Here is a 56415-nt window from a genome sequence, read left to right on the forward strand (position 1 = left end):
GCAAGGTCGCGGCCAGCTACCGCGCCAAGGGGCTGTAGGGCATCCTCGAAACGCTCCGGGGTTTCGCCATCAATGCGGGCGGAACCCCGGACGCCGATCTACGCCGACGATCCCGGCGTCGGGTGAACTGATTTATGTCTGAACACATGCGGACCGGACTTGCATGACCCGGCCCAAAGGTCAGGTCCAGTCTGAACGACCTGTGCCCACGGCCTGCGCCACGCTGTCGAAACCGTCCCGCGCCAGCAGATCGTCTAGCCCGCGCACAATTTCACCCACCAGCGATAGCCCGCCATAAACCAGCGCGGTGTACAGCTGCACTGCGGATGCCCCGGCGCGGATTTTCTGATACGCCTGTTGCGCCGATCCCACGCCACCGACACCGATGATCGGCAGAGGCGTCAGGCCTGACAATTGCGCCAGCACGCGGGTCGATTTTTCGAACAAGGGTTGGCCGGACAGCCCGCCTTTTTCCTGTGCATGCGGACCGTGTAGCCCGTCACGGTCCAAGGTCGTGTTGGTCGCAATCAGCCCTGCGATGCCCGATGCATTCGCGACCTCTGCCACATCTGCAATCTCGGCGGGGGTCAGGTCCGGCGCGATTTTCAGGAACACGGGAATGGGCCGGGGCAGGGCGGCATTGGCCGTCATCACGCCGTCCAGCAGTGCGCCAAGCGCCGCCTTGCCCTGCAAATCGCGCAGTTTTTCGGTGTTGGGGGACGATACGTTGACCGTTGCGAATGCGACATGCGCGGCACAGCGGGTCAGCACGCGCGCGAAATCGCCCGCACGGTCGTCCGAATCCTTGTTCGCGCCCAAATTCAGCCCAACGATGCCCGCATGACCGGCCAGCCGTTCGGCGATGGCATCCATGCCGTCGTTGTTGAAACCGAACCGGTTGATTGCGGCACCGTCCTGCGTCAGCCGGAACAGGCGCGGCCGGGGGTTGCCCGGCTGGGGGCGCGGCGTGGCGGCGCCGACCTCGAGGAAACCGAAACCGCTGCGTGACAGCGGCGTTATCGCGGTTGCGTTCTTGTCAAATCCCGCAGCGAGGCCCACCGGGTTCGGCAGGTCAAGCCCGGCCAGATTGACCCGCAGCCTGTCGGACGTGACCGGTCCGCCGCGCGGACCCAGGCCCAGTTGCAGCGCGTTCAACGCCAGACCGTGGGCGCGTTCGGGATCAATCGACCGCAGCATCCGCAGTCCGGCCTGTTCCAAAACGTTCATAGATCGTCGGGAAACTGATGCAAACCGTCCACCAGCGGCAGCGGTTTGTGCCAGGCAACGTCGCTCAGCAGCAGTGGACGGTAGAGATGCGGGAAATCGTCGCCACCGCGCGATGGTTCCCACCGCAGGTGTTCGCCCAGCGGTTCCGCGTCGACCGCGACCAGCACCAGATCGGTTGCATCGGCAAAGTGTTTCAGCGCGGTTTCGCGCGCCTGTTTGCCTGTAGAAAAATGGATGTAGCCGTCGGCCAGATCGACCGGTGCGCCTGCCGTGGACCCGTCTGCCTGAAGTGCGGCCCATTCAGGCGCATGGAATATCTTGTATATCAACATGGGCGTTCTTTGCCGTTTGCCTGCGGAATAATCAAGCGCGCCTGTCATCAAACTGACGTAGGGGCCGGTTAGCACGGGTGCTGCGCAATCGTTTGACTCCGCGAATTTCGGGGGTCAGACTTTTCTCAGACACATCCAAATTGGGGAACCCGATGATCTCTCGTATCCTAGGCACCACCTGCGCTGTTGCGCTCGTCGCTGGCGCGGCACAGGCCGAAACCAGCCTGACGATCCTGCACACCAACGATTTTCATGACCGGTTTGAGCCGATCAGCGCGTTCGACAGCACCTGTTCGGCCGAGGACAACGCGGCGGGCGAATGCTTTGGCGGTATCGCGCGGATGGTGACTGCGATCAACGAAGCACGCGCGGCAGCGGCGGGCGACGTGCTGCTGCTGGATGCCGGCGACCAGTTTCAGGGATCGCTGTTTTTCACCCGCTACGGCGGAGAGCTTGCCGCTGAATTCATGACGCAGCTTGGCTATGACGCCATGGCCGTGGGCAACCACGAGTTCGACAATGGCCCCGAGGGGCTGGCATCGTTCCTCGACATGGTCGATTTTCCTGTTCTGTCCGCCAACATCGACGTCAGCCAAAGCAATCTGCTGGCCGGCAAGGTCGCGAAAAGCGTGACGATCGACACGGCCAGCGGCGCGCAGGTCGGTGTTGTATCGGTGCTGGCCGAAGATACGCCGGAAACCTCGTCGCCCGGCGATCAGGTCATCTTTTCATCCATCGTGGACGGTGCGCAGTCTGAAATCGACGCGCTCACGGACGCCGGCGTGAACAAGATCATCCTGCTGACGCATGTGGGCCTGAACGCGGACATGCGTCTGGCCGAGGAACTGACCGGCGTGGACATGATCATCGGCGGCCATTCGCACACGCTGCTGGGTGACATGGAAGGCGCCGAAGGCAGTTATCCGACGATGGCCAATGATGTGCCGATCTTTCAGGCCTATGCCTATGGCAAATACCTGGGCGAAATCGACGTGACGTTTGACGATGCGGGCGAAATCACCGCAATGTCGGGCGCGCCGAAACTGCTGGACGCCTCTGTTGCCGAGGACGAGGCCACGGTGGCGCGTGTTACGGAACTGGCCGGCCCGCTGGAGGAAATCCGCCAGAAGGTGATCGGCGAGACGACCGACGTGGTCGAGGGCAACCGCGACGTCTGCCGTGCGATGGAATGTTCGGGCGGCAACCTGGTGGCGGATGCGATGCTGGACCGGGTCGCTGACCAGGGCATCCAGATCGCGATTGCCAATGCAGGCGGCATCCGTGCCAGCATCGACGCGGGTGAAGTGACGCAAGGCGAGGTTCTGACGGTGCTGCCGTTCCAGAACACCCTGTCCACCTTCGAGGTGACCGGTCAGACGATGCTGGACGCCCTTGAAAATGGTGTCAGCGCAATCGCGGACGGTGCGGGTCGTTTCCCGCAGGTCGCCGGCATGACCTTTACCGTGACCGCATCGGCAGAGCCGGGCAGCCGGATTTCCGACGTGATGGTCGGCGGAGAACCGATTGATCCTGCCGCCACCTACGGCGTGGTCAGCAACAACTACGTGCGCAACGGCGGTGACGGTTATGCGATGTTCGAGGACGCGCAGAACGCCTATGACTTTGGCCCGGATCTGGCCGATGTCGTTGCCGAATACATCGCCGCGAACGGGCCTTACACGCCCTACACGGACGGTCGCATCACGATGAACTGATCCTGTCGGACTGCTGTTCAAGCTTGGGGGCGCTGCGGGAAACCGCTGCGCCCTTTCTGTTTCGAGTGGGGATGATTAGGTTCGGATCATGTGCGGACGTATGGCGATCACACTGCCCCAAGAGGCAATGGTTCAGGTGTTTGACGCCGTGGCATCGAACGACCTGCCCCCTGTGCCCAACTACAACGTTTGCCCGACAGTCGATGTGTATACTGTGACCAGTGACGCGGACACGCGGCGGCTGCGCCCGATGCGCTGGGGGTTCATTCCGCATTGGTACGACAAACCTGGCAGCGGACCTCTCTTGATCAATGCAAGATCCGAAACGATCGCGGAAAAACCAGCGTTTCGTCAGGCCGCGCGGACCCGGCGCTGTCTGATCGTGGCCTCTGGTTTTTACGAGTGGAAACGTGAGGAGGGGGCCAAGCCGCTACCTTGGTATATTACCCGCTCGGACGGCGGGCCGATGGTTTTCGCCGGGGTCTGGCAGGACTGGGACGGAGGTGATGCGCCGCTGACCACTTGCGCTGTCGTGACCTGCGCGGCAAATGACGCAATGGCCCCCATACATCACCGATTGCCCGTCATACTCGCGCCGCAGGATTGGCCGTTGTGGCTGGGCGAGGCCGGGCACGGTGCCGCGACACTGATGAAACCCTGCGCCGATGATGCACTGCGGTTCACGCGGGTGGGGGTGGCGGTCAACAGCAACCGGGCCACTGGCCCGGACCTGATCCTGCCCGTCGATCAATAGGTCAGGGTCGGACGCCCTTCGATCAGCGTTCCGGGATCGATCTGCGTGACGATCTGTTCTTCGATCTCTGTCCGTTGCTCTTCGCAATAGACAGTGCGGGTTTCCCAGCGGCAAAAGAAATTCAGGAAAAGACAGACCCTGACCTGTTCGGTCCCGCAGGCATAGCGGTCGATATAGGTCCGGGTGATCAAATTCACGGCGCGAATTTCCGACGGTCCCTTGTCCAGCAGGATCGGTGATTGCGTCCCGTCGTTGATGAGCGGGGTATACACCTTTTCGCCGGAATCGTTTTGATAGCGCAGATGCACATTCCTGTCGGAATGATTGAAAAAGCAGATATCGACCTGGGTCGAATCCCACGCGGTCGTCAGTTCCTCGTAATAGATTTCCGGCGGGAAAATCCCGTCAGGTTCGATTCGGAACACTTCGTCATTGATGTCGCAGGCCTGATTTGCCGCCTGCGCATGCGCCATGCCAGAGCCGAAACCCAGAACACAGATCATCAAGAGAAAAGCCTGCCGCATTTTATTCCTACTTCGCTTTGTTCCGGTCGAGGTCCGGGCGTTTGTGTTCCGCTATCGGGCCAATCGGGCGATTTTAAGGCGTCTGTCGGGCTTGCACTGACCCGAAATCGCGCGATATAGAAGCGACAAGGACACAGCGCGGGCGTTGTGTAATGGTAAGACCTCAGCCTTCCAAGCTGATGACACGGGTTCGATTCCCGTCGCCCGCTCCACTCCTTTGCTTCAGGGAAATGCACCTTAGGTCGCGGCCTCGCGTGCTTGTGTCCGGCGGTCCCGCCTTTTATGTCCGCACGGACAAAAGGACGAACATCATGGCCGATCATCCCAAATCCAGCGACACCGAGCGCGAAAAGTCCAAGAACATGGGCGCGCTGCGGCAGTTGTTGCCGTTCTTGTGGCCTTACCGGTTGATGATGGCGCTGGCGGGGGCGGCGCTGGTGCTGACGGCCATCGTGTCGCTGATCCTGCCTTTGGCCGTGCGCCGCGTGGTCGACAATTTCGACGTGTCGTCCGCCGTTCTGCTGGATGGGTACTTTGCGGCGGCGCTGGGCATCGCGCTGTTGCTCGCGGTGGGGACCGCGCTGCGCTATTATCTGGTGACGCGGCTGGGTGAACGGGTCGTGGCCGATATCCGTGTTGCCGTGTTCGACCGCATGATCGGCATGTCGCCCGCGTTTTTCGAGAAAATCATGACCGGCGAGGTCCTGAGCCGGATCACGACCGATACCACCCTGATCCTGTCGGTCATCGGGTCATCCGTTTCTGTCGCCTTGCGCAATGTGCTGATCTTCTTTGGTGGTCTGATCCTGATGATGTTCACCTCGGCCAAGCTGACGGGCATGGTCCTGTTGCTGGTGCCGGCCGTGATCGTGCCGATCGTTCTGCTGGGCCGGCGTTTGCGCGCGCTCAGCCGCGAAAACCAGGACTGGATCGCGCAAAGCTCTGGGTCCGCATCAGAGGCGTTGTTGTCCGTCCAGACCGTGCAGGCCTTCACGCACGAGAAACGCAGCCGTCAGGCGTTCTGGGATGTGACGGAAAAATCATTCATCGCCGCGCGCCGCCGCATCGGTGTGCGGGCCTGGATGACAGCCATCGTGATTTTTCTGATCTTTGCCGGGATCGTGGGCGTGTTGTGGATGGGCGCGCGCGATGTGCGCACCGAGGTGATGACCGTGGGCGAGCTGGTCCAGTTCGTGATCTATTCCGTCATGGTGGCTGGGGCCGTGGGCGCATTGACGGAAATCTGGGGCGAATTGCAGCGCGCGGCGGGGGCTACGGAACGGCTGGTCGAGCTGCTGGAATCGCGCGACGCGGTGCAGGATCCGGTCGATCCCGAACCCGTGGGCAACCTGCGCACGGGGCATATCGTGTTTGACAATGTCACGTTCCGCTATCCGGGCAGGCCCAGCGTGGCCGCGCTGGACGGGGTGTCGCTGGACGTGGCACCGGGCGAAACCGTGGCACTGGTCGGCCCGTCGGGTGCGGGCAAGACGACGATCATCCAGCTGATCCAACGATTCTATGATCCCAGCACAGGCCGTATCACGCTGGATGGTGTCGATCTGCGCGACATGGACCGCGCTGATTTCCGGGCGCAAGTGGCGCTGGTGCCGCAGGATCCCGTGATCTTTGCCGATACGGCGCGTGAAAACATCCGCTTTGGCAGACCGAATGCGACCGACGCCGAGGTCGAAGAGGCCGCACGTGCCGCGGCGGCGCATGATTTCCTGACGGCTCTGCCAGAGGGCTACGATTCTTATGTGGGTGAACGCGGCGTCATGCTGTCGGGCGGCCAGAAACAACGCATCGCCATTGCCCGCGCAATCCTGCGCGACGCACCGATCCTGCTGCTGGACGAGGCAACCAGCGCGCTGGACGCACAAAGCGAGCGTCTGGTGCAACAGGCCGTCGATGATCTGGCCCGCAGTCGCACCACGCTGATCGTCGCCCATCGCCTGGCGACCGTGAAAAAGGCGGATCGCATCGTGGTGTTTGACGGCGGACGAATCGTGGCCACGGGCACCCACGACAGCCTTGTGGCTGAAAACGGGCTCTATGCGCGACTTGCGCGACTGCAATTCACCGAAGGTTTGGCTGCGGAATAGCGAAATTGCGTTGCGTCAGTCTTGCGTTACCCCCCCAATCGCGTCCATCGTCCCGACCAGCCAAATGACGATCCACCTAAGGATCGCACACGTCTTGGGAGGGACATCATGGGATACGCCGGCTTCGCCGACCGCAATGCGATTGAACAGGAATCCGCTTGGGCCGATCGGGACATGCCGGTCACAACCTATGCGCAGCTATCTGCCACGGCGGCAAAATTTCCTGACCGTCCGGCGGTCACGTTTCAGCTGTTTTCGGGCCCCAAGGATCCGGCAGAGACCTTTACCTGGTCGCAGCTCAAGGATCGCACGACACAGACGGCCAACCTCTTCCGCAGCCTGGGCATCAAGGAAGGCGACGTGGTCGCCTATATGCTGCCCAATTGTTCAGAGGCGGTGCTGACCTATCTGGGCGGTCAGGTCGCGGGCATCGTGAACCCGCTGAACCCGCTGCTGGAGGCCGAACAGATCGCGGCGATCCTGCGCGAGACGAACGCAAAGGTGCTGGTGACGCTGCGCAGTTTCCCCAAGACCGATGTCGCCCAAAAGGCGGCCGCCGCCGTGGCGCTGGCACCCAACGTCAAGCACGTGGTCGAGGTCGACCTGCACCGCTATCTGACCGGTGCAAAGAAACTGATCGTGCCGCTGATCCGTCCCAAGAACCCCGTCGAACACAAGGCCAAGGTGATCCCGTTCGACAAGTCGGTGTCGCAGCAGTCGACCGAATTGCAGTTCATGGACAGCCCAACGGACCGGGTGGCGGCCTATTTCCACACGGGTGGCACGACCGGCATGCCAAAGGTCGCGCAGCACCGCTATTCCGGCATCATCTATAACGCCTGGTTGGGTGCGCGCCTGCTGTTCACGGAAAAGGACGTGCAGATTTGTCCGCTGCCGATGTTCCACGTCTTTGCGGCCATCGTGTCACTGGGGGCATCACTGGGGTCGGGCGCGCATGTCGTGTTCCCGACGCCGCAGGGCTACCGGGGGGACGGCGTATTCGACAACTTCTGGAAGCTGGTCGAACGTTACAAGGTGACGTTCATGATCACCGTGCCCACTGCGATGTCGGCGCTGATGCAGCGCAAGGTGGACGCCGATATTTCCAGCCTGAAACTGGCGTTCTGCGGGTCGGCACCACTGCCACTGGAACTGTATCGCCGCTTTGAAGAGGCCGCGGGCATCACCATCTGCGAGGGCTACGGCCTGACAGAGGCCACTTGCCTTGTGTCGATCAACCCGCCTGCCGGCGAGAAAAAGGTCGGGTCCATCGGGATTCCCTTCCCGCATACCAAGATCAAGATCATGTCCGTCGAAACCCACGAGGAATGCGCCACCGACGAGATCGGCGAAATCTGCGTGTCCAACCCGGGCGTGTTCAGCGGCCACACCTACACCGAGGCGGACAAGAACAAGAACCTGTTCTACGCCGGTGAGACCGATCAGAACGAATACCTGCGGACGGGCGATCTGGGCCGCGTCGATGCCGATGGCTATGTCTGGATCACGGGCCGGGCCAAGGATTTGATTATCCGTGGTGGCCACAACATCGATCCGGCCGAAATCGAAGAGGCGCTTGCCGGTCATGACGCCGTGGCATTTTGCGGGGCCATCGGCCAGCCTGACAGCCACGCAGGCGAAATTCCCTGTGCCTACGTCGAACTGGTCGCGGGCGCATCGGTCACCGAGTCCGAATTGCTGGACTATGCCAAATCAAAAATCCACGAACGTGCGGCCTATCCCAAGCACCTCGAGATTCTGGATGAACTGCCCAAGACCGCAGTCGGCAAGATCTTCAAGCCGGACCTGCGCAAGCGGGCGATCACACGCGTGTTCGACGCAGCCCTGACCGACAAGGGCATCGCCGCACATGTGGAATCGGTGACCGAGGACAAGAAGCTGGGACTGGTCGCGCATATCGCGACGAAATCCGCGTCCAAAGACGATATCGCGAAGGTGCTATCGGAATACACGGTCGCTTGGGATATGGCAGAGTAATGTCAGGGGGCGGCGCCCAGCCGCCCCGATTCCCAACCGCAGGTCAGGCCCATGTCCCGTTCTCGTTCCATCACCAGGTATTTTCGTCGCGCGCTGTTGGGCGCCGGCATTGCCGTTGCCGGTCTGGCCTTAGCTGCCTGTAGCCCCGAGGATGTGGCCGCGCTGAACGCGCAGGTCGCCACCACCCCAGAGGTCGCCCCTACGCCGCGCACGGGTGGCACACGTCAGGCGCAGTCATCCGGCGGGCTGACATCGCTGCTGTGCGGGGCCGGGTTGTGTACCGATCGCAGACCGAAACCGCAGGGCAACCGCACCTATGTGATCGAAGGCGACGGCGGCGGGCAAATCATCAGCGCCGAGGCTGACCGCGAGATGCTGCGCCAATGGGGTGGCCCGGTCGAAATCCGTTGGTACTGCAATTCGTCCTGCGTGATCTTTACCACGCTGCCCAATGCCTGCCTGGGACCGCATCTGAAAATCGGGTTTCACAGTGCCGATGTGAACCGCGGGTTTGTCGGCAACGAACAGATCGCCAAATATCTGCGCGGCGGGATCAAGGAACGTTTCCTGCGCGAATGGCAATATGTGCCCAATGACGATCTTTATACGATCCGGGCGCGGGACTATGCCCGGCTGGATCCGCAGGTGCGCATCTGCGACTAGAACGTCGGCGGTGTGCAGGCGCTGATCACGACGCAATCCGCGTCTGACAGGTTGCGGAACCGGTGGGGCAGGCGGCTGTCGAACAGATAACCATCGCCTGTGCGCAGGATTTGCGTCTCGCCGTCGACCGTCACCTCGATTTCGCCACGCACGACGATGCCTGCTTCTTCTCCGGTATGTTGCAGGGCCTCGGGCCCGGTATCGGCACCGGGGGGATAGGTTTCGTGCAGGATTTGCAGGGCATGTTCCGCGGCCCGACCCAACTGGCGCAGGGACACATGGGGGCCGGGGGTGTCGTCCTGCGGCGCGATTTCGGTGAACTGGTCGGCGGTATAGAAATGACGCGGCGGGCTGTCGTCCTCGAGCGGGGCGAAAAAGTCGCCCATCGACACCGGAAAGGCATCAAGAAGCGATTTCAGCGATGCCACCGACGGGGAGGTGCGATTCTTTTCGATCAACGAAATCGTCCCGTTCGTCAGCCCGGCCCGTGCGGCAAGTTCGCGTTGCGACAGGCCGTGTTTCTCGCGCAACTGGCGCAGCCTCTCACCGATGTCCATTGATGCGAAATCCTTCTGTTTCCGACATCTCAATGCCTGCAAACGACCCCTGAAAACAAGGGTGTTCGTGCGCGGGGAATATCCGTTGACAAGTATATTAAACGGGTGTCAGTCATATTCAACACAGCCTCCTCCAGCCCGCGAAAGGACCGTCGCATGGCACAGAAAAAGACGACGACGAAAGCACCCAAGAAGTCCGCCGTGAAACAGACGGAACCCCGCACCGATCTGAAGGTCGTGCGTGACATGCCGTTCGAGGCGCATTCCAACGCCGAGCTGCTGAAACGGCGCGAGGCAGCGGTGCCGCGCGGTGTCGCCTCTGCTGCACCAGTCTTTGCCAGCTACGCCGAAAACGCCGAAGTCTGGGACGTCGAGGGCAACCGTTATATCGATTTCGTCGGCGGCATTGCCGTGCTGAACACGGGCCACCGCCACCCGCGCGTGGTTGCAGCCGCCAAGGCCCAAGAGGATCTGTACACCCACACCTCGTTCCAGGTGATGCCCTATGCGCCCTATGTGGAACTGGCCGAGCGTCTGAACGCTCTGGCCCCGGGTGATCACGCGAAAAAGACGCTGTTGGTCACCACGGGTGCCGAGGCCGTCGAGAACGCGGTGAAAATCGCGCGTGCGGCCACAGGGCGTCCGGGTGTCATCGCATTCACCGGTGGCTATCATGGACGCACGTTGCTGACGCTGGGCATGACCGGCAAGATCAGCCCCTACAAAAAGGACGTGGGTCCATTCCCGTCCGATATTTACCGCGCGCCGTTCCCCAGCGCACGTGACGGGATCACCGTGCAGGACGCGCTGACCGGCCTGCGCAACCTGATGCTGACCGATGCGCAGCCGGAACGGATTGCCTGTATCATCATCGAACCCGTGCTGGGCGAAGGTGGCTACGTGCCGGTGCCGTCCGACATGATGCAGGCGCTGCGGGCCCTGTGCGACCAGCATGGCATCATGCTGATTGCGGATGAAATTCAGGCAGGCTTTGGCCGTACCGGCAAATGGTTCGCCATCGAACATTCCGGTGTCGTGCCCGATCTGATCACAGTGGCGAAATCGCTGGCCGGTGGCTATCCGATTTCAGGCGTCATCGGCCGGGCCGAGGTGATGGATGCGATGATCCCCGGCGGTCTGGGGGGCACCTATGGCGGCAACCCGGTCGCATGTGCGGCGGCGCTGGCCGCCATCGACGTGATCGAAGAAGAAGGCCTGCTGGATCGTTCCACCGTGATGGGCGAACATTTCAAAACCCGTTTCGCCGAAATCGGCGCACGGTCTGCTCCCTACCGGATGTGGGACATCCGTGGGCTGGGCGGGATGGTCGCCGTTGAATTCGTCACCGATTTCGCCACGGCAACCCCAGATGCGGACTTGACGAAACGCGTTGTCGCCCATGCGCTGAAACGTGGTCTGGTGCTGCTGTCCTGCGGTCTGCATGGCAACGCGCTGCGCATCATGACCCCGCTGACGGCATCCGATGCGATCATCGAAGAGGGTCTGGCGATCTTTGAAGAGGCGCTTCAGGCGGCGGTTGCCGAACAGCACGCCTGACCAAAGGCGCCATTTGACACGACGGACAGGGGCGGATCGGCGTGATCCGCCCCCTTGTGATTGGCTATCCGGTTTAAGTTTCCGCGTTGTCCCTGTATGGCGGGGGATGAACGCATTCCGCGTCTCCAAAGAGAATAGACATGACACCTTTCGCAATCGCGGGCGTGCAAATGTACGTCCAAGCCCTGCAACCGAACGTCGAAGGCATGATCCAGCGCCTCGATGTGCTGATGGCGCGCTTTCCCTGGACCCAGATGGTCCTGTTTTCCGAACTCTCGCCTTTTGGTCCGTTGGACAAATTCGCCCAGCCGCTGGAAAACGACACGATCAAACGGTTCTGCGAGGCCGCGCGCAAGCATCGGGTCTGGCTGATCCCAGGTTCGATGTTCATCCGTCACGAGGACGGCCGTATCCTGAACACGTCATTCGTCATCGACCCCGATGGCAATGTGATCCGCCAATACGCCAAGATGTTTCCGTTCCGCCCCTACGAGGCGGGCATTTCGGCAGGCACCGAATTCTGCGTGTTCGACGTACCAGAAGTGGGCCGTTTCGGCCTGTCGATCTGCTATGACATGTGGTTTCCGGAAACCACGCGCCAGCTGACATCTCAGGGCGTCGAGGTGCTGTTGCACCCTGTGCTGACGGGCACCACCGACCGTGACGCCGAGCTGGCCATCGCCCGTGCGACGGCGGCGCAATTCCAGTGCTACGTTGTCGACGTGAACGGTCTGGGATCCGGCGGGATCGGCAAATCCTGCTTTGTCGATCCGACGTCGATGGTCCTGCACCAGTCTGGCGGCCAAGAGGACATGTTCCCCATCGAGGTCGATTTCGACATGGTGCGGCGCCAGCGTGAAACCGGGATGAAGGGTCTTGGTCAGGTTCTCAAATCCTTCCGGGATCGGGACGTTGATTTTGACGTTTATGACCGTGCATCGGGTCGGGACGAGTTCCTCAAGACCTTGGGACCGCTGGAGATTCCGCATCAAGGTACACGTGCGGGTCTGCACGTCGATCCGGTCAGCGAGGCCGATGTGCCCCTTGAACTTGATGGTCCGGCGCTAGGTGTTGCAGGCGGGCCGTTGCTGCACCATGGTGTAAAGGGCCAGTAGCGCCTTATGCGCTGCCGGTGCGCCGGCAGCGCCATTTCCGGCGTCCCGCCACAAAGAGATGAGGACAGACCGATGAATTCTGTGACAGAGTATTATTCCGCCACCCAGCTGCGGTCAGACCGCTGGAGTGCGCTACGGGATGTCACAGCCCAGCTGGCCCGCGAAGCACCGGCCAAGATTTCCCCGACACTGCGCAGCCGCGCTGACGAATTGTTCGAACAGCTTGCCGAGATCGAGGCCTACTGGGCCTTTCCGGGCATGCAGGATTTCGATCACATGCGCCGCCAGTTCAGTCACAACAGCTTTGCCGAACTGGCATTCGCGGTGCACCGGGTGGCGCGCGCGCTGACCACCGGTGCCTATCGTCGCCGCCATATTCCACTCGATCAGGCCGAGGCGGACGACCGCGAGGAACACGACGACGAGGCGCTGCTCAGCCCCGAGATGCGCGCAATGACCAAGCCCTATTTCGAGGTGCTGATCGTCGACGAGGTGAACGATCAGCAGGAACGCTGGCTGAAATCGAACGTCCATTCGATGCGCCGTCATGAGGATTCGTTCATCTACGAGGCCGTTGTCGTCCCCTCGGTCGAGGACGCGCTGATTGCCGCGCTGTTTAACCACAATATCCAAGCCGTGGTCGTGCGGCCCGGCGTCACGCTGCGGTCGCGTCAGGATCATCCGATCCTTGGCCGGTTTCTACAGGGTATTGCCAATATCGACCATCTGGACGGTCTGGAACCCGTGGATTTCGGTCCTGCACTTTGCCGCCTGCTGGACGACATCCGCCCGGAACTGGACGCCTATCTGGTCACCGAACGGTCGGTCGAGGCCGTGGCAGGCACCGATCTGGGCAATTGTCGCCGGGTTTTCTATAACCAAGAGGACTTTGTCGAACTGCACCTGAACATTCTGCGCGGTGTGCAGGCACGTTATCGGACGCCCTTTTTCACGGCGTTGACCGAATATTCCAAACAGCCGACAGGCGTGTTTCACGCCATGCCGATCAGCCGGGGCAAATCGATCACCCGGTCGCATTGGATTCAGGACATGGGTGCTTTTTACGGGCCCAACATCTTTCTGGCCGAAACCTCTGCCACGTCGGGCGGGCTGGACAGCCTGCTGGAACCCAACGGCACGATCAAGGAGGCGCAGGAACTGGCCGCGCGTGCCTTTGGATCGAAACAGACGTTTTTTGCCACCAACGGCACCTCGACCTGCAACAAGATCGTCGTTCAGGCGCTGATCAAGCCCGACGATATCGTGCTGGTGGACCGCGATTGCCACAAATCGCACCACTACGGTCTGGTGCTGGCGGGGGCGCAGGTCTGCTACCTGGATAGCTATCCGCTGAATGAATATTCGATGTACGGTGCCGTGCCGCTGCGCGAGATCAAGAAACAGCTGCTGGAACTCAAGGCTGCGGGCAAGCTGGACCGCGTGCGGATGCTCTTGCTGACCAACTGCACCTTCGACGGCATCGTCTACAACGTCGAACGCGTGATGGAAGAATGTCTGGCGATCAAGCCGGACCTGATTTTCCTGTGGGACGAGGCGTGGTTTGCCTTTGCCCGGTTCAATCCGACCTACCGCAAACGGACGGGCATGCGCGCCGCGAACAAGATGCGCGCAAGGTTCAAGACCGACGCTCACGCGCAGGCCTATGCGGCACAGCAGGAACTGCTGGTGGATGCCACCGACGAGGATCTGCTGAACACGCGGCTGGTCGCGTCTCCGCAGGCCCGCGTGCGGGTCTATACGACGCAATCGACGCACAAGACGCTGACATCCCTGCGGCAGGGGTCGATGATCCACGTCAATGACAGCGATTTCAAAGGCGAAGTCGAGCAGGCCTTTCATGAGGCCTACATGACCCATACCTCGACCTCGCCCAACTACCAGATCATCGCGTCCCTTGATGTGGGCCGACGTCAGGTCGAACTGGAAGGTTTCGAATTCGTCCAGCGTCAGCTGGAGGCCGCGATGGCGATGCGCCGCGCGATTTCCACGCATCCGCTGTTGATGAAATACTTCAAGGTGCTGACCGTCGCGGACATGATCCCCGAGGATTACCGCGAAAGCGGGACAGAGATGTATTATGACCCCGACCGGGGGTGGGTCGATATTCTGGATGCCTGGCAGAACGATGAATTCGTGCTGGATGCCACCCGCGTGACGCTGGCCGTCGGCGGCACCGGCTGGGACGGGGACACGTTCAAGACCAAGATCCTGATGGACAAATACGGCATCCAGATCAACAAGACGTCGCGCAATTCCGTGCTGTTCATGACGAATATCGGCACGACCCGCAGTTCGGTCGCTTATCTGATCGAAGTGCTGGTCGAGATCGCCAAATCACTGGACGATCTGCTGGACGATGCATCCAAGATGGAAAAACTGGGGTTCGAGCGCCGTGTCGCCAATCTGACGCTGAACTATCCGCCGCTGCCTGATTTCAGCCGGTTCCACGATGCCTTCCGGGACGATCTGGACTCGCCCGAAGGTGACATTCGTTCGGCCTATTATCTGGCCTATGACGAACAGTCCTGTGATTACATGGACCTGGATGGCACGCTGTATAACGCGCTGGAGGACGGACAAGAGGTCGTATCCGCCAGTTTCATCATTCCCTATCCACCCGGTTTCCCGATCCTGGTGCCCGGGCAGGTCATCAGCCGCGAAATTCTGGCGTTCATGCGGGCGCTGGATGTGAACGAAATTCATGGCTACCGCGCTGATCTGGGACTACGGGTTTTCACCCCCGAGGCGCTGGCCGAGGTTGCAGGCAAACGCAACCGACCCCTGCGCAAAGCCGTGGCCAAGCCAAAAACCAAGCCGAAATCCGACACGAAAACCGCTGCCGAATAAGCAAAGGAAGACCAGATGCCCAAAGCCGTACTTCAGAATATCTCGGATATCCGGCGGTTCTTTCACCGAAACGAAGAACCTGTCTACTTTGTCTCGGCGACCAACTTCAATCTGTTGGGCCTGGACGAATGGGTCAAGAATTTCAAATATATCACCTATATCGACTGCTACGAGGGCAAGCATCCCAACGTGTTCTGCCCGTCCGAGCAGCCGCACGCCGAATTCCAGTCCATCGAGGACATCAACAACTACCTGCTGCAACACAAGGAAGTCATTGATTTCGTCAAACGGCGCGGCGGCAAACCCAAGTTCGTGTTCCTGATGTTCGACGCGGAAACCGAACGTCTGGTTAAGGAACTGGGCGGCGAGGTCTGGTTCCCCAAGGCCAAGCTGCGTCAGTCGATGGACAACAAGATCGAAACCGTCCGCATCGGCAACAAGGCCGGTGTTCCGTCGGTGCCGAACACGCTGGCCGAGGTGAAATCCTACGAGGACCTGCGCGCGACATGCGAAAAGGCGGGGCTGGGCCATGATCTGGTGCTGCAATCCGCCTTTGGCGACAGTGGGCACACGACGTTTTTCATCAAGACCGAAGAAGATTTCCGGCGCCACGAGCACGAGATCGTGGGCGAGGGCGAAATCAAGATCATGAAACGGATCGACTGCCGGGGGTCCGCGATCGAGGCCTGTGCCACGTCGCAAGGGACGATCGTCGGCCCCTTGATGACCGAACTGGTGGGTTTCAAGGATCTGACACCCTATCGCGGTGGCTGGTGCGGCAATGAAATTCTGGCCACGGCCTTCCCGCCCAAGGTCCGTGCCAAGGCGCGTGATCTGACGTTCAAATTCGGTGAGCAGCTCCGCAAGGAGGGCTATCGCGGTTATTTCGAGCTGGATTTCCTGATCGACAAGAAAACCGGCGATCTGTGGTTGGGCGAGTTGAACCCGCGTATCACTGGCGCGTCGTCGATGACCAATCACGCGGCCTTCGCCCATGCGGATGCGCCGCTGTTCCTGTTTCACTTGCTGGAATTCAGCCGCAAGAAATTCAATCTGGACGTGGATGAATTGAACGCGCGCTGGTCGGACCCCGACATGATCGACGGCTGGAGCCAGATGGTCATCAAGCACACCGAGGACAGTGTCGATATCTGCGAAACCGTGCCGGAAACCGGGATCTACAAGATGACCGAGGACGGGCGCGTGATCTTTGACCGGTTTGACTATCACCGTCGCGCGGTTGAATCGGAAAACGAATGCTTCTTTTTGCGCATTCTTCAGCCCGGTGATTACCGCTACGAGGGTGTCGATATCGGTATTCTGGTGACGCGCGGCCGGTCGATGACGAAAAACTTCATGCTGAACGAACGCGCGAAAAAGTGGATTCACGGCATCAAGAAAGAGGTGACTGGCAAGCCATTGCCTGTCGCAGCAGCCGGACCTGCGATGGCCGATCCCGTGTTCAAGATCATGTAATCATGCTGTGGCGCGCACTTTCAGAGGAACAGCCCGGTCCGAAATGGGCCGGGCTGTTCGCCGAATACTGGCCAGCCTATCGCGATTGGTGGATGCGCGAGGGTGAACACGCGCGTGCCACCTATGCCGAATGCCGCAGGGCCTTGGTCAAACATATGCCCGAACTGGTCGATCTGTACGATCACTTGTGCGAACTGGCGGGCGGCGGTGACAAAGCGGCGCGGTTTTTGTCGTTCTGGAATCCGCCTGCCTATCTGTCGGGATGCAGTCAGGCGATCTGGCAGGGACCGGAACCCGTCATGGTGCGCAACTATGATTATGACAGCCGGTCGTTCGACAGCCTGATCCTGCGCACCAACTGGGGCGGTCGCACCGTGATGGGGGTCTCTGACGGGTTGTGGGGGCTGGTGGACGGCGTGAATGACGCAGGTCTTGCGATCTCATTGACCTTTGGCGGACGCAACGTGGTGGGCAAGGGGTTCGGCGTTCCGCTGATCCTGCGCTATGTCCTGCAAACCTGCACCACGACCGAGCAGGCCGGCGCGGTGCTGGTGCGTATCCCCACGCACATGAGCTATAACGTCACCGTGCTGGACGAAAACCGTCAGTTCCTGACCGCGATGATGGGGCCAGGCCGCAAGACGCTGATCACGCATAACGCCGTTGCGACCAACCATCAGGAAAGCGTGGAATGGGCCAGCCACGCGCGTTTCACAGCGACGGTCGAACGCGAAAGGTTCCTGCTGCAACGCCTGACCCTGCACCGCGAACCGCAGGAGACGTTCATCGACGCCTTTTTGAAACCACCGCTGTACTCAACCGCCTTTTCCAAAGGGTTCGGCACGCTTTATACAGCCGTCTATCGGCCCCGGTTGCGCCAGATGGAAGTCCGCTGGCCCGGCACGGTCTGGCCGATGTCGATGCATGATTTTGTCGAGGGCGGCCGCCGCGTGGCGATCCCCGGCGCTGCCTGAGGGGCGATAGGATGGACGCTTTCGATCACGGTTTTCTGTCCGGCCTGTTCGGTGACATGGAAATTGCCGGCCATTGGGGCGCTGATGCGCAGCTTGCGCATATGCTGGCCTTCGAGGCGGCGTTCAGTCGTGCAATGGGGGCCGCAGGTCGGTTCGATCCCGCCTTGGCAGAATCCGCGGCGGCCCATATCGCAGGCGTCCGCATTGATCCGTCCCAGTTGCGTGACGGCATGGCCAGCGACGGTGTGCCGGTGCCTGCGCTGGTGCGCTTGCTCAAATCCGGGGCAGGGGATGCTGCATCCGCGATACATGCGGGCGCGACATCGCAGGACGTGATGGATACGGCCCTTGCGCTGACATTGCAGGTCACCACCGATGCGCTGGACGGACGGCTGGCGCAGCTGATCGACGCGCTGGCGCAATTGTCGGACGCGCAGGGTCAGGCGGCCCTGATGGGGCGGACACGGATGCAGGCCGCACTGCCTGTGACGGTCGCTGACCGGATCCGGTCGTGGCGGTTGCCATTGATCGACCATCGTGCACGGCTGGACCTGGCCCGCGCGCAGACCGAGGTGCTGTCGTTGGCGGGACCGGTCGGGGTCACGGATTTCAACGATGTCGCTGCCGCACTGGCGCAGGCATTGGGTTTGACGGCGCAGCAGACGATCCACAGCGACCGCAGCGGCGTGGTCAGCTACGCGGGTACGCTGGCGCTGATCTCCGGCACATTGGGCAAGCTGGGACAGGATGCGGCACTGATGGCCCAGCAGGGGCTGGGCGAATTGACGCTGCGCGGTGGTGGTGCGTCATCCGCGATGCCGCACAAGCAGAATCCCGTGCTGGCCGAGCTGTTGGTGACACTTGCGCGGTTCAACGCGGGGCAGGCCGGGCTGATGCAACAGGCCATGATGCATGAACAGGAACGGTCCGGGGCGGCCTGGGCGCTGGAATGGATGGTATTGCCGCAGATGGCGCAGGCCACGGGCCGGGCGCTGACCGCAGCACAAGAGCTTGTGTCGATGATCGACAGGATCGGCGCACCGCAAACCTGACAAATTTGTATAGAGGATGACAGGCGCCTGACACCCTGCGGTGGCATCTCCAGTCTCAGCAACCAACTGAGGATGGAGCACCATGAAAACCCTGATGTCACGCACAGTCACCGCAACGCTGGCCGGGACCACGGCCCTTGCCCTGATGCCGGCGACCGCCTTTGCCGTGCCCGCCGGCGGCTATGGCGATCTGGTCGAACGCCTGAACCCCGCCGTCGTCTTTATCGAGGTGTCGGGCAGTGCCCGTGGCCCGTCGATCGAGGACAGCCTGCCGCCCGGTTTCCCGCGCGAGGAACTGGAACGCCGTTTCGGCCCCATGTTCCCGGATCAGGGACGTCCCGTTCAGGGTCTGGGGTCCGGCTTCATCCTGTCCGAGGACGGGATGATCGTGACCAACAATCACGTCGTCGAAGATGCCGATACCGTGACGGTGAAACTGGCCGATGGCACGGAATACGAAGCGACGGTGCTGGGCACCGACCCGCTGACGGACCTTGCCGTGCTGGATATCGAGGCAGAGAATCTGGCGACCGTTTCCTGGGGCGTCAGCGCTGAGGTGCGCCCCGGTGACGAGGCGCTGGCCATCGGCAACCCCTTTGGACTGGGTGGCACCGTCACATCAGGTATCGTGTCGGCTGTGTCGCGCGATATCCGGTCCGGCCCCTACGATGATTTCATCCAGACCGACGCGGCGATCAACCGTGGCAATTCCGGCGGGCCCTTGTTCAACGCAGACGGCGAGGTGATCGGCGTCAACACGATGATCTTCAGCCCCGGTGGCGGCAGTGTCGGAATCGGCTTTGCGGTGCCGTCGGATCTGGCACAGCGTGTCGTGGCCGATCTGGCCGATGACGGCACCATCGCACGCGGCTGGCTGGGGGTGCAGATCAGCCCGATGAGCGACGAGATCGCCAATGTGCTGGGCTATGACGACCCGATCGGCGCAGTGGTCGAGGTCGTCTCTGACGACAGTCCCGCCGCCTCGGCCGGTCTGCTGGAAGGCGACATCATCATCCGGTTTGCCGACAGCGAAATTGGCGACGTCGGTGATCTGACCCGCGCGGTGGCGGATATTGCACCCGACACGCAGGTGCAGGCCGTCGTATTGCGGCGCGGCAGCGAACAGACGATCGATGTGACCGTCGGCAACCTGGCCGACCGGAACATCTGATCGCAGCCACGGCGCGGCCTGCTGCCCCAGGTCGCGCCTCGGACCCCCGGCCGGATGCACTGTGTGCGGGGGTGAAAAGGGTCCCGGTATCGCGCCCTTGCTGGCATGACCGGGGCCCTTTTGCTTGGAATTCGTGTCAGGACACCCATGTTGCGAGGTGAATGCATGCAGACAGGGTCCGCCATGAAAATCCTGGTCGTCGAGGACGACCCGACCACGGGTCAATATATCGCGCGCGGTCTGCGTGAAGAGGGCCACACCGTGGACCATGTGGCCGACGGGCGGGCCGGGCTGGTGCAGGCCACGGGTGCCGATCATGACGTGTTGATCGTGGACTGGATGCTGCCCGAAATCGACGGGCTGACGCTGGTGCAAACCCTGCGCGGCGCAGGCAACCGCACGCCGGTTCTGTTTCTGACCGCGATGGGTAGTGTCGATGACCGTATCGCGGGCCTGAACGCCGGAGCTGACGATTATCTGGTCAAACCCTTTGCCTTTGGCGAATTGTCAGCGCGCATCAACGCGCTGGCCCGCAGGCCACGCACGCTGGCACAAGAGACCGTGCTGATGGCCGGTGACCTGACGATGGACCTGGTGTCGCGCGAGGTCAGGCGGGCAGGTCAGAAAATCGAATTGCTGCCGCGCGAGTTTGCCATTCTGGAACATCTGCTGCGGCGCAAGGGGCGGGTCCAGACCCGGACCATGCTGCTGGAATCCGTCTGGGGGATCAGTTTCGATCCGCAGACCAACGTGGTGGAAACCCATATCAGCCGCCTGCGGGCCAAGGTGGACAAACCCTTTGACACCGAACTGATCAAGACGGTGCGCGGTTCGGGCTACCGGATCGAGGCATGATAGGACGTCCGCGTTTGATCAATGCAAGCCCGGTACGGCTTGCCCTTGGGCTTGTCGCGCTGTTTGCGGTGGTCAGCGTCGTGTCGCTGGCGGCCAGCTATACGGCAACCAGCCGGGCGCTGGACATGCAGATGCGTCAGCAGTTGCGCCAGGATTTGGCCGGGTTTCGTGCGGCACCATCCTCTACGGCGCTGGCGGCACTTGTCGCGGCCGAGGCGCGCGCCACGGACCCCAACCGTGTCGTGCTGTCCTATGTGACTGCCGACGGGCGGCACTACGGCAATGGACGTCTGGCCCGCGACGAAGAAGGCTATGTGCTGACCACGCTCGAAAATCCGGAAACCCCGATTCAAGGCGAATATCTGGCGCTGACCACCCGCGAATATCGCGGTCTGCTGACGGTTGCGCGAAGCCGCGCGGAAATCGACCAGCTTTGGTCGGTTTACCGGACCATCGGGCTTTTGTCCTTGTTGCCGACGCTGATGATCGCCCTGGGGGCAGGGCTGGTCATGGCGCGTCGGTCCGCCCGCCAGGTGTCGGCCGTGCGGCGCACGCTGGGTGCACTGACATCGGGGGATCTGTCCGCGCGGGTGCGCCCGACGGAAACATGGTCCGATGATTTGCGGCGGATCGGCGATGGTATCGACCGCATGGCCGCAGCGCAGGAAACCGCGCGCGAGGCATTGCGTCAGGTGTCTTCTGACGTGGCGCACGACCTCAAGACGCCGATCCAGCGGATTTCGGTGCGGCTGGACGAGTTGGGCCGCACGGATCTCAATCCGGAGGCACAGACCCTGGTGGATCAGGCGCAGGCGGATGTGGCCAGCGTGGTGTCGGTTTTTCAGGCACTTTTGCAGATTGCACAGATCGAGGGGGGCAGCCCCAAGGCGCGGTTCGGACCGCTGGACCTCGTGCCACTGGTCGAGACATTTGCCGAACTGTATGAACCTGCGGCGCAGCAGACGGACCGCAGTCTGAACACGCAGGTGGCCTGTGATACGGCACCCGTCGTAGGGGACCGCGATCTGATCGGTCAGATTTTGGCCAACCTGATTGAAAACGCGCTACGCCATACGCCGCGCGGCAGTCAGATAACGCTTGGCCTGCGTATAGATGGCGCGCGCGTCATGCTGGAGGTCAGCGATAACGGGCCGGGTATTCCCGCAACGGAACGGGACAAGGTGTTGCGCAGATTGTATCGCCTGGACCGCAGCCGCACGACACCGGGCAGCGGGTTGGGCCTGAGCCTCGTGTCCGTGATCGCGGAACTGCATGATGCGTCGCTCACGCTGGACGATAACGTGCCGGGCCTGCGGGTGTCAGTGGCGTTTCAGCTGGCCAGCGGCAGGCCGTGATCAACCCGCAACCCCAGTTTTTCGGCGCGGGCCAGCATCGGGGGTAGAATCGTCATTTGCGGATCAGGGTCATTTGCGCAGCTATCGAGAATTTCTTGGAGCGCTGCCTTGTCACCCATGCGGACCAAAAGGCTGAACAGATTGTTAATCGTTGATTTTGCTGGCCGCGCGGCAAGGGCGCGTTCGTATTCCTGACGTGCAAAATCGGGATGCGTAAATGACAGCGCCTTGGCCCGTTCGCGGTGGAACGATGGATCACCACTGCGTTTTAACGCCAACGGCGGGATCTTGTCGTCGACGACGAGGCTGGTGATCAGTTTTTTCAATAGGCGCATGTTCGACAGCGCCACCAACACCGTATGGCCCGTAAATGGCAGAGCGACCTCTCGGATGTCGCGGTAGGTTGGACGCACGGTCTGGTTCAGAAACTGAACATCCCGTTTTTGCACGGGGTCATAGATCACGACGGGCGCGTGCTTTGATCGTCTGCTGTGCTTGAGGTGTTTGTGGTGGACCGGCACATCCGCGTAGGCGGGCAGGCCCAGGCCCTTCCAGGCGGGCAACATCGGTGCGGCGGCGATGATCCGCGCGTCGATTTGCCCACCGTAGTACAACGCCGCGTAGCCACCCAGACTGGCCCCGTAGCAGATGATATCGCGTCCGGCGGTGCACAGCGGGGCCACGGCGGTCCTGAACACCGCCGCATGAAGCCCTTGAAACTGGCTGTGTCTGCGCTGTGCGACGAACACATGGTCCCAGCCATTTTTCATTGCGAAATCGCTCCCGAAACCGGTATCGGAAATGTCCGATGGCTGCCCGCCAAAGGTGATCATCAGTTTTTCGGTCGGTGCCGGTGCCGGATGATAGGTGATCCGGTAATCAGGATGGTTCGCTAGTCTGATCATGGCACTCTCTCTGACGCGGTTTCGGCTGTCCGGGGTTCCGGACGGCCTGAGAGGTCACATGAAAAAGGGGCAGAACTGGCCCCATATCAAAGCAATTTTGTTCGACTGTTTCCGGCGGTGAAACGGACCACCGCCAGTTACCGGATTGTTTCGTGTTTCTGCTGCGGGTGATGGCAGGATCGCGGCATGCTGTCGCCGCCACGTCCGTGAACCACGTCTGGCACTGAATGGCCGAACACGGAAACCGCAGGGCCAGCGTGGCATGACGCGATATCTGTCATGCCATCAAACCTGCATCCCGGGCGGCCCGAAAACGCGAACAATCATGGCATTAAATTTGTGGTGGTAAGTGGTGGGCGACCCTGGAATCGAACCAGGCGTGCGTCTCCGCGAGGGAGTTACAGTCCCCTGCCACACCTTGCGGCCTGTCGCCCACTGGCGGCGGGAATAGCCGCAGTGATTTGGGGCGTCAACACGAAAAACGGCGCGGCAGGTGGGCTTGTTCCGCGCGGCGTTAACAGCCAAGTAGGTAGGATGAGAAATCGGGGGCATCGACCATGAAAAAACCCAAGTGGGTCATTGCAAAGGAACAGGGCAAACGCGCGGCAGCCGCAGAGACCGTGTGGCTGTTCGGTTTGCATGCGGTGCGCGATGCCCTGCTGAATCCACGCCGCGAACGGCTGCGGCTGGTGGTGACGCAAAACGCGCTGGCGAAATTGCAGGACGCCGTGACGATTGCCGGGATCGAGCCGGAAATCTGTGATCCGCGCAAATTTGCAGCCCCGATTGATGCGGGTTCCGTGCATCAGGGTGCCGCGCTGGAAGTGAAACCTCTGGATTGGGGGTCGCTTCAGGATATCGCGCTGGGCGCGGGACCGGAACCTGCGCGAATCGTCCTGCTGGACCGTGTGACGGACCCCCATAACGTCGGCGCGATCTTGCGGTCGGCCGAGGTGTTCGGTGCGCGTGCCGTGGTGGCCGTCCAGCGGCATTCCGCGCCCGAAACCGGTGCGCTGGCGAAAACGGCATCCGGCGCGCTTGAGCGCCAACCCTATGTGCGGGTGCGCAATCTGGCCGATGCCATGACGCAGCTGCAGGACATGGGCTATCTCGTGCTGGGCCTTGATGGCGAGGCCGAAACGGGCATCGAGGCCGCGGTCGAGGGCCTGCGTGATCGCCCCATCGCACTGGTCATGGGGGCCGAAGGTCCCGGGCTGCGCGAAAAGAGCCGGGAAACCTGCAACAGTCTCGTGAAACTGGACGCGGCGGGTGATTTCGGATCGCTGAACGTGTCCAATGCGGCGGCTGTGGCCCTCTACGCGGTGCGCGGATGACGGGAATGAAGGTCGCGACCTGCTGCTATTGTGGCACGCGTGCCGCCTTGGTGCTGCGTGGGAACGACCGTCACGAACTGGCCTGTGCGCAATGTGGCGCGCCGCTGCATGATCTGAAAATGATGCCGGCCAACGCCGGTGGGGTGTCGCGGCGCAGGGCTGCCCCTGCGCATCCGGCCCGGACATTGCGCGTCGAACACCTGAGCAAACCGACCAAGACAACCAAACGGCCCAAGCGCCGCAAGAGCCTGACGTCCAAGCTGGTGTCCGAACTGTGGGACGTGGTCGAGGATATATTCGACTGAAACAATGCGTCACCTCTGTGCGAGGGGGCTGGCGATGTGAACCGACCTGCGGCACATTCAGGTGACCCCGGAGAGGAGCCACCATGATTGATCGTCGTCATTTCCTGCTGTCTTGCGCGGTCCTGCCGCTGATGTCCCGCCCTGCGCTGGCGCAATCGGCCCCGACATTCGCGACCGGTGGAATCGCGATCAACGGGATGGATCCGCTGGAATATCACCGCCAGAATGCACCTGTCGCCGGCAGCGCCGATCACGCGCTGATGTGGATGGGTGCGACGTGGCATTTCGTGAATGCCGAAAACCGCGATGCCTTTGAACGCAACCCCAAGGCACATGCCCCGGCCTACGGTGGCTATTGCGCCTATGCCTTGGCACGCGGCTATCTGGCCGACACGGTGCCTGAGGCGTTTTCGATCGTTGATGGTCGGCTGTATCTGAATGCCTCCCTGCGCGTGCGCAGCCGCTGGGACGAAAATCGCGCCGCCGAAATCGTGGCCGCTGATGCGAACTGGCCGCAGATCCTTGGATAATCCGACCGACACCGAGATCCGCGCCATCTTTGACCGGGTCAAGACAATTGCGATTGTCGGGCTATCGGCCAACCCGGTCCGGCCCAGCTATTTCGTGGCCCGCTATCTGCAACTGCGCGGTTACCGGATCATTCCGGTCAATCCCGGTCTGGCGGGCCAGCAGGTGTTTGGTGAAACCGTCCATGCCAGTCTTGCGGATATCCCGGATGACGTGGACATGGTCGACATCTTTCGCCGGTCGGATGCCGTGCCCGCCCTCGTTGACGCCGCATTGGCCCGCTGGCCCGCGCTGTCCGTGATCTGGTTGCAACTGGGCGTCCAGCACGATGCGGCAGCGGCCGTTGCGCGTGCGCGGGGCGTCACGGTCGTGCAGAATCGCTGCCCCAAGATCGAATATCAGCGTCTTTATGGCGAGCTGCGCATGGGCGGTTTCAACACGGGCCGTATTTCGTCACGTCTGACATGAAAATAGGGGCGCGGCCCTGCGGCCACGCCCCCCATCTGGTGCGATCAGGCGCGGTTACTGCGCGCGGACCCAGTTCTGGCTGGCGCAGATCAGACCACCTGCCACACAGCCCTGAAGCCGCAACGCATTGCCGTTGACCTGCATCTTGCCGACATAGGTCTTGCCGTTGGACGGGCGATAAACCTGACCGTTGTAGGTGCCGTCACCGTTCGGTGCCATGCCGATGACGATCTGGCGGCCGATGTTTTCGGATTGGAACGGCGTGCCGTCGGCCTGATAGGTCCGCACGATCGTGCCGCAGACCGCAGCGCCGCAGGTTTCCATCTGGATATGGGCGAATGCGCCGTCGTCTACCTCGGTTTGCCAGACGCCGACGGCGGCGTCCTGTGCTGATGCTGCCGTTGCGATCAGGCCAGCTGCAATCGCTGTCAGAATTCGTTTCATTTGGGTCTCCTCCCCTCAAGTCATGGCGAACTTTGTGGTCGGGCGGCCCTCGCAATCAAGTCTGACGTTGGGTCGGTTGCAATTTCCTGCCGCCCGCGCCAGAACCGCGCCAAACCAGCCGGAGGCCTGCCATGATCCTGTACCCTGCCATCGATCTCAAGGACGGCAATGCCGTGCGCCTCGTTCACGGTGAAATGGATCAGGCAACTGTATTCAATGACGATCCCGCAGCGCAGGCGCGCAGCTTTGTCGATGCAGGCTGCGCATGGTTGCATCTGGTCGATCTGAACGGTGCCTTTGCGGGGGAACCGGTGAACGCCGCCCCGGTCGAGGCGATCCTCAAGGCCTGCCAGGTGCCGACTCAACTGGGGGGCGGTATCCGGGACATGGCCACGATCGAACGCTGGCTGGACCGGGGTCTGACCCGTGTGATTCTGGGAACGGTTGCTGTGGAAAACCCCGATCTGGTACGCGAGGCGGCCCGTGCCTTTCCCGGGCAGGTCGCCGTGGGTCTGGACGCGCGCAACGGCCGCGTGGCAACGCGCGGCTGGGCCGAAGAGACCGATGTCATGGTCACCGACCTTGCAAAATCCTTCGAGGATGCCGGGATTGCCGCGATCATCTACACCGACATCCTGCGTGACGGCGCGATGAAGGGTCCGAACATCGACGCCACCGCCGATCTGGCGCGTGCCGTGTCGATCCCGGTCATTGCCTCTGGCGGCGTGTCGTCACTGGCGGACCTGACGGCCCTGCGCGACACCGGCGTCATTGCCGGCGCAATATCGGGTCGTGCGCTCTATGACGGGGCGATTGATCTGGGTGCCGCCTTGGCCGCACTGGCGGCCGATCAGTAGTTTGGCACCTTCTGCCCCCGGGCGGCGGTCGTGGCGATCAGGGTGATGCGTTTGTCCCGGGTCGCTGCCTGCTTGGCGGATTTCAGATAGCGCAGGATATTCCGACGATAGGATGGGGCTGCGTTTGAAAACCACGACGCGCCACCGGCCGTATCAAGTGCTGCCTGCAAATCGTCCGGCACGATCAGCGCGTCCACATCCAGATCCGCATACCAGGTACCTGCGCGTTGGGCGGCGGCAACGCAGGCAAGGCCCGCGCTGTGCATCTGTCCTTGTGCTGTCAGTCGCGTGACCCTGTCGCGGTAGGTCTGTGTCCAGCGTTGCTGCGACCGGGGCGAAATCAGTTGCATGGTGCGCCCGTCGTCGCGCGCCATCCGGCGGCCATCGATCCAGCCATGGGCCAGCAGCGCATCCAGAACTGCATCACGGCTGACCGTGGGGCCCGCCCCACGTTTCCAAGTGACCAGCCAGACGCTGTCGCTCTGGGCGTGATGCTGATGCAGCCAGTCCCACAGCGCGGCATCGTCGTCGATCATGACTTGGGCAAAACGGTCCGGGTCCATGGTCAGCGCCTCAATTCGATTGGTCGTAGTGATCGCGCCCCTCATGCCTTGTCCGGGGTTCCCCTCGGGCAGGGCGCGCGCTAAGACGCTCATATGCTGAAAACACGTATCATACCCTGTCTGGACGTCGCAAAGGGCCGCGTCGTCAAAGGCGTGAATTTCGTCGGTCTGCGCGATGCGGGCGATCCGGTTGACGCGGCGATTGCCTATAACGCGGCCGGTGCAGACGAGCTGTGTTTCCTCGACATCATGGCGACCGAGGAAAATCGCGGCACCATGTTCGATCTCGCGACCCGCACGGCCGAGGCCTGTTTCATGCCGCTGACGATCGGGGGCGGCGTGCGGACGCACCACGACGTGCGCAACCTGTTGCTGGCGGGCGCGGACAAGGTCAGCTTCAACTCTGCCGCCGTGGCCAACCCCGACGTGGTGACAGAGGCCGCCTTGCGGTTCGGCAGCCAGTGCATCGTGGTTGCCATAGATGCCAAGACCGTGGCACCGGGCCGTTGGGAAATCTTTACTCATGGCGGGCGTCGGGCGACCGGCATCGATGCCGTGGACTTTGCCCGCACCGTCGCCGAAAAGGGTGCCGGTGAAATCCTGTTGACCGCGATGGACAATGACGGTGTGCAGACGGGCTACAATCTGCCCCTGACCCGGGCCGTGTCCGATGCCGTCGATATCCCCGTGATTGCCAGCGGCGGGGCAGGCACATTGGATCATCTGGTCGAAGGCGTGACCCAAGGTGGCGCCAGTGCCGTGCTCGCTGCGTCGATCTTTCACTTTGGCACCTACACGATCCAGCAGGCCAAGGATCACATGGCGGCCGCCGGTATCCCCATGAGGCTGCAATGACCCTGAACGATCTGTTTGCGACGATCCAATCCCGCAAGAGTGCCGATCCCGACACCAGCTGGACGGCAAAACTGCTGTCCAAGGGCCCGGCCAAATGCGCCGAGAAATTTGGCGAAGAAGCGATCGAGGCGATCATCGAGGCCGCGCGCGGCGACAGACAGGCCCTCACTTCAGAGGCCGCCGATGTCCTGTATCATCTGCTCGTCATGCTCGCGGCCAGCGATGTGACACTGGACGCGGTTCTGGCGGAACTGGACAATCGCCAAGGCACATCCGGCATCGCGGAAAAGGCAGCCCGGCCCTAGCCATCGCTGTTTTCCAAATATCCCGGGGGACGGCGTAGCCGGGGGGCAGCGCCCCCGCCCGGGCATCAGCCCTTGCGCAGCCCTGTCTCGACCAGCATGCCCCGCCGCTTGGCCTCGTAATAATAGCCGCGCGCATACCATTTGACGGCCTCGGCCTCGGACCCGTTCGACAGCAGCCAGGCCCCGCGCAGATATTTTCCCGCGTATTTCAGGTTCGTCTCTGCATCCAGCAGATCAACCGGTTGGCCGGTGAACCCCATCGTGCCTGCGGTTTGAGGCAGGATCTGCATAAGCCCGTAGTAGGGACCGTTGCGCGCACCGGGGCGGTGGGTGCTTTCGCGAATGATGACACGGTGCAACAGCGTGCGCGGGATGTCATAGGTGTCCGCGTAGGTGTTGATCAGCGCCCGCAGTTCCGGTGTCTCGTTCGGATGCAGCGGCAAGGCCTCCGCAACCTCTGTCGTGGCAAAACCAAGCCCCTCCTGGGATTTGTCAGTCGGACCTGCGCAGGCGCTTACCAAGCCCAGAGCGATTGCCACTACGGCGGTTCTTGTCATCTGCATGCGGTGTGTTTTCCATGTGACCTGTCGGCAATTAGCCGCACGATCGCAATCCCGGCAAGCGTGCTGATCTGCGTCGGCAGATTTCGGCGCAAGGGGCGCGGCCCCGGGCGACCTGTCAGGAAAAGACCGACCAGCCTGTGGCCTGAGCAAACATCTCGGCGGCTTCGGTGCCCAGTTTGGAATTGCCCTGTGCGTTCAGGCCAGGTGACCAGACCGCGATACTGGCCTTGCCGGGGGCCACGATCAGAATACCGCCCCCCACGCCGGACTTGCCGGGCAACCCGACGCGGAACGCAAAATCGCCCGATGCGTCGTAGTGCCCGCACAGCATCATCAGCGCGTTGATCCGTGTCCGACGTGCGGGCGACATCAGGCGTGGCGCACCGGGCGCGCCCGTCAGCATCAGACCGGCACGGGCCAGTTGCACGCATGTCATCGACAGGGCGCATTGATGGAAATAGGCCCCAAGAACCTGTTCGACCGGGTTCTGCAACCGCCCGTGGGAGGCCATGAAATAGGCCAGCGATCGGTTCAGATCGCCTGTCGCCTGTTCGGATTGCGCCACTGCGGCATCGATGTGGATATCTTCATCGCCCGCCGCCGCGCGCACGAATTGCACCAGTTCGGCCAGGAAATCCCGTGGCGCATGATGCGCCATAGCAGCGTCGGTGGTGGCGATGGCCCCTGCATTGATGAACGGATTGCGGGGGCGACCCGCCTCGTGTTCCAGTTGCAGGATCGAATTGAAGGCCTGACCGGACGGCTCGCGCCCCACGTTGGACCAGAACGCATCCCCCAGGCGCCCCAGTGCCATCGACAGGGTGAACACCTTCGAGATGCTCTGGATCGAAAATCGTGTCTCGGCGTCGCCGGTTGTGAACAGACCCCCATCCGCAAAGGCCACGGCCATCCCGAATTGCGCGGGATCGACGCGGGCCAGCGGCGGGATGTACTGGGCAACCGTGCCGCGATCCCTGGTGGCCTGCATCGCCTCACCGATCCGGTCGAGGATCGATTGCACGTCCATCATGGCATCCAGCGCAGGAAATTCGCGATCATCCGCAGACCGGCGGCCTGGCTTTTTTCGGGGTGGAATTGTGCGCCGATGATGTTGTCACGTCCGACAACCGCCGTCACGTCCCCGCCGTAATCAACATGCGCGAGCAGATGCGCGGGGTCATGCACGCGCATGGCGTAGGAATGCACGAAATAGGCATGTTCACCCGTGGCGAGCCCGTCCAGCACCGGATGCGCGCTGTCCATGACCAGATCGTTCCAGCCCATATGCGGGATCTTCAACGCGGGATCGGCGGGCCGGATGCGTGTCACATCGCCCGCAATCCATCCGAATCCCGGCGTCGCCTCGTATTCGTGACCCGTCGTCGCCAGCAACTGCATCCCCACGCAGATACCCAGAAACGGCACGGCGCGGTTTTCCACCGCATCGACAATCGCCTCGGCAAGAGCGGTCCGGCTGAACAACTGGTCGCGACAATGCGGGAATGCCCCGTCACCGGGCAGCACGATACGGTCAGCGCGGGCCACCACGTCCGCGTCACCGCTGACGATCACGTCGCCTGCACCTGTTTCGCGGGCCATGCGTTCAAAGGCCTTTTGCGCGGAATGCAGATTGCCGCTGTCGTAGTCGATCAGAACGGTGGTCACAGGCTACCCTTGGTCGACGGAATGGCATCAGCCTTGCGCGGGTCGGTGTCCAGCGCGTCGCGCAGGGCACGGGCGACCGATTTGAACGCGGCCTCGACGATGTGGTGGGCGTTGAACCCGTGCAGGCGGTCGATGTGCAGCGTGATGCCGCCATGGGTCGACAGCGCCTGAAAGAATTCGCGCACCAGTTCGGTGTCGAATGTCCCGATCTTGCCAAAGGGCAGATCGAGGTTGCAGATCAGATAGGGACGCCCGGACAGATCCAGCGCACAGCGTACCTGCGCGTCATCCATCGCCAGATGGCAATCGCCATAGCGGCGGATCCCTTTCTTGTCGCCCATGGCCTGCGTCAGGGCCTGGCCGATGGCGATGCCCACGTCCTCGACCGTGTGGTGGTCGTCGATGTGCAGATCGCCCGTCGCCTTGACGTGCAGATCGATCAGCGCGTGCCGCGCTAGCTGGTCCAGCATGTGGTCAAAGAAACCGACACCGGTGCGGTTGTCGTAGGTGCCCGTCCCGTCAAGTTCGATCATCACCGTGATGTCGGTCTCATTGGTCTTGCGTGTGATCGTGGCGCTGCGCATTGCGGCCTCCTGTCGTTTGCACACCGTATAGGCGGGGCAGGGGGCAAGTGCCAAGGGGACGGATTGCGCGGGCGCGCCGCGTGGTGCAGGTTTGCCCCGCACCACATGAGGAAACCCGATGACCACCTGCGTCTTTGTCCAGATCCGCTGCAAGCCCGGCACGACCTATGCGGTCGCCGAACAGATCGCGCTGCGCGAAATCCATTCCGAACTTTATTCCACCAGCGGCGAATACGACCTGCTGATGAAGGCCTATGTGCCCGCCACATCCGATGTGGGTCATTTCGTCAACGAAAGCGTGGCCGGCATAGCGGGGATCGAACGCACGATGACCACCCTGACATTCAAGGCATTCTGATCACCGCACAGCAAAAAGCCGCCCCGTGGGGCGGCTTTTTTGGTCCGACTGGAGCGGGCGAGGCGATTCGAACGCCCGACCCTAACCTTGGCAAGGTTATGCTCTACCCCTGAGCTACGCCCGCGCGCCAGTTCGGTTCTTGATGGAGCGGGCGAGGCGATTCGAACGCCCGACCCTAACCTTGGCAAGGTTATGCTCTACCCCTGAGCTACGCCCGCATCATCAAGTGAGGCAGGCTTTACCGTCCCGGCTTTTTGGCTGCAAGTGGATTTTTTGCACAAAGGCGACTTAAGTTTTCAAAAGGTCCCCATGACGCCGGATGTCGCTGTTTGCGGCAGGCCGCAAAGACGCCCCACCCACCGTCCCGCAGATGCATCATCTTGCCCGAAATACTCCGGGGGAGCGCCGCAAGGCGCGGGGGCAGCGCCCCCGGCACCCTTTGCTGTCAGGCTTCGAATTCGATCAGCAGATCCTTGGCATCGATCTGGGCACCGGCTGTGACATGCACTGCCTTGACCACCGCGTCGCGGTCGGCGTGGATGCCGGTCTCCATCTTCATCGCCTCGATGGTCAGCAACAGATCGCCCTGTTTGACCTTTGCGCCAACCTGTGCGGCGACGGTGGCCACCACGCCCGGCATCGGCGCGCCAATGTGGTTGGGGTTGCCCAGTTCGGCCTTGGGGTTGCTGACGCGGTCTGCGGCCGCCAGACGGTTCAGAACGCGGATCGTGCGCGGCTGACCGTTGAGTTCGAAGAACACCTTGACCTCGCCGTCTTCGCCCATGTCCGACACGGCCTGCATCCGCACTTCCAGCGTCTTGCCCGGGTCGATTTCGGCGCTGATTTCCTCGCCGGGTTCCATCCCGTAAAAGAACGTCTTGGTCGGCAGCGTGCGGACAGGGCCGTACAGATCGTGACGCGCCGCATAGTCGGTAAAGACCTTGGGATACATCAGGTAGCCGTTCAGATCCTCGTCGTCGATAGCGGTGCCCAGCTTGTCGGCCAGTTCGTTGCGCGTGGCCTCCAGATCGACGGGGGGCAGATGCTTGCCCGGACGGTCGGTGCTGGGTTTTTCGCCCTTGAGGATCTTTTTCTGAATCGCGTCAGGCCATCCGCCCGGCGGCTGGCCCAGGCTGCCGCGCATCATGTCGATCACCGAGTCGGGGAATGACACATCGACCGATGGATCTTCGACCTGCGCGCGGGTCAGGTTCTGGCTGACCATCATCAGGGCCATGTCGCCCACCACCTTGGATGACGGCGTGACCTTGACGATATCACCGAACATCCGGTTCACATCCGCATAGGTCTGGGCGACCTCGTGCCAGCGATCCTCGATCCCGAGGCTGCGGGCCTGTGCCTTGAGGTTGGTGAACTGCCCACCGGGCATTTCGTGCAGATAGACCTCTGACGCGGGGGCCTGAAGGCCGGATTCAAACGCCAGGTAATGCGCGCGGACCTGTTCCCAGTAGTTCGAGATTTCGCGGATCGCTGCAATGTCGAGGCCGGTATCGCGGTCGCTGCCGCGCAGCGCCTCGACGATGGACCCCAGGGTCGGCTGGCTGGTATTGCCGGACAAGGCGTCCATGGCGGCATCGACGCAGTCCACGCCAGCGGCGGCGGCCGCCAGAACGGTCGAAATCGCGGCCCCCGATGTGTCGTGCGTGTGGAAATGGATCGGCAGGCCGACCTCTTCCTTCAGCGCCTTGAACAGTTGCGCCGCCGCCGGTGCCTTGAGCAGGCCCGCCATATCCTTGAGGCCAAGCACATGCGCACCGGCCTTTTCCATCTCCTTGGCCATGCCGACGTAATATTTCAGGTCGTATTTCGCCCGGTCGGGGTCCAGCATGTCCCCGGTGTAGCAGATCGTACCTTCGCAGACCTTGCCGCTGTCGATCACCGCATCCATCGCGACGCGCATGTTTTCCACCCAGTTGAGGCTGTCGAACACGCGGAACACGTCGACGCCTGATGTGGCGGCCTGTGCGACAAAGCTTTGGACCACGTTGTCGGGGTAGTTGGTATAGCCCACCCCGTTCGAGGCGCGCAGCAGCATCTGCGTCATGACATTGGGCATCTTTGCGCGGATATCGCGCAGACGCTGCCACGGGCATTCCTGCAAGAACCGGTAGGCCACGTCGAATGTCGCACCCCCCCAGCATTCCACGCTGAACAGACCAGCCATCTTGGTGGCATAGGTCGGGGCGATGGTGACCATGTCGATGGACCGCATCCGGGTTGCCAGCAGCGACTGGTGACCGTCGCGCATGGTGGTGTCGGTGATCAGCAGCTGCGGCTGGTCCTTCATCCACTGGGCGACGGCGGCAGCACCGTCGCGATCAAGGATCTGGCGCGTGCCGTCGGGCACATCAGAGGTTGTCTTGACCGGGGCCTTTGGCATTTTCACGTCGGCGGCGGGCCGCGGCCGGTTGGCCGTTTCGGGATGCCCGTTCACGGTGATGTCGGCGATATAGGTCAGGATTTTGGTGGCGCGGTCGCGGCGCGCCTTGAAATCGAACAGTTCCGGCGTCTCGTCGATGAATTTCGTGTGGTATTCGTTGTTCAGGAACGTCGGGTGTTTCAGCAGGTTTTCGACGAAAGCGATGTTGGTGCTGACGCCACGGATGCGGAATTCGCGCAGTGCGCGGTCCATGCGGGCGATGGCCATTTCAGGCGTCGGCGCGCGGGCCGTCACCTTGGTCAGCAGGCTGTCGTAGTAGCGCGTGATGACAGCACCGGAATAGGCGGTGCCGCCGTCCAGGCGGATGCCGGGGCCGGTGGCTGAGCGATACATCTGGATGCGGCCGTAGTCGGGGATGAAATTGTTCTGCGGATCCTCGGTCGTGACCCGGCATTGCAGGGCGTGTCCGTCCAGCTGGACATCGTATTGCGACGCACAGCCGGTCGCCTCGACGATGCTCTTGCCTTCGGCAATCAGGATCTGGGCGCGTACGATGTCGATGCCTGTCACCTCTTCGGTGACGGTGTGTTCGACCTGCACGCGTGGGTTCACCTCGATGAAATAGAATTCACCCGAATCCATATCCATCAGGAATTCGACCGTACCCGCGCATTCATAATTCACATGGGCGCACAGCTTCTTGCCCAGGTTGCAGATGCGTTCGCGCTGCGTGTCGGACAGATAGGGGGCGGGGGCACGTTCAACGACCTTTTGGTTGCGGCGCTGCACGGAACAATCGCGTTCCCACAGGTGATAGATTTCGCCGTGGCTGTCGCCCAGGATCTGCACCTCGACGTGACGCGCCTTCATGATCATCTTTTCCAGATAACCCTCGCCGTTGCCGAAGGCAGCCTCGGCCTCGCGGCGGCCTTCGCGGACTTTTTCCTCCAGCTCGGATTCGTTCATGATCGGGCGCATGCCGCGACCACCGCCACCCCAGCTGGCCTTGAGCATCAGCGGATAGCCGACCTCTGCTGCCTGCTTCTTGATCAGGGCCATGTCCTCGCCCAGCACGTCGGTGGCTGGGATGACCGGCACGCCGGCCTCGATGGCGACGCGGCGGGCACTGGCCTTGTCGCCCAATTCGCGCATCGTCTTTGCCTTGGGGCCGATGAACGTGATGCCCGCTGCGGTGCAGGCGTCCACGAAATCGGGGTTTTCAGACAACAGGCCATAGCCCGGGTGGATGGCATCGGCGCCGGCCATCTTGGCCACGCGAATGATCTCTTCTATGGACAGGTAGGCGGCGACCGGGCCCAGACCCTCGCCGATGCGGTAGGCCTCGTCGGCCTTGAACCGGTGCAGCGACAGCTTGTCCTCTTCGGCAAAGACGGCGACCGTCTTTTTGCCCATCTCGTTGGCCGCCCGCATGACCCGGATCGCGATTTCGCCCCGGTTGGCAATGAGTATTTTCTTGAAGTCGGCCATGGTGTGATCCTTTCGCAGTTGCAGCATTGTTAAGCGGTGCAACGGGGATGTCCAGTGTTGGTGTTAGCGTTAACGGACGCGCCGTGACGGAAGCTCGGACAGTTTTCGCGTCCCCAGTTGCCCCATGTTGGCGATGATGTCCTGTTTGAGAATGTCGATGACATGCGCGGCCCCTGCGTCCCCGATCGCGCCAAGACCATAGTGGAATGCGCGGCCCAGCATCACGAACTCGGCCCCCAGCGCGATCATGCGCAGGATATCCAGACCGCCCTCTACCCCGGAATCGCAGATGATCGGCAGATCGGTGGCCGCACGGATTGCGGGCAGCACATCCGCTGTTGCCGGGGCGGCCGCGAACTGCCGCCCTGCGTGATTGCTGACCCAGATCGCATCGACCCCGGCCTCGCTCAGGCGGGGGACGTCGCCTGCATCCAGCACGCCCTTGACCACCAGTGGCCCGTCCCATTCCGCCCGCAGGGCATGCAGGTAATCCCAGTCGGGCGATGTGCGCAAAAGGTAACCCGCGTGCGCCGTGGATGGCAGGGCCGTGGTGGTGTCGCTGTAGCTGTCGATCAAACGCATGCGCGGCATGCCCGTCTGGCGGATCCCGTTCAGCCAGGCCGGACACATCGCCGCCTGCGCCGCCAGCCGGGGCGTCAGGCGCGGCGGGTTCGTCAGACCGCCGCGTGTCTGCCGTTCCCGGCGTGATGCGACGGGCACATCAACGGTCAGAACCAGCGTGCCGAATCCGGCGTCGCGGGCGCGGCGCAACATGTCGGCGCGGATCTGCGGATCGCGGGGCGGATAGATCTGGAACCAGGCATGGGTGCCCAGATGAGGGGCGACATCCTCTGGTGTCTGGGTCGCGACAGTGGACATGCCGTAAGGGATGCCTGCCGTGGCGGCCGTGCGTGCCAGCAGACGTTCCGCGCCCGGCCAGACCAGCCCGGACATGCCGACCGGCGCGATACCGAATGGCAGCGGATAGGTGGCCCCCATCATGGTGACACTCAGGTCCGGGGAGAATTCACCGTGCAGGATCGAGGGCTGCAACAGCACCGCGTCCAGTGCCGCGCGGTTGCGCGCCAGCGCGGATTCGTCGCCGGTGGCTGAATCCAGATATTCCCAGACGAAATGCGGAATCCGGCGGCGCGCGCGGGCGCGCAGATCGGCGATGGCAGGGTAGCGGCTATGCAGGTTCATGCGGGCCACGCTAGGGCTTTGCCCCACAGGAGGGAAGTCGTGACGATGCGGATGTCGCTGCGGCATGACTTTTGCAAAAGGGACGCCGTGTTGCGTGAACGAACCGTGAACGAGGGGTTTCTTTGTTTGGCACGAGGCATTATGAAAGAGGGATGAATGATTTTTCAGAAGATGACGCATTCGAGGCCGCCGTGCCGCTGTCGCAACGGGCGCGGGCGGGGGGCGTTGCTGCACGCTTTGGCGGGGATGCCGCCTATCTGGACGGGCTGAACCCCGCGCAGCGCGCTGCGGTCGAGGCGCTGGACGGCCCTGTGTTGATGCTGGCGGGTGCCGGCACCGGCAAGACCCGCGCGCTGACGGCGCGGATCGCGCATCTGCTGCATACGGGCACGGCCAGCCCGCGCGAAATCCTTGCGGTGACGTTTACCAACAAGGCCGCACGCGAGATGAAAAACCGCGTCGGCCGACTGATGGGCGAAACGGTCGAGGGCATGCCATGGCTTGGCACGTTTCACGCGATCTGCGTCAAACAACTGCGCCGTCATGCCGAACTGGTCGGGTTGAAATCGAATTTCACGATTCTGGACACCGACGACCAGCTGCGGTTGTTGAAACAGTTGATCGTGGCAGGCGGCATCGACGAAAAACGCTGGCCGCCGCGTATGCTGGCCGGGATTATCGACGGCTGGAAAAACAAGGCCTATGGCCCCGACAAGGTGCCATTGGCCGAGGCCGCCGCATTCGATCACAAGGGGGTGGAACTCTATGCGGCCTATCAGGCCCGGCTCAAGGATCTGAACGCCTGCGACTTCGGCGACCTGCTGTTGCACATGGTCACGATCTTTCAGACGCACGAGGATATCCTGCGCCAGTATCAGCGCTGGTTCCGCTACATCCTCGTGGACGAATATCAGGACACCAACGTGGCCCAGTACCTGTGGCTGCGGCTGCTGGCCTCGGCGCATAAAAACATCTGCTGCGTGGGCGACGACGATCAGTCGATCTATGGCTGGCGCGGTGCAGAGGTTGGCAACATCCTGCGGTTCGAGACCGATTTTCCGGGTGCCACGGTCGTCAAGCTGGAACAGAACTATCGGTCCACCCCGCATATTCTGGCCGCCGCATCCGGTGTGATCGCGTCCAACAAGGGCCGTCTGGGCAAGACGCTGTTCACCGACGCCGAAGACGGTGAAAAGGTCCGCCTGATCGGCCATTGGGACGGCGAGGAGGAGGCCCGTTGGATCGGCGAGGAAATCGAGGCGCTGCAACGCGGCACGCGCGGGCAGGACCCGGTCGGTCTGGACAATCAGGCGATCCTCGTGCGGGCCAGCCACCAGATGCGCGCCTTCGAGGATCGGTTTCTGACCATCGGCCTGCCTTACCGCGTCATCGGGGGTCCGCGCTTCTATGAACGTTTGGAAATCCGCGACGCCATGGCCTATTTCCGCCTCGCCGTGAGCCAAGAGGACGATCTGGCGTTCGAGCGGATCGTGAACACGCCCAAGCGTGGCTTGGGCGACAAGGCCGTGCAGACGATCCAGCGGGCCGCGCGCACCAATGGTGTCAGCCTTGTCGAAGGCGCGCGCATCGTGGTGCAGGGAAAGCTGTTGGGTGGCAAGGGACTGCGCGAACTGGGTGTGTTGGTCGACGGGTTGGACCGCTGGCACGCGCAGGTCAGGCAGGAATCGGACACCCATCAGGAGCTGGCCGAAATGATCCTGGACGAATCCGGCTACACTGGCATGTGGCAAAACGACAAGACGCCAGAGGCACCGGGTCGTCTGGAAAACCTCAAGGAACTGGTCAAGGCACTGGATAACTTTGAGAACCTTCAGGGTTTCCTCGAACATGTCGCGCTGATCATGGACAACGAGACCGAACAGGACGGCGAAAAGGTCAGCATCATGACCCTGCACGCCGCCAAGGGTCTGGAATTTCCCGCCGTGTTCCTGCCCGGATGGGAGGACGGATTGTTCCCGTCCCAGCGGTCGATGGACGAAAGCGGGTTGAAGGGCCTCGAAGAGGAACGCCGCCTTGCCTATGTCGGGATCACGCGGGCCGAGGAGATCTGCACCATTTCCTTTGCCGCCAACCGCCGGGTTTACGGCCAATGGCAATCGGCGCTGCCGTCGCGGTTCATTGACGAGCTGCCAGAGGACCATGTCGAGGTGCTGACGCCGCCGGGTCTGTATGGTGGCGGATACGGTGCTGCGGGCATGGCGGCCAATGCGTCGCCCAAACTGCGCGAAGAATCCATGTCGGACCTGCACCAAAAGGCGCATGACGCCAACGTCTACAACTCTCCGGGGTGGCGGCGTTTGCAGGCGCGGGGCCAGACCCGCGGCGTGTCGCAACCCGCCGAGGCGCGCAACATGACGATCGACATGACGGCTGTCAGCGCGTTCACAACCGGCGACAGGGTGTTTCATACCAAGTTCGGTTACGGCGAAATCAAGGGGATCGAGGGCGACAAGCTGTCTATCACCTTTGACAAGGCGGGTGACAAACATGTGGTCGCGAAATTCGTTGTGGCGGCCGACGCCGCGTCCGACGTGCCGTTCTAGTGCCAGATCATCGGGATCAGGGACGCCATCAGCAGAGCGGCCATTGACACGTTGAACAGGCGGAGCCGGCGGGCGGTGCCCAGAAACCTGCGGACCTGGACGCCAAGCGCGGCCCAGATGGTGATCGCGGGCAGGTTCGACATCAGGAAAACGCCTGCCACGATCAGCGATCCGACCCAGACCGGGCGGTCCTGCGGGGCGAATGCGGTAATCGCGGTGATCGCCATGACCCATGCCTTTGGGTTGACCCATTGAAACGCGGCGGCCTGTAGAAAAGTGAATGGCCTGCCCTGGACCTGTGATGCCTCTGGCGGGACGGCCGTCGCGATCTTCCATGACAGCCACGACATATAAAGCACCGCGAGCACGGTCAGGATCATGTTCAGCACCGGGTAGGTCGTAAACACCCGCAACAGAACCAGCCCGATCATCGCCACCATGAACGAATGACCCAGGCTGATGCCGCACATATGCGGGACCGTCCGGCGAAATCCGTAGTTTGCGCCGGATGCCATCAGCATCAGGTTGTTGGGGCCCGGCGTGACCGAACTGACAAAGGCAAACTGAAAGAGCAGGTAGAGCGTGACATTTTCCATGCCACAATCATACCGCGCATCGGGTTGCATTGGATTGCAAAGATGGTGCCAAAATCGCTAATTTTGCACCTATGAGCGAAATCGACAGAATGAACGCTGAAATATTGCGTGCCTTGGCCGGGGATGGACGCATCAGCAATCTGGAGCTGGCAGACCGCGTCGGCCTGTCACCCTCTGCCTGTCTGCGGCGGGTTCAGGATCTGGAACGCCGTGGCGTGATCCGCGGCTATCGGGCGCGATTGGACCCGGTGCAGACCGGGCGCGCCTTTGTGGTCTATGTGGCCGTGGGGCTGTCAGAACACACCAAGGCCGCGCAGCAGGCGTTCGAACGCGCAATGGCGATCGCGCCCGACGTGGTGGAATGTCACAACGTGGCGGGTGCATTCGAATACATGCTGCGGGTCGAGGTGGCAGATCTGCCCGCCTACAAGGCGTTTCATTCCGATACCCTGGGCACCGTGCCGCATGTGCGGTCGATCACAAGCTATATGGTGATGGGAAGCCCGAAGGACCTGCGCGCCTGATTTTTCGACAGACTGACAAATGAAAAAGGCGATGCGCGGGAGGAGGTGCGCATCGCCTTTCCATTTGTGAGCGCAAACCTCGGGGAGGAGGTCGGGCTTGCGCCGGCGTCGGGCCCTCCGGGAGGAGGTAGAGGGTTCCGACGATGCGGACTGCCGCGGGAGGAGGTGCAGCGTCCGTATGCGAATTCAGGGTGCGGTGATGGCCGGGAGGAGGTGACCACCACCGCTGTCTGCATGGGTCCGACCGCAGGGAGGAGGAGAGCGGCGGACCCAGGTCTTTACCCGAATATCCGGCTGGGAGGAGGTAGCCATTTATCCGGGTCATCCGGGCCACCGCGGGAGGAGGTGCAGCGCCCGTATTCTGTTGTTCAAAACGGCGACCCCAACACGGGGAGGAGGTCGGTCAGGGCCGCCGCTTTGTGTTTTGCGCGCCCACCTGAAGGGAGGAGGTGGCGGGCGGCGCTGTCAGGTCGGAACCAGGGAGGAGGTTGGTTCGTTCCCGATTGGAATTCAGTTGCCGTAGGCTGCTTCGGTTGCGATGCTGCGGATCATCGAGCGGGAAATGCCCAGATCGGCCAGTTCGCGGTTGGTCAGCGCGGACAGTTCGTTTACCGTGTTGCGATAGACGCGGCGCTTTGCAGCGGCGTCGGCGATCTGCTTGCGCAAACCAGCGAAACGCTGGGTCAGGGACGGCGCGACGTTTGTGTTTGTGTAAGCCATGTTGTGTCTCGTCTTTGTTGTGTTCAGCATTGTTTGCCGCTTGTGACCAATATCTAGGATTATGCTGCACCTGCACAATAGCTGTCTCGTCAATGCTGCTATGCAGCAGGCGCAAGTTACTCTAGGTCTGTTACAAATCCTTTACGCTTGGGTTTTCGGGGCACTTGCACCTTGGGCACGCCGGGACCAGTGTGCGCGCGGTATCGCATGATCGCATTGAAGGGGGCACCGCATGGCGCTGGATAAACAGACAATCACATCGGAACTGGGGCGCGTCGGGCTGCCGGACGGCGGTGATCTGGTGTCGCGCGACATGATCCGTGCCCTGACGGTGGATGGCGGAACGGTCCGTTTCGTGATCGAGGCACCGGACGCTGCAACGGCCGCGCGCATGGAGCCGATCCGGGCTGCGGCGGTGAACATCGTTCGCGCAATTGACGGTGTTACGGATGTGTCTGCCGTTCTGACCGCGCACAGCGCGCCCAAGGCGGCACCAGCGGGGGCAGGCGATGCGCCCCCCAGCCTCAAGGTGGGGCGTCACCCGACGCCGCAGGCCGGTCCCGCGCGTGTGGCAGGGGTCGATCGCATCCTGGCGATCGGGTCCGGCAAGGGTGGCGTGGGCAAATCGACCGTTTCTTCCAACCTTGCCGTGGCGCTTGCGCGGCAAGGGCGGCGTGTCGGTCTGCTGGACGCCGATATATATGGTCCCAGCCAGCCGCGCATGATGGGCGTGAACACACGTCCCGGCAGTCCCGACGGCAAACGTATCATTCCGCTGCAGGCCCACGGTGTCACCATGATGTCGATCGGTCTGATGGTTGACCCGGCCAAGGCAGTTGTCTGGCGTGGGCCGATGCTGATGGGGGCGCTGCAGCAGATGCTGGGGCAGGTGGAATGGGGCGAGCTGGATGTCCTGATCATCGACCTGCCGCCCGGCACGGGTGACGTGCAGTTGACGCTGGCACAGAAAACCGAACTGACCGGTGCCGTGATCGTCAGTACACCGCAGGATGTGGCGCTTTTGGACGCCCGCAAGGCGATGGACATGTTCCGCACGCTCAAGACGCCGATCCTGGGTCTGGTGGAAAACATGAGCACCTTTCATTGCCCGCACTGCGGCGAGGAAACCCAGATATTCGGCCACGGCGGTGTTGCCCAAGAGGCCGAGGCGCTGGGGCTGCCGTTCTTGGGGGCTTTGCCCATTGATCTGCAGACCAGGGTCTCAGGTGATGCGGGTGTGCCTGTCGCGGCAGGCGAGGGGCCTGTTGCAGATGCCTATGCCGCGCTGGCCCGGCGGTTCATCGACGGTGGCATGGCCTGACAGAACACTGCGGCCCAGATTCGCCGATCCATTCTGAATCTCTGTGAATCGCCCCGGACAGCGTCAGGGGCGTTTCCGATTCTCGATTTTGCGCTGGAAATTTTCTACGATTTTGCCCTCTGTAGGGTCTTGACTGATGCGTGATCGACACGGCTGCGCCCCGACTCGCAGAGACAATGCAAACTTTTTTCAGCCATTGTGAACTTTATGGAACCGATCAGTTTTTAACTAGATGTAGTGTTTTTTATCCACAGGTATCGCAAATGTATTTTTCAGCCTGTGGATAACCTGCCGGTCACAGCCGCGTGAATCGGCGTGAGATTCAGCGTGATTCACAGAATTCCCATTTTAGGCGTTGCCGGATGATGAGTGACATGGCACAACTGGCTCACGGTAACGACGGGCAGACAAACAAGGGGCGCCAAAGACCCCACCGGCAAAAAGTCAGGTTTCATACAGGCCTCGTTTTTACTGCAAAAAGCGATCCGGCGCGCGAGCGAGCAGACATCCCCCCAGATGGCGCGCGCAGCTGGTCCCGCCCTTACTCCAAAGGGCACGAGACGGCGGGTTGAGTAGTGGCAGCTAACTCAATCCGCCGTTTCCACATTCAAGGACGCATTTGGGGCGGGCAGGAAGGATCACGGTGGACCTGGGTTTTACAGGCCAGTTTCAGTCGAAAGTGGATGGGAAGGGACGCATGTCCATCCCGGCCAAATTTCGTCGCGTGATCGAGGCCGGCGACCCCGAATGGTCCCCCGACAAACCCATGCAGGCCAAGATCCTGTTCGGCAATCACCTGGGCGAGAGCCTGCAGATCATGACCATGACCGAATTCAACGCCAAGATGCGGCGCATTCTGGACATGCCCGACAGCAACCCCAACAAATCCAAGCTGCGCCGCCTGTTCATGGGCTATTCGGACGAGCTGACCGTCGACAAGGACGGGCGCGTCGTGATGCCGCTGGCGTTTCGCAAGAAGTTGGGCATCGTCGAGGGTGAGCTGAAATTCATGGGGCAGGGCGATTCATTCCAGATCTGGAAGCTCGAGAACTTTGAAGGCGAGGTTGACGCCCCGCTGGATGACTGGATCGAAGAGCAGGGTGCCGATTTCGACCCGATGAGCCTGGTCGAGTAGGTCGAACGCATGTCATCTGCCAGCGACGCCCCCCACATTCCGGTTCTGATCAACGCGATTATCGACGCCTGTGCGCCGATAGGCGGCACCTGGCTGGACGGCACATTCGGGGCGGGCGGATACACCCGCCGCCTGCTGGATGCCGGCGCTGACCGGGTCATCGCGGTGGATCGTGATCCACTGGCGTTCGAAATGGCGCAGGACTGGATCGCAGGCTACGGCGACCGCATCACCTGTGTCGCCGGCGAATTTTCCAAACTCGACACCTATGCGCAGGACCTCGACGGTGTGGTGCTGGATCTGGGCGTGTCGTCGATGCAGCTGGACCTGGCAGAGCGCGGGTTTTCGTTCATGCGTGACGGCCCGCTGGACATGCGCATGTCGCAATCGGGTCCTTCGGCCGCTGATCTGGTGAACGCGGCCGAGGAATCGGAACTGGCCGACATCATCTATTTATATGGCGAGGAACGGATGAGCCGCCGCATCGCGCGGTCGATCGTTGCGGCCCGGCCCATCACGACCACGCTGCAACTGGCGAAAATCGTGGAATCCTGCCTGCCGCGCGCCAAACCGAACCAGTCGCACCCTGCGACGCGAACGTTTCAGGCGCTGCGCATCGCGGTGAATGACGAATACGGTGAATTGGCCGAAGGCCTGATGGCGGCTGAACGCGCATTGCGGCCCGGTGGCCAGCTGGCCGTCGTGACCTTTCATTCGGTCGAGGACCGGATGGCCAAACGGTTCATCCAGGCGCGCAGCGGCACAACGGCCAATGCCAACCGCTATGCCCCCGCACTGGAAGAGGTCACACCTGCCTTTACCCAGAAAACCCGCAAGGCGATCGCGGCGGATGCCGCAGAGGTCGCGGCCAACCCCCGTGCACGCTCTGCCAAATTGCGGGTCGCCACCCGCACCGACGCCCCGGCCGAATCCATCGCCCGCGCCGATCTGGGCATGCCGTTGAGGAAATCAGAACGATGATGCGTTTCGTGATGTATATTGCGGCTGCCCTGGCCGTGATGGGGCTTGGGTTCTGGGCCTATCAGGAAAACTATCGCACGCAGACAGCGATCAAGGATGTCCGCCGGCTTCAGGCGCAGATCGGCGATGCGCATGAACGTCTGGGCATGTTGCGTGCGGAATGGGCCTATCTGAACCGCCCGGACCGCCTGAACGATCTGGCAGAGCTGAATTTTGACCGGCTGGGTCTGCTGCCGTTGTCGCCCGACAGCTTTGGTGACGCGCGCTATATCGTCTATCCGATCCCCGATATCCTGCCGATCACCAACCCCATCGATGTGACCTCGATCGGTCCATCCAGCGAGGAGGACCCGTTGTGATCCGCACGCCGCTGCGCCCGCTTGCCCGCGTTCTCAAGGCCCGCGAGACGGGCGAGGACCCGTCTGTCATCGAAAAGGAAAACCTGCGCCTGCGTCACGAGGCGATGGCCGATCGCAGCCGCGCCCGGGCGGAATCGCGTTTGCTTCTCCTCGGGGCTGCCTTTGCCTTGGCCTTTGGAACCATCGGGGTGCGGATGTCCACGCTGGCCGCCTCTATGCCAGAGGAACCGCGCGTCGTGGACAGCGGCAATCCGATCATCGGCCAGAGGGCCGACATCGTGGATCGCAACGGCCGTATTCTGGCGACGAACCTCGCGACACATGCATTGTACGCGCAGCCGCACCAGATGATCGAACCCGAACGCGCGGCCCGCGAGCTGGCTCAGATCTTTCCCGATCTGAACGAAGAACGGCTGCTGAAGGATTTTACCGGCGCGCGGAAATTCGTCTGGGTCCGCCGCCAGATTTCGCCCGAACAATTGCAGCAGGTGCACGACATCGGATCGCCGGGCCTGTTGTTTGGTCCGCGCGAAATGCGACTGTATCCCAACGGACCGATTGCGGCGCATGTGCTGGGCGGCGCGTCCTATGGGCGCGAGGGCGTGTCCAGCGCCGAGGTCATCGGTGTTGCCGGGATCGAACGCCGGTTTGACGACCTGCTGCGTGATCCCGCCAACGAAGGCGCACCACTGGAATTGTCGCTGGATCTGACCGTGCAGGCCGCTGCCGAAGAGGTTCTGGCGGGGGGTATGGCCCTGCTGAATGCCAAGGGTGCGGCATCCATCATCATGGATATCCATTCCGGAGAGATCATTTCGCTGGCCTCTTTGCCGGATTTCGATCCCAACAATCGCCCGCCCGTGCTGACCACGGGCGACCAGTCCGACAGTCCGCTGTTCAATCGTGCGGTGCAGGGGGTCTATGAACTTGGCTCGACGTTCAAGATTTTTGCCGTGGCACAGGCGATGGAACTGGGGCTGATCAATCCTGCGACGATGATCGACACCACGGGACCGCTGACCTTTGGTCGCCAACGGATCCGCGATTTTCACCGCATGGACCCCGCCATGACTGCGACCGACGTGATCGTGGAATCGTCCAACACCGGCACGGCCCGCATCGCGCTTCAGATCGGCGGCCAGCGGCAAAAGGATTTCCTTGCAGACCTGGGCCTGACCGAACCCACGCTGATCGAATTGTCAGAGGCCCCGTCAGGGCGTCCCCTGCTGCCACCGCGCTGGGGCGAGGTGAACACGGCCACGATTTCATTCGGTCACGGAATCTCGACCTCGCCGCTGCATCTGGCACAGGCCTATGCGATTATCGCCAACGGCGGCACGCGGGTGACACCGACCCTGTTGCGGCGTGATGCGGCGCAGGTCGGTCCGCGCGTCATGCGGCCAGAGGTCGCCCAAAGATCCGTCGACATGTTGCGACAGGTGGTGACTCGGGGCACCGCATCAATGGGCGAGGTCGCGGGCTATCAGGTCGCGGGCAAGACCGGCACCGCCGACAAACCAAAAGCAAACGGCGGCGGCTATTACGACGACAAGACCATCACGACCTTTGCGTCGCTCTTTCCCGCATCTGATCCGCAGTATGTGGTGGTCGTGACCTTGGACGAACCCGTCGAAAGTGCGGGCGACGATCCCCGGCGCACGGCCGGTTGGACCGCGGTGCCGGTCGCGGCGGAAATGATACGGCGCGTCGCACCGCTGATGGGGATCAGACCACAGATTGAACCCACCGTGCAGGCTAGTGTAACACTCTCCTCGAACTGACGCCCGCCGGAGAACGACAATGTCCGAGATCAAGACCCTGCTGGACCTCGGGCTGCACGCGCGAGGTGGTCGGAACCCCCGTATTCTGGGTGTCGAAACCGACAGCCGCGCGGTCAAGCGCGGTTATCTGTTCGCAGCTCTGCCGGGCACGACGGTCCACGGTGCGGCCTACGTCGAAAAGGCGCTGTCCCAAGGGGCCGCTGCCATCCTGACGGATGCCGCAGGTGCGGCACTTGCTGCCGATGCGCTGGCTGCCAGCGATGTGGCGCTGATCGTCGCACAGGACCCGCGTCAGGCGCTGGCGCAGACCGCGTCGCTGTGGTTCGGGGCCCACCCCGAGGTCATGGTCGCCGTCACTGGCACGAACGGGAAAACCTCGGTCTCGACCTTTACCCGGCAGATCTGGGAACTGCTGGGCTATGCGGGGATCAACCTGGGCACCACGGGGGTCGAGGGCGCATGGACAGCACCCCTGCATCACACCACCCCCGATCCGGTCACGCTGCACCGTGTGCTGGCCGAGGCCGAAGAGGACGGCGTGACCCATGCCGCGATGGAAGCATCATCGCATGGACTGGATCAGCGGCGGCTGGACGGCGTCGTGCTGGCGGCTGCCGGTTTCACGAACTTTACCCAGGACCACCTGGACTATCATGAAACCTTTGACGCCTATTTCGAGGCCAAGATGGGCCTGTTCACCCGGGTGCTGACGCAGGACGGCGTGGCGGTCATCAACCTTGACGATCCACGCGGCCAAGAGGTCGCCAGCCTGTGCACCGCCCGCGGGATCGAGGTGATCGGCACGGGCCGCAGCCCCGATGCGCGGTTGCGGATCGTGGGCCAGCGTTTCGATGATACCGGCCAGGATCTGCAGCTGATGTGGCAGGATCGTCCGTTCCGGGCGCGTCTGAACCTGATCGGCGGATTTCAGGCCGACAACGTCGTCGTGGCCTGTGGTCTGGCGATCGCGGCGGGTGCCATTGCCGGGGATGTGTTTGCGACGCTGGACAGGCTGACGACCGTCCGGGGCCGGATGCAGCTGGTGGCGACCCGTGAAAACGGCGCGCCGGTCTTTGTCGATTATGCGCATACCCCGGATGCGATCCAGACGGCCCTGCGCGCGATGCGGCCACATGTGATGGGTCGGATCGTCGTGGTCGTGGGGGCCGGTGGTGATCGCGACAAGGGCAAACGCCCGCTGATGGGGCAGGCGGCCGCCGCCAATGCCGATCTGGTGGTGGTGACCGACGACAACCCCCGGTCCGAAAGGCCCGCCGATATCCGGGCGGCTGTCCTGTCAGGGGCAACCGCAGAAAACAGCGCCGAAGTGATCGAGGTGGGTGACCGGGCCGAGGCGATCCTGCGCGGGATCGACGCGCTTGGCCCCGGCGATGCGCTGCTGATCGCCGGCAAGGGACATGAGACAGGTCAGGTCGTGGGCGACACGGTGCTGCCATTCGACGATGCCGAACAGGCCAGTGTCGCGGTCGCCGCACTGGAGGGGCGGATATGACCGTGTTGTGGACCAGTGCCGATGCGGTAGCGGCCACCGGCGGCACGACGACGGCAGACTGGCAGGCGCAGGGCGTGTCGATCGATACCCGCACGATCCGGCCGGGCGATCTGTTCGTGGCGCTGACTGCTGCCCGTGACGGTCATGATTTCGTGGCCCAGGCGCTTGAAAAAGGGGCCGCTGCGGCCCTTGTCACCCATCGGCCCGCCGGGGTTGCCGATGACGCGCCCTTGTTGATTGTGGATGATGTTCTGGGCGGGCTGGTTGATCTTGCGCGCTTTGCGCGCGCGCGCACGGCTGCGCGGATCGTGGCTGTCACCGGATCGGTGGGCAAGACGTCGATCAAGGAAATGCTGCGTGCAGCACTTGCCCCGCAGGGGACGACCCATGCCGCAGAGGCGTCCTACAACAACCACTGGGGTGTGCCGCTGACACTGGCCCGGATGCCTGCCGATTGCACCTATGCGGTGATCGAGATCGGCATGAGCAATCCCGGCGAAATCGCACCGCTGTCGCGGCTGACGCGGCCGCATGTGGCCCTGGTCACCACGGTTGCCGCAGCCCACCTCGAGGCGTTCGAGAATCTGGCGGGCATCGCCCATGAAAAGGCGTCCATCGTCGCGGGTCTGGCCACGGGTGGCACCGCAGTTCTGAATGCGGACTTGGACACATCCGACATCTTGCGCGATGTTGCCGCGCAATCCGGCGCTGAAATTATCACATTTGGAACCTCGGGCGATTGGCAGGTCGGTGATGTGCGCATCACGGATGCGGCCACGATCATCGCGGCCCGGCATGCCGGAACAGACTATCTGTGCAAACTGTCCGTGCCTGGCCGCCATTTCGCCATGAACGCCGTCGCGGTTCTGGCCGTGTCCGATGCACTGGGCGCGGACCCCGCGCAATCGGCCATGAACCTGGGCCAATGGCTGCCGCCGCAGGGGCGCGGCACGCGCGAACAGGTGATCGTCGACCAAGGCGAAGAAAGTGGCACGATTGACCTGATCGACGATGCCTTTAACGCCAATCCCACGTCGATGACGGCAGCGCTGGAAGTTCTGGCCGCCAGCACACCGCGCGATGGCGTGGGCCTGATCCAGACGGGCCGCCGTATCGCGATCCTGGGGGACATGCTGGAACTGGGACCGGACGAAATGCAGATGCACGCGGACCTTGCGGCTTGCCCGCATCTGGCTGCGCTGACCACGGTTCACTGTGCGGGGCCGCGCATGCGCGCCTTGTTCGACGCCCTCCCGGCTGATCAGCGTGGCCAATGGACACCGAATGCCGATGACATGGCGGATGCCGTCATGGGCCTGATCGACGCAGGCGATGTCGTGCTGGTCAAGGGGTCCAAGGGATCGCAGGTCTCTCGCGTCGTTGACGCCATCCGAAAACTCGGGCATCGCTGACGCGCGGTCCAGCAAGGGAACCACATTATGCTTTACTGGCTCACAGCCCTGTCAGACGGCGGCGATTTTTTCAATCTTTTCCGTTACATCACCTTCCGCGCCGGTGGTGCATTCATGACGGCGCTGGTGTTCGGGTTCATCTTTGGCCTGCCCTTGATCAATGTTCTGCGCCGCACGCAGGGCAAGGGCCAGCCGATCCGCAGTGACGGCCCCGAGGGGCATTTCGTCAAGGCGGGCACCCCGACCATGGGTGGGCTGCTGATCGTGGGGGCGCTGACGACCTCGACACTTTTGTGGGCGCGCTGGGACAACCCCTACATCTGGATGGTGCTGTTCGTGACGCTGGGCTTTGCGGCGATCGGCTTTGCCGATGATTACGCCAAGGTCAGCAAACAGAAAACCGACGGCGTCCCCGGCAAGGTGCGTCTGGGTCTGGGGTTTGCCATTGCGGCAATTGCGGCCCTCTGGGCATCGTATTTTCACCCCGAGACCCTGCAATTCCAGCTGGCGGTGCCGGTTTTCAAGGATGTGCTGATCAACCTCAGTTTCTTTTTCGTGCCCTTCGCGATGATCGTGATCGTGGGGGCCGCCAACGCCGTCAACCTGACGGACGGGCTGGACGGGCTGGCCATCATGCCTGCGATGATCGCGGCTGGCACCTTTGGCATCATTGCGTATTTTGTTGGACGTGTGGATTTCGCGGATTCGCTTGGCCTGCATTACGTGGCGGATTCCGGCGAGATCCTGATTTTCTGTGCGGGTCTGATCGGTGGGGGGCTGGGGTTCTTGTGGTATAACGCGCCGCCGGCTGCCGTGTTCATGGGGGATACCGGGTCGCTGGCCCTGGGCGGTGCGCTGGGTGCAATCGCCGTGGCGACAAAGCACGAAATCGTTCTGGCCATCGTTGGCGGCCTGTTCGTGGTCGAGGCGCTGTCGGTGATCATCCAGGTGTTGTATTTCAAGCGGACAGGCAAACGCGTGTTCCTGATGGCCCCGATCCACCATCACTACGAGAAAAAGGGCTGGGCCGAGCCGCAGATCGTGATCCGGTTCTGGATCATTGCCCTGATCCTCGCGATGATCGGTCTTGCTACACTCAAGGTGCGGTAGACCCGCCCCAGCGAAAGGCATTGTCATGATCCCCGTTCAGGGTTTTGCGGACCAATCCGTTGCGGTTCTTGGCCTGGGGCGATCCGGCCTTGCGGCAGCACAAGCGCTGCGTGCGGGCGGGGCGCGGGCCATCGTCTGGGACGACAGCCCGCGTGGACGCGAGACAGCAGAGCTGGAGGGTTTCGAGGTCCGCGACCTGACACGGCCCGGCGCATTTGACGGAATTGCGGCGCTGATCGTCAGCCCCGGCATCGCGCATCTGTATCCGGCCCCCAACCCCGTCATCGCGGCCGCCTGGGATGCGGGCGTGCCGGTCGACAATGACATCGGCCTGTTTTTCCGGTCCTTTGCTACCGACGATTGGGATGGGTTCGACACGCAGCCACGTGTGATAGCGATCACCGGCAGCAACGGCAAATCCACCACCTCGGCGCTGTTGCATCACATTCTGGCTGAAAACGGTAGACCGACGCAGCTGGCGGGCAACATCGGGCGTGGTGTGCTGGATATCGAACCCGCCCACGACGGAGAGGTGGTCGTGCTGGAGCTGTCGTCCTACCAGACCGAACTTGCGCGGCATCTGACCCCGGATGTGGCTGTGCTGACCAATATCTCGCCGGATCATCTGGACCGCCATGCAGGTCTGGGCGGCTATTTCGCGGCCAAGCGGCGGCTGTTTTCCGAAGGTGGCCCGGACCGCGCGGTGATCGGCGTGGACGAGGATGAGGGACGGTATCTGGCCAACCAGCTGGTTGCCGATGTCAGTGATGACCGGCTGATCCGCGTGTCTGTCACGCGCAAGCTGGCGGATGGCTGGACGGTTTGCGCGAAAAAGGGGTTCCTGACCGAAAACAGGCGCGGCCGCCAGGTGGCGTCCATCGACCTGCGTGCAATCGCCGGACTGCCGGGGGCGCATAACCACCAGAACGCCTGTTGCGCCTACGCTGCGGCCAGAACGCTGGGCCTTGGGCCGCGCGGGATCGAGGCTGCGATGCGCAGCTATCCCGGTCTGCCGCACCGGTCGCAGGTCGTGGCCGAACGGGATGGTGTGACCTATGTAAACGACAGCAAGGCCACGAACGTGGATGCCGCGGCTCAGGCACTTCAGGCCTTTGGCCGAATCCGGTGGATCTGTGGTGGATTGCAAAAGGAAGGCGGTCTGGACGGGCTGCTGCCGCATCTGGGTTCCGTGGCCAAGGCCTATGTCATCGGCCGCGAGGCAGAGGATTTCGCCCGCCAGCTGACGGGGGTCACGGCGTCGATCTGCACGACGATGGACCGGGCGGTGGCCGAGGCCATGGCCGAGGCTGAACCCGGCGATGTGGTCCTGCTGGCACCGGCCTGCGCGTCATTCGATCAATACGACAGCTTTGCCGCGCGTGGCGATCATTTCGCGGAACTGGTCACGGACGCATTGCGCTAACAGCCGCGGACCCGTGCCGTGGAGAGCTGCGACCGGGTGTTGCAGGGGGCGCTCCCCCCGGCGCTTGCGCGCCTCCCCCGGAGTATTTCAGGCAAGATGATGCGCGGCCTTGGCGATGGCGGTGCCTGCGGCCCATCCCGACGACCAGGCCCACTGAAAATTGTAACCGCCCAGCCAGCCGGTGACGTCCACGGCCTCGCCAATGGCATAAAGCCCCGCAAGGTCCTTGGCCTCCATCGTGGCAGAGTTCAGCGCATCGGTGTCGATGCCCCCCAGGGTGACCTCGGCGGTGCGGTAGCCCTCTGACCCGGCGGGGGTCAGTTGCCAGTGGTGCAAACGTTGCGCGATGGCGGCCAGCCTGGCATCAGACAGATCGGCAAGGTTCGATTTTGGCAAGTCATCGGCCAGATACGCGACAAGGCGGGCGGGCAAATGTTGTGAAAGGACAGTGGTCAGGGCACGGCGACCGGCGGTCTGCCGCGCGGATTTCAGCAGATCGAACAGCGCGGTTTGCGGCGACAGGTCCAGCGTGATGCTCTCGCCCTCTTGCCAATAGCTTGACGCTTGCAGGATCGCGGGCCCGGACAGGCCACGGTGGGTGAACAAGGTGGCCTCTTCAAAGGCGGGCCCTTGTCCCTGCGCCCGGCTGTGCAGCGCGACACCGGCGAGCGGTTTGAAGGTATCGCCGAAGGTCAGTGGCACGAGGCCGGGACGGGGCGTGACCAGTGGCAGTCCGAATTGTGCGGCAATCTGATAGGCCAGTCCGGTCGCCCCCATCTTGGGGATGGATTTGCCGCCCGTGGCCAGAACGAGGTTGCGCGCGGTGATCCGCGTCTCGCGCCCCTCGCGCATCAGGCTGACCCGGAATGCGCCGTCATGGGTGATCTCGCCCACGGTGGTCTGCAACCACAGCTGTGCGCCGGCGCGATCCATCTCGGCGCGCAGCATTGCGATGATCTGTTTTGCGCTGTCGTCGCAAAACAGCTGCCCCAACGTCTTTTCGTGCCGTGCGATGCCGTGGGCGTTCACCAGATCGATGAAATCCCACTGGGTATAGCGCGACAGCGCCGACTTCATGAAATGTGGATTGGCACAGATGAAATTGGCTGGTTCCGCGTAAAGGTTGGTGAAATTGCAGCGCCCGCCACCGGAGATGCGAATTTTCTCGCCCGGTGCCCGTGCGTGATCGACCACAATCGTCGACGGTCCCGCATGGGCCGCGGCCATCATTCCGGCAGCACCGGCCCCCAATATCAACGTGTTCACCTGCATGACGGCGGGTTCGCCCGAAATGGCGGCGTTTGCAAGAGCCTGCCTGCGCAGGGGCCTGCGTCAATTAGAAGTAGAATCAGCGCCGCAATCGGGTTAACGTTTCCCTCAGACCCGGAGAAACCGGGCGAAACGAGGCAATTCGGGCGGAATTTGCATGACCGAGATGGTGTATGGCGCGCCACGCGTGGTGACAGGTGATCCTGTCTTGCCGCGCTGGTGGCGGACGATCGACAAATGGACGATGTGCTGCATCCTGGTGCTGTTCGGCATCGGCATGTTGCTGGGACTGGCGGCCTCACCGCCGCTGGCTGCGAAAAACGGGCTGCCGCCGTTCTATTATGTCACGCGCCAGGCCTTTTTTGGCGGGATGGCCATTGCCGCGATGTTCGGGTTTTCGTTGATGTCGCCGGTGATGGTGCGCCGTCTGGGTGTTCTGGGATTCCTCGCGGCCTTTGTCGCGCTGGCCTTGCTGCCGATCCTTGGCACCGATTTCGGCAAGGGGGCCACGCGCTGGTATTCACTAGGGTTTGCCTCGGTCCAGCCGTCAGAATTTCTAAAGCCAGGGTTCGTGATCATGTCCGCTTGGATGATGGCGGCCGCCATGAGCGTGGGCGGCCCGCCGGGACGGCTGTACAGTTTTGCGCTGACGCTGATTATCGTGACCTTTCTCGCCCTCCAGCCTGACTTCGGTCAAGCCTGTCTGGTGCTGTTCGCCTGGGGCGTGATGTATTTCGTGGCCGGTGCGCCGATGGTCTTGCTGATGGGGCTCGCGGCCTGCGTCGTGGGCGTCGGGTTCTTCGCCTACAACAGCTCCGAACACTTTGCCCGCCGTATCAACGGTTTCCTGTCGCCCGATGTCGATCCCACGACCCAGCTGGGCTATGCGACCAACGCCATCCGCGAGGGCGGGTTTTTCGGTGTCGGCGTGGGCGAGGGTCAGGTGAAATGGTCGCTGCCCGACGCGCATACCGATTTTATCATCGCCGTCGCAGCCGAGGAATACGGCCTGATCTGCGTGGTGGTGATCATTGCGCTTTATGCCGTGATCGTCGTGCGCAGCCTGTCGCGCCTGATGCGGGAACGCGATCCGTTCATCCGGCTGGCGGGGACCGGGCTTGCCTGCGCATTCGGCGTACAGGCCATGATCAACATGGGCGTGGCGGTGCGGCTGCTGCCGGCCAAGGGCATGACCCTGCCGTTCGTGAGCTATGGTGGATCGTCGCTGATCGCGACCGGGATCGCCGTGGGCATGCTGCTGGCTTTCACCCGCAGCCGTCCGCAGGGCGAAATCGGTGACATCCTGATGCGGCGGGCCACACGATGAGCAAGCTGTTGATGATCGCGGCCGGTGGCACCGGCGGGCACATGTTTCCCGCACAGGCCCTGGCCGAGGCGATGCTGGCGCGCGGGTGGCGGGTCAAATTGTCTACCGATGAGCGTGGAGCGCGCTATGCCGGTGGCTTTCCGGACGCGGTTGAGGTGACGACGGTTGCCAGCGCCACCTTCGCGCGTGGCGGTGTGCTGGCCAAACTGGGTGTGCCGCTGCGCATCGCGGGGGGTGCGCTTCAGGCCATCATGGGCATGCGGCGTGACCGGCCCGATGTGGTCGTGGGATTCGGCGGGTATCCCGCCATTCCCGCGATGACGGCCGCGACCGTGCTGGGCATCCCGCGCATGATCCATGAACAAAACGGCGTGTTGGGCCGCGTGAACCAGATGTTTGCCAAACGGGTTGACGCCATTGCCTGCGGCACCTGGCCTACGGAATTGCCCGAAGGGGTTGCGGGCATCCACACGGGCAATCCCGTGCGCCAGGCGATCCTTGATCGTGCCGGGGCTGGCTATATTCCGCCGGGTGATTACCCGATGTCGGTGCTGGTGATCGGCGGATCGCAGGGCGCGCGTATTCTGTCCGACGTCGTGCCTGCGGCGATCGCGGCCTTGCCGGCTGAGGTGAGACGCAACATTCGCGTGCATCAGCAAGCCCGCGCCGAGGACGTCGCCCGCGTGGACGCATTTTATGCCGAGGCCGGGATCGCGGCTGATGTGCAGACGTTCTTTTACGACATCCCGACACTGATGGCCGAGGCGCAGCTGGTCATCGCGCGGTCCGGTGCCAGCACGGTGGCAGACCTCAGTGTGATCGGGCGGCCAGCCGTGTTCGTCCCGCTTGCCAGTGCCATACGGGATGAGCAATCGGCCAACGCCCGTCAGATGGTCGATGCGGGGGCCGCAATTCTGATGCCAGAGAGCAAGTTCACGCCCGAGGCGTTGGCCGAGCACATGGAAACTGTCCTGTTGCACCCAACCGGGGCCGGACAAATGGCGCAGGCGGCCTTGTCCTGCGGGATACCGGACGCTACGGAGCGTCTTTCTGCGCTGGTCTTGGACCTTGCGGGTGAACACAGATGATGGACGGGAGTTTGCAGCATATGGCACCGACGAAATTGCCACTGGACGTAGGTCCCATTCATTTTGTGGGCATCGGCGGGATCGGCATGTCCGGCATCGCAGAGGTGCTGATGAAACATGGCTACACCGTGCAGGGGTCCGACCTGAAGGCCACGCCAATCACCAAAC

The 56415-nt window shown here is 62.5% G+C and carries 53 protein-coding genes and 4 tRNA genes (2 of these 57 cut by a window edge); 38 read left to right on the top strand and 19 right to left on the bottom strand.

Annotated elements, in window-relative coordinates:
• On the top strand, positions 1 to 38 hold the 3' portion of the coding sequence (locus AN189_RS03125) for a Glu/Leu/Phe/Val dehydrogenase (RefSeq protein ID WP_056030963.1). The gene continues 1417 nt to the left of window position 1, outside the view; the window shows 38 of its 1455 coding nt (coding positions 1418-1455); the start codon falls outside the window, past its left edge; the stop codon is at positions 36 to 38.
• Between the two features lie 142 nt (positions 39 to 180).
• Here the strand turns inward: AN189_RS03125 and AN189_RS03130 are convergent, their stop codons facing one another.
• Together AN189_RS03130 and AN189_RS03135 are read right to left on the bottom strand one after the other, a co-directional pair.
• Positions 181 to 1227, bottom strand: coding sequence for a quinone-dependent dihydroorotate dehydrogenase (locus AN189_RS03130; RefSeq protein ID WP_056030966.1), 1047 nt, complete (start codon positions 1225 to 1227; stop codon positions 181 to 183).
• On the bottom strand, positions 1224 to 1559 hold the full coding sequence (locus tag AN189_RS03135; RefSeq protein ID WP_056032059.1) for a DUF952 domain-containing protein: 336 nt from the start codon (positions 1557 to 1559) through the stop codon (positions 1224 to 1226). The genes AN189_RS03130 and AN189_RS03135 overlap by 4 nt, the downstream gene beginning before the upstream one ends.
• 152 nt (positions 1560 to 1711) lie before the next feature.
• On the opposite strand from AN189_RS03135, the gene AN189_RS03140 reads away from it, so the two are divergent.
• Positions 1712 to 3274: a bifunctional UDP-sugar hydrolase/5'-nucleotidase gene (locus AN189_RS03140; protein WP_157057368.1), complete on the top strand. Its 1563-nt coding sequence runs from the start codon at positions 1712 to 1714 to the stop codon at positions 3272 to 3274.
• Between the two features lie 88 nt (positions 3275 to 3362).
• Positions 3363 to 4028 (top strand): SOS response-associated peptidase, encoded by a 666-nt coding sequence (locus tag AN189_RS03145; RefSeq protein ID WP_056030968.1) that lies wholly within the window; start codon positions 3363 to 3365, stop codon positions 4026 to 4028.
• On the opposite strand, the gene AN189_RS03150 is transcribed toward AN189_RS03145, so the two are convergent.
• Positions 4022 to 4552 carry a hypothetical protein gene (locus AN189_RS03150; RefSeq protein ID WP_157057369.1) on the bottom strand — a complete coding sequence of 177 codons (531 nt, stop codon included), beginning with the start codon at positions 4550 to 4552 and terminating at the stop codon, positions 4022 to 4024. The genes AN189_RS03145 and AN189_RS03150 overlap by 7 nt on opposite strands.
• Before the next feature lie 138 nt (positions 4553 to 4690).
• On the opposite strand from AN189_RS03150, the gene AN189_RS03155 reads away from it, so the two are divergent.
• The 4 genes from AN189_RS03155 (at position 4691) to AN189_RS03170 (ending at position 9318) form a co-directional block, all read left to right on the top strand.
• A tRNA-Gly gene (locus tag AN189_RS03155) sits at positions 4691 to 4764 on the top strand.
• 99 nt (positions 4765 to 4863) lie between these two features.
• Positions 4864 to 6657 carry an ABC transporter transmembrane domain-containing protein gene (locus AN189_RS03160; protein WP_056032066.1) on the top strand — a complete coding sequence of 598 codons (1794 nt, stop codon included), beginning with the start codon at positions 4864 to 4866 and terminating at the stop codon, positions 6655 to 6657.
• Positions 6658 to 6765: 108 nt separating this feature from the next.
• On the top strand, positions 6766 to 8655 hold the full coding sequence (locus AN189_RS03165) for an acyl-CoA synthetase (protein WP_056030974.1): 1890 nt from the start codon (positions 6766 to 6768) through the stop codon (positions 8653 to 8655).
• A gap of 51 nt (positions 8656 to 8706) precedes the next feature.
• Positions 8707 to 9318, top strand: a complete 612-nt coding sequence (locus AN189_RS03170; protein ID WP_157057370.1) for a hypothetical protein — start codon at positions 8707 to 8709, stop codon at positions 9316 to 9318.
• Here the strand turns inward: AN189_RS03170 and AN189_RS03175 are convergent.
• The gene (locus AN189_RS03175) at positions 9315 to 9875 is read right to left on the bottom strand and encodes a cupin domain-containing protein (protein WP_056030980.1); all 561 of its coding nucleotides are present in this window, start codon (positions 9873 to 9875) and stop codon (positions 9315 to 9317) included. The genes AN189_RS03170 and AN189_RS03175 overlap by 4 nt on opposite strands.
• Before the next feature lie 246 nt (positions 9876 to 10121).
• Here AN189_RS03175 and gabT point away from each other — a divergent pair, with 246 nt between their 5' ends.
• The 9 genes from gabT to AN189_RS03220 all read left to right on the top strand — a co-directional run bounded on the left by gabT (position 10122) and on the right by AN189_RS03220 (position 22298).
• Positions 10122 to 11432: a 4-aminobutyrate--2-oxoglutarate transaminase gene (gabT, locus tag AN189_RS03180; RefSeq protein WP_056032069.1), complete on the top strand. Its 1311-nt coding sequence runs from the start codon at positions 10122 to 10124 to the stop codon at positions 11430 to 11432.
• Positions 11433 to 11572: 140 nt separating this feature from the next.
• Positions 11573 to 12547, top strand: coding sequence for a carbon-nitrogen hydrolase family protein (locus AN189_RS03185; protein WP_083484232.1), 975 nt, complete (start codon positions 11573 to 11575; stop codon positions 12545 to 12547).
• Between the two features lie 72 nt (positions 12548 to 12619).
• On the top strand, positions 12620 to 15415 hold the full coding sequence (locus tag AN189_RS03190) for an aminotransferase class I/II-fold pyridoxal phosphate-dependent enzyme (protein WP_083484233.1): 2796 nt from the start codon (positions 12620 to 12622) through the stop codon (positions 15413 to 15415).
• Positions 15416 to 15430: 15 nt separating this feature from the next.
• Positions 15431 to 16891, top strand: a complete 1461-nt coding sequence (locus tag AN189_RS03195) for a biotin carboxylase (RefSeq protein WP_056030983.1) — start codon at positions 15431 to 15433, stop codon at positions 16889 to 16891.
• A gap of 2 nt (positions 16892 to 16893) precedes the next feature.
• Positions 16894 to 17865, top strand: coding sequence for a C45 family autoproteolytic acyltransferase/hydolase (locus AN189_RS03200; protein WP_056030986.1), 972 nt, complete (start codon positions 16894 to 16896; stop codon positions 17863 to 17865).
• Between the two features lie 11 nt (positions 17866 to 17876).
• The gene (locus tag AN189_RS03205) at positions 17877 to 18917 is read left to right on the top strand and encodes a 3-carboxy-cis,cis-muconate cycloisomerase (RefSeq protein ID WP_056030988.1); all 1041 of its coding nucleotides are present in this window, start codon (positions 17877 to 17879) and stop codon (positions 18915 to 18917) included.
• Between the two features lie 94 nt (positions 18918 to 19011).
• Positions 19012 to 20088, top strand: a complete 1077-nt coding sequence (locus tag AN189_RS03210) for a S1C family serine protease (protein ID WP_253279539.1) — start codon at positions 19012 to 19014, stop codon at positions 20086 to 20088.
• A 183-nt stretch (positions 20089 to 20271) separates the two neighbouring features.
• A complete protein-coding gene (locus AN189_RS03215; RefSeq protein WP_056032072.1) occupies positions 20272 to 20943 on the top strand; it encodes a response regulator transcription factor in 672 nt (223 codons plus the stop codon).
• A complete protein-coding gene (locus AN189_RS03220; RefSeq protein ID WP_056030994.1) occupies positions 20940 to 22298 on the top strand; it encodes a HAMP domain-containing sensor histidine kinase in 1359 nt (452 codons plus the stop codon). The genes AN189_RS03215 and AN189_RS03220 overlap by 4 nt, the downstream gene beginning before the upstream one ends.
• Here the strand turns inward: AN189_RS03220 and AN189_RS03225 are convergent.
• Together AN189_RS03225 and AN189_RS19075 are read right to left on the bottom strand one after the other, a co-directional pair.
• On the bottom strand, positions 22274 to 23203 hold the full coding sequence (locus AN189_RS03225; protein ID WP_056030997.1) for a hypothetical protein: 930 nt from the start codon (positions 23201 to 23203) through the stop codon (positions 22274 to 22276). The two genes, AN189_RS03220 and AN189_RS03225, sit on opposite strands and share 25 nt — an antisense overlap.
• A 350-nt stretch (positions 23204 to 23553) precedes the next feature.
• Positions 23554 to 23637, bottom strand: a tRNA-Tyr gene (locus AN189_RS19075).
• A 123-nt stretch (positions 23638 to 23760) separates the two neighbouring features.
• Between AN189_RS19075 and rlmB the strand changes: the two genes are divergently transcribed.
• From rlmB to AN189_RS03245, 4 genes are all read left to right on the top strand, one after another.
• Positions 23761 to 24537: a 23S rRNA (guanosine(2251)-2'-O)-methyltransferase RlmB gene (rlmB, locus tag AN189_RS03230; protein WP_056031000.1), complete on the top strand. Its 777-nt coding sequence runs from the start codon at positions 23761 to 23763 to the stop codon at positions 24535 to 24537.
• Positions 24538 to 24542: 5 nt separating this feature from the next.
• Positions 24543 to 24842: a hypothetical protein gene (locus tag AN189_RS03235; RefSeq protein WP_319004486.1), complete on the top strand. Its 300-nt coding sequence runs from the start codon at positions 24543 to 24545 to the stop codon at positions 24840 to 24842.
• A gap of 83 nt (positions 24843 to 24925) precedes the next feature.
• Positions 24926 to 25372 carry a YHS domain-containing (seleno)protein gene (locus AN189_RS03240; protein WP_056031007.1) on the top strand — a complete coding sequence of 149 codons (447 nt, stop codon included), beginning with the start codon at positions 24926 to 24928 and terminating at the stop codon, positions 25370 to 25372.
• Complete coding sequence (locus AN189_RS03245; protein ID WP_056031010.1) at positions 25344 to 25838, top strand: CoA-binding protein; 495 nt, start codon at positions 25344 to 25346, stop codon at positions 25836 to 25838. Before AN189_RS03240 ends, AN189_RS03245 begins: the two co-directional genes overlap by 29 nt.
• Positions 25839 to 25892: 54 nt before the next feature.
• Here AN189_RS03245 and AN189_RS03250 read toward each other — a convergent pair whose 3' ends face one another.
• On the bottom strand, positions 25893 to 26282 hold the full coding sequence (locus AN189_RS03250) for a DUF2147 domain-containing protein (protein WP_056031012.1): 390 nt from the start codon (positions 26280 to 26282) through the stop codon (positions 25893 to 25895).
• 131 nt (positions 26283 to 26413) lie between these two features.
• Between AN189_RS03250 and hisA the strand changes: the two genes are divergently transcribed.
• Positions 26414 to 27139 carry a 1-(5-phosphoribosyl)-5-[(5-phosphoribosylamino)methylideneamino]imidazole-4-carboxamide isomerase gene (gene hisA, locus AN189_RS03255; RefSeq protein WP_056031016.1) on the top strand — a complete coding sequence of 242 codons (726 nt, stop codon included), beginning with the start codon at positions 26414 to 26416 and terminating at the stop codon, positions 27137 to 27139.
• On the opposite strand, the gene AN189_RS03260 is transcribed toward hisA, so the two are convergent.
• Positions 27133 to 27747 (bottom strand): YdeI family protein, encoded by a 615-nt coding sequence (locus tag AN189_RS03260; RefSeq protein WP_216597718.1) that lies wholly within the window; start codon positions 27745 to 27747, stop codon positions 27133 to 27135. The two genes, hisA and AN189_RS03260, sit on opposite strands and share 7 nt — an antisense overlap.
• A gap of 48 nt (positions 27748 to 27795) precedes the next feature.
• Between AN189_RS03260 and hisF the strand changes: the two genes are divergently transcribed.
• Positions 27796 to 28557 carry an imidazole glycerol phosphate synthase subunit HisF gene (gene hisF, locus AN189_RS03265; protein ID WP_056031022.1) on the top strand — a complete coding sequence of 254 codons (762 nt, stop codon included), beginning with the start codon at positions 27796 to 27798 and terminating at the stop codon, positions 28555 to 28557.
• Positions 28554 to 28862: a phosphoribosyl-ATP diphosphatase gene (locus AN189_RS03270; protein WP_056031024.1), complete on the top strand. Its 309-nt coding sequence runs from the start codon at positions 28554 to 28556 to the stop codon at positions 28860 to 28862. Before hisF ends, AN189_RS03270 begins: the two co-directional genes overlap by 4 nt.
• A gap of 65 nt (positions 28863 to 28927) precedes the next feature.
• Here the strand turns inward: AN189_RS03270 and AN189_RS03275 are convergent, their stop codons facing one another.
• The 4 genes from AN189_RS03275 to hisB form a co-directional block, all read right to left on the bottom strand.
• Positions 28928 to 29425: a lytic transglycosylase domain-containing protein gene (locus AN189_RS03275; protein WP_056031027.1), complete on the bottom strand. Its 498-nt coding sequence runs from the start codon at positions 29423 to 29425 to the stop codon at positions 28928 to 28930.
• 115 nt (positions 29426 to 29540) lie between these two features.
• The gene (locus AN189_RS03280) at positions 29541 to 30455 is read right to left on the bottom strand and encodes a glutaminase (RefSeq protein WP_056031030.1); all 915 of its coding nucleotides are present in this window, start codon (positions 30453 to 30455) and stop codon (positions 29541 to 29543) included.
• Positions 30452 to 31090 (bottom strand): imidazole glycerol phosphate synthase subunit HisH, encoded by a 639-nt coding sequence (hisH, locus tag AN189_RS03285; RefSeq protein WP_056031033.1) that lies wholly within the window; start codon positions 31088 to 31090, stop codon positions 30452 to 30454. The genes AN189_RS03280 and hisH overlap by 4 nt, the downstream gene beginning before the upstream one ends.
• A complete protein-coding gene (gene hisB, locus AN189_RS03290) occupies positions 31087 to 31674 on the bottom strand; it encodes an imidazoleglycerol-phosphate dehydratase HisB (protein WP_056032075.1) in 588 nt (195 codons plus the stop codon). Before hisB ends, hisH begins: the two co-directional genes overlap by 4 nt.
• Positions 31675 to 31792: 118 nt before the next feature.
• Between hisB and AN189_RS03295 the strand changes: the two genes are divergently transcribed.
• Positions 31793 to 32032, top strand: a complete 240-nt coding sequence (locus AN189_RS03295) for an Lrp/AsnC family transcriptional regulator (protein ID WP_056031036.1) — start codon at positions 31793 to 31795, stop codon at positions 32030 to 32032.
• 49 nt (positions 32033 to 32081) lie between these two features.
• Here AN189_RS03295 and AN189_RS03300 read toward each other — a convergent pair.
• The 4 genes from AN189_RS03300 to AN189_RS03315 all read right to left on the bottom strand — a co-directional run bounded on the left by AN189_RS03300 (position 32082) and on the right by AN189_RS03315 (position 37124).
• Positions 32082 to 32156: transfer RNA gene (locus AN189_RS03300), tRNA-Gly, on the bottom strand.
• A gap of 19 nt (positions 32157 to 32175) precedes the next feature.
• Positions 32176 to 32250 (bottom strand) — tRNA-Gly (locus AN189_RS03305).
• Positions 32251 to 32477: 227 nt separating this feature from the next.
• The gene (locus tag AN189_RS03310; RefSeq protein WP_056032078.1) at positions 32478 to 35921 is read right to left on the bottom strand and encodes a pyruvate carboxylase; all 3444 of its coding nucleotides are present in this window, start codon (positions 35919 to 35921) and stop codon (positions 32478 to 32480) included.
• Positions 35922 to 35990: 69 nt separating this feature from the next.
• Entirely contained in the window at positions 35991 to 37124 is a 1134-nt protein-coding gene (locus AN189_RS03315) for an alpha-hydroxy acid oxidase (protein ID WP_056032081.1), read from the bottom strand.
• A 152-nt stretch (positions 37125 to 37276) separates the two neighbouring features.
• Between AN189_RS03315 and AN189_RS03320 the strand changes: the two genes are divergently transcribed.
• On the top strand, positions 37277 to 39688 hold the full coding sequence (locus AN189_RS03320; RefSeq protein ID WP_056031039.1) for an ATP-dependent helicase: 2412 nt from the start codon (positions 37277 to 37279) through the stop codon (positions 39686 to 39688).
• On the opposite strand, the gene AN189_RS03325 is transcribed toward AN189_RS03320, so the two are convergent.
• Entirely contained in the window at positions 39685 to 40284 is a 600-nt protein-coding gene (locus AN189_RS03325) for a LysE family translocator (RefSeq protein ID WP_056032084.1), read from the bottom strand. The two genes, AN189_RS03320 and AN189_RS03325, sit on opposite strands and share 4 nt — an antisense overlap.
• Before the next feature lie 71 nt (positions 40285 to 40355).
• Here AN189_RS03325 and AN189_RS03330 point away from each other — a divergent pair, with 71 nt between their 5' ends.
• Complete coding sequence (locus AN189_RS03330; protein WP_056031042.1) at positions 40356 to 40808, top strand: Lrp/AsnC family transcriptional regulator; 453 nt, start codon at positions 40356 to 40358, stop codon at positions 40806 to 40808.
• A gap of 510 nt (positions 40809 to 41318) precedes the next feature.
• On the opposite strand, the gene AN189_RS03335 is transcribed toward AN189_RS03330, so the two are convergent.
• Entirely contained in the window at positions 41319 to 41528 is a 210-nt protein-coding gene (locus tag AN189_RS03335; protein WP_056032087.1) for a DUF1127 domain-containing protein, read from the bottom strand.
• A gap of 232 nt (positions 41529 to 41760) precedes the next feature.
• On the opposite strand from AN189_RS03335, the gene AN189_RS03340 reads away from it, so the two are divergent.
• The 9 genes from AN189_RS03340 to murD all read left to right on the top strand — a co-directional run bounded on the left by AN189_RS03340 (position 41761) and on the right by murD (position 52563).
• Complete coding sequence (locus tag AN189_RS03340; protein ID WP_056031046.1) at positions 41761 to 42849, top strand: Mrp/NBP35 family ATP-binding protein; 1089 nt, start codon at positions 41761 to 41763, stop codon at positions 42847 to 42849.
• Positions 42850 to 43546: 697 nt separating this feature from the next.
• Entirely contained in the window at positions 43547 to 43984 is a 438-nt protein-coding gene (locus AN189_RS03345; protein ID WP_056032090.1) for a division/cell wall cluster transcriptional repressor MraZ, read from the top strand.
• A gap of 9 nt (positions 43985 to 43993) precedes the next feature.
• Positions 43994 to 44965 (top strand): 16S rRNA (cytosine(1402)-N(4))-methyltransferase RsmH, encoded by a 972-nt coding sequence (rsmH, locus tag AN189_RS03350; RefSeq protein WP_056031048.1) that lies wholly within the window; start codon positions 43994 to 43996, stop codon positions 44963 to 44965.
• Complete coding sequence (locus AN189_RS03355) at positions 44965 to 45324, top strand: hypothetical protein (RefSeq protein WP_056032093.1); 360 nt, start codon at positions 44965 to 44967, stop codon at positions 45322 to 45324. Before rsmH ends, AN189_RS03355 begins: the two co-directional genes overlap by 1 nt.
• Positions 45321 to 47105, top strand: coding sequence for a penicillin-binding protein 2 (locus tag AN189_RS03360; RefSeq protein WP_056031051.1), 1785 nt, complete (start codon positions 45321 to 45323; stop codon positions 47103 to 47105). The genes AN189_RS03355 and AN189_RS03360 overlap by 4 nt, the downstream gene beginning before the upstream one ends.
• A gap of 19 nt (positions 47106 to 47124) precedes the next feature.
• A complete protein-coding gene (locus tag AN189_RS03365; RefSeq protein WP_056031054.1) occupies positions 47125 to 48618 on the top strand; it encodes a UDP-N-acetylmuramoyl-L-alanyl-D-glutamate--2,6-diaminopimelate ligase in 1494 nt (497 codons plus the stop codon).
• The gene (murF, locus tag AN189_RS03370; RefSeq protein WP_056031057.1) at positions 48615 to 50030 is read left to right on the top strand and encodes a UDP-N-acetylmuramoyl-tripeptide--D-alanyl-D-alanine ligase; all 1416 of its coding nucleotides are present in this window, start codon (positions 48615 to 48617) and stop codon (positions 50028 to 50030) included. Before AN189_RS03365 ends, murF begins: the two co-directional genes overlap by 4 nt.
• Before the next feature lie 27 nt (positions 50031 to 50057).
• Positions 50058 to 51140: a phospho-N-acetylmuramoyl-pentapeptide-transferase gene (mraY, locus tag AN189_RS03375; protein WP_056031059.1), complete on the top strand. Its 1083-nt coding sequence runs from the start codon at positions 50058 to 50060 to the stop codon at positions 51138 to 51140.
• A gap of 25 nt (positions 51141 to 51165) precedes the next feature.
• Positions 51166 to 52563: a UDP-N-acetylmuramoyl-L-alanine--D-glutamate ligase gene (murD, locus tag AN189_RS03380; RefSeq protein ID WP_056031062.1), complete on the top strand. Its 1398-nt coding sequence runs from the start codon at positions 51166 to 51168 to the stop codon at positions 52561 to 52563.
• Positions 52564 to 52650: 87 nt separating this feature from the next.
• Here the strand turns inward: murD and AN189_RS03385 are convergent, their stop codons facing one another.
• Positions 52651 to 53835, bottom strand: a complete 1185-nt coding sequence (locus AN189_RS03385; RefSeq protein WP_056031065.1) for an NAD(P)/FAD-dependent oxidoreductase — start codon at positions 53833 to 53835, stop codon at positions 52651 to 52653.
• Between the two features lie 154 nt (positions 53836 to 53989).
• Here AN189_RS03385 and ftsW point away from each other — a divergent pair, with 154 nt between their 5' ends.
• The 3 genes in view from ftsW to murC are tightly spaced (at most 20 nt apart) and all read left to right on the top strand, a layout consistent with a single transcriptional unit that may run on beyond the window.
• Positions 53990 to 55159 carry a putative lipid II flippase FtsW gene (gene ftsW, locus AN189_RS03390; RefSeq protein WP_056031068.1) on the top strand — a complete coding sequence of 390 codons (1170 nt, stop codon included), beginning with the start codon at positions 53990 to 53992 and terminating at the stop codon, positions 55157 to 55159.
• A complete protein-coding gene (murG, locus tag AN189_RS03395; protein WP_056031071.1) occupies positions 55156 to 56247 on the top strand; it encodes an undecaprenyldiphospho-muramoylpentapeptide beta-N-acetylglucosaminyltransferase in 1092 nt (363 codons plus the stop codon). The genes ftsW and murG overlap by 4 nt, the downstream gene beginning before the upstream one ends.
• Before the next feature lie 20 nt (positions 56248 to 56267).
• Positions 56268 to 56415, top strand: the 5' portion of a protein-coding gene (gene murC / locus AN189_RS03400; protein WP_253279540.1) for a UDP-N-acetylmuramate--L-alanine ligase. It continues 1247 nt past the right edge of the window; the window shows 148 of its 1395 coding nt (coding positions 1-148); its start codon is at positions 56268 to 56270; its stop codon lies beyond the right edge, outside the window.

Source organism: Loktanella sp. 3ANDIMAR09 (genome assembly GCF_001420005.1).
In the GTDB taxonomy this organism is placed as follows: domain Bacteria; phylum Pseudomonadota; class Alphaproteobacteria; order Rhodobacterales; family Rhodobacteraceae; genus Loktanella.

Excerpts from the sequence above, each read along its gene's own strand:
- AN189_RS03130 (WP_056030966.1), bottom strand. The coding sequence starts at position 1,227 with ATGAACGTTTTGGAACAGGCCGGACTGCGGATGCTGCGGTCGATTGAT.
- AN189_RS03135 (WP_056032059.1), bottom strand. The coding sequence starts at position 1,559 with ATGTTGATATACAAGATATTCCATGCGCCTGAATGGGCCGCACTTCAG.
- AN189_RS03140 (WP_157057368.1), top strand. The coding sequence starts at position 1,712 with ATGATCTCTCGTATCCTAGGCACCACCTGCGCTGTTGCGCTCGTCGCT.
- AN189_RS03145 (WP_056030968.1), top strand. The coding sequence starts at position 3,363 with ATGTGCGGACGTATGGCGATCACACTGCCCCAAGAGGCAATGGTTCAG.
- AN189_RS03150 (WP_157057369.1), bottom strand. The coding sequence starts at position 4,552 with ATGCGGCAGGCTTTTCTCTTGATGATCTGTGTTCTGGGTTTCGGCTCT.
- AN189_RS03160 (WP_056032066.1), top strand. The coding sequence starts at position 4,864 with ATGGCCGATCATCCCAAATCCAGCGACACCGAGCGCGAAAAGTCCAAG.
- AN189_RS03165 (WP_056030974.1), top strand. The coding sequence starts at position 6,766 with ATGGGATACGCCGGCTTCGCCGACCGCAATGCGATTGAACAGGAATCC.
- AN189_RS03170 (WP_157057370.1), top strand. The coding sequence starts at position 8,707 with ATGTCCCGTTCTCGTTCCATCACCAGGTATTTTCGTCGCGCGCTGTTG.
- AN189_RS03175 (WP_056030980.1), bottom strand. The coding sequence starts at position 9,875 with ATGGACATCGGTGAGAGGCTGCGCCAGTTGCGCGAGAAACACGGCCTG.
- gabT (WP_056032069.1), top strand. The coding sequence starts at position 10,122 with ATGCCGTTCGAGGCGCATTCCAACGCCGAGCTGCTGAAACGGCGCGAG.
- AN189_RS03185 (WP_083484232.1), top strand. The coding sequence starts at position 11,573 with ATGACACCTTTCGCAATCGCGGGCGTGCAAATGTACGTCCAAGCCCTG.
- AN189_RS03190 (WP_083484233.1), top strand. The coding sequence starts at position 12,620 with ATGAATTCTGTGACAGAGTATTATTCCGCCACCCAGCTGCGGTCAGAC.
- AN189_RS03195 (WP_056030983.1), top strand. The coding sequence starts at position 15,431 with ATGCCCAAAGCCGTACTTCAGAATATCTCGGATATCCGGCGGTTCTTT.
- AN189_RS03200 (WP_056030986.1), top strand. The coding sequence starts at position 16,894 with ATGCTGTGGCGCGCACTTTCAGAGGAACAGCCCGGTCCGAAATGGGCC.
- AN189_RS03205 (WP_056030988.1), top strand. The coding sequence starts at position 17,877 with ATGGACGCTTTCGATCACGGTTTTCTGTCCGGCCTGTTCGGTGACATG.
- AN189_RS03210 (WP_253279539.1), top strand. The coding sequence starts at position 19,012 with ATGTCACGCACAGTCACCGCAACGCTGGCCGGGACCACGGCCCTTGCC.
- AN189_RS03215 (WP_056032072.1), top strand. The coding sequence starts at position 20,272 with ATGAAAATCCTGGTCGTCGAGGACGACCCGACCACGGGTCAATATATC.
- AN189_RS03220 (WP_056030994.1), top strand. The coding sequence starts at position 20,940 with ATGATAGGACGTCCGCGTTTGATCAATGCAAGCCCGGTACGGCTTGCC.
- AN189_RS03225 (WP_056030997.1), bottom strand. The coding sequence starts at position 23,203 with ATGATCAGACTAGCGAACCATCCTGATTACCGGATCACCTATCATCCG.
- rlmB (WP_056031000.1), top strand. The coding sequence starts at position 23,761 with ATGAAAAAACCCAAGTGGGTCATTGCAAAGGAACAGGGCAAACGCGCG.
- AN189_RS03235 (WP_319004486.1), top strand. The coding sequence starts at position 24,543 with ATGAAGGTCGCGACCTGCTGCTATTGTGGCACGCGTGCCGCCTTGGTG.
- AN189_RS03240 (WP_056031007.1), top strand. The coding sequence starts at position 24,926 with ATGATTGATCGTCGTCATTTCCTGCTGTCTTGCGCGGTCCTGCCGCTG.
- AN189_RS03245 (WP_056031010.1), top strand. The coding sequence starts at position 25,344 with ATGCGAACTGGCCGCAGATCCTTGGATAATCCGACCGACACCGAGATC.
- AN189_RS03250 (WP_056031012.1), bottom strand. The coding sequence starts at position 26,282 with ATGAAACGAATTCTGACAGCGATTGCAGCTGGCCTGATCGCAACGGCA.
- hisA (WP_056031016.1), top strand. The coding sequence starts at position 26,414 with ATGATCCTGTACCCTGCCATCGATCTCAAGGACGGCAATGCCGTGCGC.
- AN189_RS03260 (WP_216597718.1), bottom strand. The coding sequence starts at position 27,747 with ATGAGGGGCGCGATCACTACGACCAATCGAATTGAGGCGCTGACCATG.
- hisF (WP_056031022.1), top strand. The coding sequence starts at position 27,796 with ATGCTGAAAACACGTATCATACCCTGTCTGGACGTCGCAAAGGGCCGC.
- AN189_RS03270 (WP_056031024.1), top strand. The coding sequence starts at position 28,554 with ATGACCCTGAACGATCTGTTTGCGACGATCCAATCCCGCAAGAGTGCC.
- AN189_RS03275 (WP_056031027.1), bottom strand. The coding sequence starts at position 29,425 with ATGCAGATGACAAGAACCGCCGTAGTGGCAATCGCTCTGGGCTTGGTA.
- AN189_RS03280 (WP_056031030.1), bottom strand. The coding sequence starts at position 30,455 with ATGATGGACGTGCAATCGATCCTCGACCGGATCGGTGAGGCGATGCAG.
- hisB (WP_056032075.1), bottom strand. The coding sequence starts at position 31,674 with ATGCGCAGCGCCACGATCACACGCAAGACCAATGAGACCGACATCACG.
- AN189_RS03295 (WP_056031036.1), top strand. The coding sequence starts at position 31,793 with ATGACCACCTGCGTCTTTGTCCAGATCCGCTGCAAGCCCGGCACGACC.
- AN189_RS03310 (WP_056032078.1), bottom strand. The coding sequence starts at position 35,921 with ATGGCCGACTTCAAGAAAATACTCATTGCCAACCGGGGCGAAATCGCG.
- AN189_RS03315 (WP_056032081.1), bottom strand. The coding sequence starts at position 37,124 with ATGAACCTGCATAGCCGCTACCCTGCCATCGCCGATCTGCGCGCCCGC.
- AN189_RS03320 (WP_056031039.1), top strand. The coding sequence starts at position 37,277 with ATGAATGATTTTTCAGAAGATGACGCATTCGAGGCCGCCGTGCCGCTG.
- AN189_RS03325 (WP_056032084.1), bottom strand. The coding sequence starts at position 40,284 with ATGGAAAATGTCACGCTCTACCTGCTCTTTCAGTTTGCCTTTGTCAGT.
- AN189_RS03330 (WP_056031042.1), top strand. The coding sequence starts at position 40,356 with ATGAGCGAAATCGACAGAATGAACGCTGAAATATTGCGTGCCTTGGCC.
- AN189_RS03335 (WP_056032087.1), bottom strand. The coding sequence starts at position 41,528 with ATGGCTTACACAAACACAAACGTCGCGCCGTCCCTGACCCAGCGTTTC.
- AN189_RS03340 (WP_056031046.1), top strand. The coding sequence starts at position 41,761 with ATGGCGCTGGATAAACAGACAATCACATCGGAACTGGGGCGCGTCGGG.
- AN189_RS03345 (WP_056032090.1), top strand. The coding sequence starts at position 43,547 with ATGTCCATCCCGGCCAAATTTCGTCGCGTGATCGAGGCCGGCGACCCC.
- rsmH (WP_056031048.1), top strand. The coding sequence starts at position 43,994 with ATGTCATCTGCCAGCGACGCCCCCCACATTCCGGTTCTGATCAACGCG.
- AN189_RS03355 (WP_056032093.1), top strand. The coding sequence starts at position 44,965 with ATGCGTTTCGTGATGTATATTGCGGCTGCCCTGGCCGTGATGGGGCTT.
- AN189_RS03365 (WP_056031054.1), top strand. The coding sequence starts at position 47,125 with ATGTCCGAGATCAAGACCCTGCTGGACCTCGGGCTGCACGCGCGAGGT.
- murF (WP_056031057.1), top strand. The coding sequence starts at position 48,615 with ATGACCGTGTTGTGGACCAGTGCCGATGCGGTAGCGGCCACCGGCGGC.
- mraY (WP_056031059.1), top strand. The coding sequence starts at position 50,058 with ATGCTTTACTGGCTCACAGCCCTGTCAGACGGCGGCGATTTTTTCAAT.
- murD (WP_056031062.1), top strand. The coding sequence starts at position 51,166 with ATGATCCCCGTTCAGGGTTTTGCGGACCAATCCGTTGCGGTTCTTGGC.
- AN189_RS03385 (WP_056031065.1), bottom strand. The coding sequence starts at position 53,835 with ATGCAGGTGAACACGTTGATATTGGGGGCCGGTGCTGCCGGAATGATG.
- ftsW (WP_056031068.1), top strand. The coding sequence starts at position 53,990 with ATGACCGAGATGGTGTATGGCGCGCCACGCGTGGTGACAGGTGATCCT.
- murG (WP_056031071.1), top strand. The coding sequence starts at position 55,156 with ATGAGCAAGCTGTTGATGATCGCGGCCGGTGGCACCGGCGGGCACATG.